We start from the raw sequence: 57,671 nt of genomic DNA on the forward strand, positions 1-57,671 counted from the left end.
CGAATACATACCCGGTGCAATTTTGTCAAAGGCTTTAAGAGTTTCGATCAGAGATGTCAGATACCGCTCTGGTAAGACATAACTGAGATCTCCCGGAACTGCGGAGAGAAGCGTCGGTATGGTCGTTGATTGACGCAGTCGGCTTTCCGTTGTCCGTCTTCCCTGCAAAAGATCTCCCAGACGCTGAACCATCACACCACCGCCCGTTAACATGTTAGCGAGCCGGGCAATATAACGACCATATTCGATGGGCTGATTAAATGGCTCTGTGAAATGCGTTGAAACCAACAAAGCAAAATTTGTGTTCTTCGTCTTTTTCTCAGGATCAGCATAACTATGCCCATTCACCACAGCGATTCCGCCATCATAGTGCTCCTCAGAAACTACACCACCTGGGTTGACACAGAAACTTCGCGTTTTAAGATCATATGTGTCTGAATAATAAACCAACTTTGCTTCATAAAGATCCCGCGTTAGATGATCCATGATCGAGTTCGGAACTTCGACACGTACTCCGATGTCCACCTCATTGTTTTCAGTTGCCACGCCTAAACGTACGGTCTGCTCAGCGAGCCAATTCGCTCCCCCTCGACCAGGGGCTGCAACCACATAACGAGCAGCCACTTCATATAGTTCTTGTTCATCGCGACGTTGGATCGTTGCCCCTTTGATTCCTTCTGGGTTGGCAATAATATCTTTAACTTCAGCAAGTTCCCAAAAGGTGGTATTCGTTTTGTTCATAAGATGTTCATACATACCCTTTAAGACATCATAAGCCAGTTCTGTTCCCAAATGACGTACAGGACAATGAATCAGCTGAATATTGTGCCGTGACGCCTCGTATTGAATCTCTTCAACTCGACGGGTATCTAGACCATATACCGTTTCCTGTGCTCCGAATTTGCAATAAATAGAATCTGCGTAATTAACCAGATCTTGAGCTTGTTCTTCCTTCATATATTCCGTTAAACGGCCACCGACTGCAGGACTTAAGGACAGTTTCCCATCACTAAATGCTCCTGCACCTGACCAGCCTCTGGTAATAGCACAGGGATTGCATCCGGCGCAAACTCCTGTCGCACGAGCAGGGCACCTTCGTTTTTCAATGGTTCGTCCGCTATCTACAATAAGAATCTTCAAGTTTTTATCGTGTTTTGTCAACTCCAAGGCCGTGAAAATCCCGGCCGGACCGGCTCCAATAATTAAGACATCTACTTCATGTTTCAATTGTATCTCCTCCTAGAGCCGTTTACTTTTACCAATTCACCTAGGACCTTCTTCAGTCACAAACAATTTCATCTTAACAATCCTCTTCCTCCTTGTCAATCCAATAACCGAACATTAATTAAAAATATACATAAAACATTCGACTTTCCTTCTCTTTGTTTCGACAATAAAGTTTATAAAGAACATATATCTTGCAAAAAAGCCTAAGAAAACCAAAAATCCCCCAGCCTACGAATAGGCAAGGGGAAACCAATTAAGCCGTTTGATGTTGTCGATCCAGGTTCACAAATTTAGTAAATTCTTTAAGGAAGCCCAATTCAACAGTTCCTACCGGACCGTTGCGATGTTTGGCTATAATTAACTCGGCAATGCCTTTCTTCTCTGAATCCGGATTGTAATACTCATCCCGATAAATAAATGAAATCACATCCGCATCCGCTTCAATTGCCCCCGACTCTAACAAATCAGACATAATAGGCCGTTTATCCTGGCGTTGTTCAACTCCCCGATTGAGTTGGGATAAGGCGACGACCGGGATCCGGAGTTCACGAGCAAGCCCTTTAAGAGTTCTGGAAATTTGGGCCACCTCTTGCTGTCTGCTCTCTGTCTTTTTTCCCCACCGACAATAACTGCAGGTAGTCAATAATAACCATCCCAAGATTATGTTCCATCTTCAAACGGCGAGCCTTTGATCGAAGCTCAGCCAAAGAAATTCCCACCGTATCATCGATAAAAATCGGAGCATCCGAGAGGGGACCGACTGCCCGCGTCAGTTTCGGCCAATCTGCATCGAGCAATTCTCCGGTTCTCACACGCTGTTGATCAACCATTGCTTCCCCACAAAGCATCCGTTGCACCAATTGTTCTTTAGACATTTCCAAGCTGAAAATGGCAACAGGCACCTTGGCACGAACTGCCGCATTTTGAGCCATATTTAAAACCATAGCCGTTTTTCCCATAGAAGGCCGAGCAGCAATAATAATCAGATCAGAAGGCTGCCAGCCCGATGTCATCCGATCCAATTCTGTGAAAAAAGTGGGAACACCTGTCAGATTTCCTTTATGAGCATAGAGATACTCAATTTTTTCAAACGTTTCTAAGAGAACGTCCCGTATAAAGCTATAGCCATCTTGAACACGCCGTCGGGAAAGGTCCAAAATAAGCTTTTCAGCTTCTTCTAGCAGACCTCGTGCCTCTTCTCCGGGTTCATATCCCCGTTCCAGGATACTGCTTGTCGCCCGAATAAGCTGACGAAGGAGAGCCTTTTCTGTCACCAGTTTTGCATAATAATCAACATTAGCGGCTGAAGGGACAGAACGAGCGATCTCCGAGATCGTCGCGATTCCCCCCACTTGTTCTAGACGCCCCTGCTGACGCAAACTCTCCGCGACACTGACAAGATCAATTGGATCACCCTTTTCGAAGAGATCACGCAGCGCGGAAAAGATTAAACGGTGATTATCTCTATAAAAATCTTCCGGTTGAAGCATTTCAAAGACAGAACTACCGGCCTCCGGTTCGAGCATGACCGCTCCCAAGACCGCCTGTTCAGCCTCTAAATTATGTGGTGGAACTTTTAGTAGTTCCATATCCTCTCTCCTCCCGGTCATACATGCTCTCTAATATTTGCTGTTAAACTCTCACTGTTAAAAAACGTGCTGCATAGCCTCTTCAATCGTGCTGACTCCCACCACTTCTATACCCTGCAAGCTCTGAGGTACATCCGCCATATTTTCGAGTGGGATCAGAACCTTACGAACGTCAACCTGCTTGGCTCCAAAAATCTTTTCGTAAATACCGCCCACTGGTTTGACCTTACCCTGAATGGAAATCTCCCCGGTGACGGCAACATCTTGGCGTAATGGTTTATTTTTTAAGGCACTGTAAATAGCAAGTGTGGTTGCCAGCCCTGCCGAAGGACCGTCAATTTTTGCCCCACCGACCACATTTACATGTACATCGTAATTGCGCAAATCCTCACCTGTCAGATCGCGTATGACCGCAGTGGCATTGAATACAGCGTCTCTAGCCATACTTCCCGCTGTTTCATTAAACCGAACCGTTCCTTTGCCATCCCGTCCAGCAAAAATGATTGCCTCAATCTCCAACACAGAGCCCAAAAATCCTGCTACACCCAATCCCAAAATTCTCCCAATTTCCAAGCCAGGTTGAACCTTGCGAAAAACATACGGGGTAAGGCGAGCCAGGTGCAGGACTTCATAAACATCGGCACTCGTCACCCTAACTTCATCTTGATCCGGGTTACGATACCTTGCTAAACCGTAGGCATCCGTAAGGATACTATTCGCTTTCCGCCCCTCGATTACATAGTCACTGATAATTTCTGGGACATTGTCCTCCAGAGCCACCCCAAGTTTTTGAGCGGCTTGCCGTATGATATGCTGGACATCACCTGGTTCGAGCGGTTCAAAGTAGACTTCTGAACAGCGGGAACGTAGGGCCGGATTAAGTTCTGCCGGATCTCTTGTTGTAGCTCCAATGAGAACAAAATCAGCAGGTGCCCCCTCATCAAAGAGTTTCTTAATCCACAGAGGAACCTGGGGATTACCTTGATCATAATACGAAGAATCGAAGGATACCCGCCGATCTTCAAGTACCTTGAGCAATTTATTTAAAAGCAAGGGATCCATTTCTCCTATTTCATCAATGAACAGTATCCCGCCGTGAGCCTCGGTTACTAGCCCCATTTTGGGCTCTGGAATGCCTGTATCTGCTAAATCGTGCTTTGCCCCCTGGTAGATCGGATCATGAACAGATCCCAAAAGAGGATTGGTTACATCCCGAGGATCCCATCGTAACGTCGTTCCATCAACTTCGATAAAAGGAGCCTCTTTAGCAAAGGGAGAATGGGAATGGTTTTTCACCGCTTCCAAAGCGACCCGAGCTGCCGACGTCTTACCGACTCCCGGAGGACCATACATTAAAATGTGTTGGGGGTAAGGAGTCGCCAACTTGGCCAGAAGAGCTTGCAGAGCACTTTCTTGGCCTATGATTTCTGCTACGGTCTGTGGTCGCAGGACATTCGACGCCGAACGCTTTAGGGAAACGGTATTCATCTTTTCGAGGATGGCTAGCTTCTTGAGTGTTTGTGCATTTTCTGGTCCGGCTGTCTCTTGAAGGACCTGAATTTTTATTTCTTTGACGTAATCTTCATGCCGTTCCTGCATCTTTTCCGAAACGACACGTTCCAGCCGTTCTTCTACTGAACGCCGGGCAATAAGCTCTGCAATTTGTTCCTCTATTTCATCTAAAAGTTGCGGAATTTCCTTCATTTCCGGGATAAGCTGACTCGTTGGATCATCAGAGACAATTTTGCGTAATCCGGCAACGCGTTCGACGAGTAGATCCGAACGCATCAGCTTGAGCGCTTCCAATTTACTGGCCTTAAGAACAAGCTTGTCCGTTCCATAATAGTTTGAAAGCAGTACATAGAGAGCCTCAACTTCTCGGCTCCACTCTTCCTCATCGTGTAACCGATCAACAAGATTCGTATGATTTAACCATTTTGCCAAAATCCCTTTCATTAGGGGTCCCCTTTCACGAGATCAGTATCCGTTTCGATGTTCGATATGTTGCCTCTATAAGGCAGAAACATGTACTTGAAGCTTCGCATTCACTTCAGGGTGGACTTTAACATGAACCTCATAACTACCTAGGGCCTTAATTGGTTCTTTTAAATCCAATTTGCGTTTATCCACTTCAACTCCATGCTGCTTTTTTAAAGCAGCAGCAATTTCTTTACTTGTTACGGAGCCAAACAAGCGCCCGCCTTCGCCCGTCTTCGTCTTGACTTCAATCTGGAGGGCATTTAGTTTACCAGCTAATTCAAGAGCATCTTCTTTTTCTTTTACCTTGCGGCGATCTTCAACCGCTTTCTTATGGGAGATATCCTGAATATTTCCGGTAGTCGCTTCAATAGCTAACTTTTTAGGGAAAAGGAAGTTTCGGGCATACCCGTCAGCAACTTCATAGACCTGCCCCTTTTTACCCGTACCTTTAACATCTGCTTGAAGAATAACTTTCATGTGAATTCCCCCTTATGATTCTTCCGGTAGGCGTCGAAAATTAAATACTAAATCAAACAGCCCAAACATCATAATACTAACTAAACTGAAAAAGAAATAAACGAAACTCGTCAAGATTAACGTAAATTTGAGAACGCGAGGGATCTTCGGCGACTGTAACAAATACAGATACACTGAAATTCCTAACACTAAAGTCAAGGCACCGTAAACAACCATCAAGTTAATTCCAAGTCCACTAAGCACAGTCCAAGAAAATTGATCTCCTAAAAGATAGAAAACGATACCCAAAATTCCACCCCAAACTGCATACCAAGGCAAGCGCCAACGGGTGAACGGAATCCGTCCCTCATCTCTAAACCAGCGGCTCACACTATAAAAAACTAATCCGTACTCAGCTAAAGCGACGATCGCTGACAGTCCAGGTATAATTAAACCATAAAAGTGAATAAATTGTTGCAAGGAATCTCGGAGTTGCACTTCTGAAATTCCTTGTTGTTGTATCACTGCAAGCAATCCGGAAGCCTTATATTGCTGAACTGCCAAATTTATCATGTCACTAACGGTTTTAGAATCAAAACCTTGTGCAAGGAAGGACAGAGTCGGAATGGCCCCTAAAATTGCAGCAACCATTGCACTCCAAAAAAAGGTCACGCGCGCCTGCCAATTCCTCTGCCACCCAAAAACACCCAGTAAACCCGCCAGGGGAACTAGGGTCATCTGATTAAAAGCCGTTCCGCCCAAAACTATCAAGGGTGCGACATACCCAATCAACACCAGAACCGTGCTTACCAGTAATCCTCTGCGACGGCCGAACAAAAACAGAGCGAGTAACATGAGTATTTCCCAAACAGCACCCCATGTTCCCCAAGAGACTCCCACCCATGGAAAGGTTAAAAGGATAGCCCCAGCTAAATAGTTCATAGCCTCATCATCTCTTAAAAACATGATTGCCGATTCTCCTATTAACTTAGTCTTCAGGGGCCAGATAGCTCAAGAGTAAGCTTAGATCTCCCCACTGCTTTTCAAGATTCATCTCATCCGTATTTTTTAATCCCTCAAGACGCTGTAAAAGCAAGCGATCAAGGCGGGAAAAGTCAAAACCCAACCGTCTTGCAAGCAAGTAACTCATCCCCACAAGATCCGCCAGTCCTTGCATCATCTCCGCCTCTGAACCACTTAGTGTCCCATGTTGGATAAGCCACTGTGCCTGAATTAAATTGACCTTTAGTTCATCAATGGCCCTTAGACCTTTAACAACATCGACTTCGATATTTTCCAGGGTTGCCCCCTCCTAAAGTCAAACTTCACTACCCAATACAGTTCGTGATAAACCTACAATCTCCTGCACTCCGGTTGAATGAAAATATACCCATAGGCAAAAATAGAAAAAGGGAGCTCTCGCTCCCTCTTTTCTACTCAACACTATATGGTAACAAGGCAATACTACGAGCCCGTTTGATGGCCAAGGTCACTTGGCGCTGATGCATTGCACAGTTTCCGGAAATACGACGTGGCAATATCTTGCCGCGATCTGTAACATACTTGCGTACTTTATGTGTCTCTTTATAATCCATAGACACAACTTTATCAACACAAAAACTGCACACCCGTTTACGTGGGCGGCGTCCGCGTTCACGTTTCATACTGTTAACCCTCCCCTACTTAAAATGGGATATCATCATCCAGATTTACTTCATGTCCAAACGAGCTAGTTCCATTTGGCGAAGCTGATTCTGTGCCCCCACTGTCCCTTGGACTTAATAAGTGAACATTTTCAGCAATAACCTCTGTAACCCAGCGTTTTTGACCATCTTGTCCAGTATAAGTTCGAATCTGGATTCGTCCGTCTGCAGCAGCCATTTTTCCCTTTGCTAAATAATTAGCACAAAACTCAGCTAGCTGCCGATAGACTACACAGGGAATAAAATCTGTTTCTCGTTCTCCTTGGGCGTTTTTGAAATTACGATCAATTGCCAATGTAAAATTAGCGACTGCTACACCAGTTGGGGTGTAACGCAATTCGGGGTCTTTAGTTAAACGGCCAATCAAAACGACCCTATTCAACATGTGTGCCCCACCGTCCTTTAGTCATCTTTTCTAACTGTTAAGAAACGGATAACATCGTCGGAAATTTTCATGACCCGTTCGATTTCCTGCGATGTACGACCTTCACCTTCAAAGTTCATGAGGATGTATTGGCCTTCCTTATAATCTTGGATCTCATAAGCCAACCGACGTTTGCCCCACTTTTCCACAGTCACGTTATCGCCACCATTACTGGCTACGAGCCCGCTTAAACGGTCAACAAGTACAGTCGTTGCTTCCTCATCCAAATCTGGCCGGATGATGTAAAGTAATTCGTACGCTTTCATATTTGCACCTCCCCTCGGACTAAAGCGGCCCCGTTGAACGGAGCAGGGATATATAGACTACTAAGCAAAAATTATACCATTTTGTCCCCAGAAAAGCAATATCATTTGTCGGATTTTGTATCGCCTTGTGAACCGCTCGGTCTCATGAATTGTCTTAAACGTTAAACCGGAAGTGGACAATGTCTCCGTTCTGCATAACATACTCTTTGCCTTCTAATCGAACTAACCCTTTGTCCCGAGCACCATTCAATCCATTGTTCTCCACAAAATCTTTATAGGAAACCACCTCAGCGCGGATAAAACCGTGTTCAAAATCCGTATGAATGACCCCAGCCGCCCGAGGTGCCTTTGTCCCCTGATAAATGGTCCACGCCTTCACTTCCATTGGACCAGCTGTAAAAAACGTCATAAGACCTAGTAAATCAAAGGCTACCCTAATCAGTTGGTCTAGGCCGGACTCCTTGAGGCCTAGATCCTGTAAAAAGACTTCCTTCTCATCGTCCTCAAGTTCTGCAATCTCAGCTTCAATCTGAGCACAAACCACAACCGCTTCTGCACCCTCTTCAGACGCGATTGACATAACTTGTTGAACATAGGGATTGTCAGCGGCTGCGGAGAGACCCTCTTCACTGACATTGGCAACATAAAGCACTGGCTTTAAGGTCAGGAGCGGAAATCCCTTAAGGATTTCTCGTTCTTCATCTGTATAGGTCAAAGAACGAGCTCCTTTTCCCTGATTGAAGGCTTCCTTTAATCGTTCAATCAGGGAAACTTCGCCTTGTGCCTTTTTATCCCCCATCTTTAAAAGTTTGGCTGTGCGATCCGAACGTTTGTCCACACTCTCCATATCCGCTAGAATTAACTCCAAGTCGATTGTCTCAATATCCCGTTTTGGATTGACATTTCCTTCGACATGGATCACATTTTCATCGTCAAAGCAACGCACAACATGCACAATAGCATCGACTTCTCTAATGTGGGATAAGAATTTGTTCCCTAGGCCTTCTCCTTTGCTCGCACCCTTTACAAGTCCGGCAATATCCACAAATTCCACGGTTGCTGAAACAATCTTTTTAGGATGAACCATATCTGCTAGTATCTGCAAACGGGAATCCGGCACCTCTACCATTCCCACATTCGGATCAATCGTACAAAATGGGTAATTCGCTGCCTCAGCACCCACTTGAGTAATCGCATTAAACAACGTAGATTTGCCAACATTCGGCAAACCAACAATTCCTGCATGTAGTGTCATGCTTTGACCTCCTCTACTCTTTTTCTTCGGCCCGCTGAATAATCTCCTTCAAATTGCGTTCGAGTTTCACCCGCGGAATCCAAGCTTGATGTTGACAGCCTAAGCACTGAATCCGGAAGTCCATTCCCGTTCGCATCACTTTCCAGTCAACGCTTCCGCAAGGGTGTGGTTTGCGAAGACGAACAATATCCCCTATATTCAACGGAATCATAGGTTGCCTCCCTTACTATACTACAAAAGAGTTTTTAACGTACTTCGTCGTCTTTGGATGAACGCTTCAGGGGTTCTGTCACAATAATATTTTGTAGCTGTGGGGTACGAATTCCTTCTTTTATAAACTCCCTATGAATTCGGCGACGCAATTCTCGTTCCAAGCCCCACTGTTCATTGGGTTGAGTATAAGCAACAACACGCAAAACAGCATTGCGTTCTCCAAATTGGATAACTCCTTGGACGGAGGGAGCTTCAATAATTTTTTCCCCAAATTCCATGTTGACTTCCTCACAGACAGAATGCATGACGTCCATCGCGCGGTCAAGATCTTCATCATAAGGAATCTGAATATCGACTAAGGCTCGCATTTTCCCGCGGCTGAAGTTGGTTACAGCTGTAATACTGCCATTTGGAATAATGTGGAGTTCGCCGCCCCAATCCCTAAGGTGTGTGGCCCTGATCCCCATTTCTTCAACCGTGCCAGAAAATTCTCCAGCTTTTACATACTCTCCGACCGAGAACTGATCCTCAAAAAGAATAAAAAACCCACCAATGATGTCTTTAACCAAGCTTTGAGAACCAAAACCCAGGGCAACTCCCAGAACACTGGCCGATGCCAATATCGTACTGGTATCAAAATTAAAAAGGCGTTTCAGACCATGAACAACAACTGTAAAAGTAATCACGTAGAAGGCCATACTTCGAATGAGCGAAAACAACGTATTAGCTTTGCGTTCATCGAGAAGATGCCTCCCCTTGCGTTCTAATAACAAACGCCGCAAGAGATAAATGATGAGCGCGTAAGCAACACGTGCAACCACAAGGATAATAACAATATATAGTAACGTGTTTAAAACATACAATCCAACGCCGTGCCAATCAAAAGAAGCCAACTTATTTGGGATCCAATTCATAATAAACTGCGTCCTTTTCTGAAATAACGTTAATCATGATAAACCAAAAATGCATGATACCCTCGCATCATCATAATCAAATCTGCGACTGAGGAAATCTCCCAAGGAGCATGCATGCTTAAAATTCCCACACCACAATCCAAGACTTCCATTCCGTAGATAGCCATATACTGGGCGATTGTTCCGCCGCCACCTTGGTCAACTTTCCCTAATTCTGCGGTTTGCCACGTGACCTTGGCTTCATCGAGAATTTGGCGAACTTCTGAAATGAATTCTGGATTAGCATCGTTGGACCCCGATTTACCTCTAGAACCGGTATATTTGCTGATCACAAGCCCCCGACCCATGAAAGCCGAGTTTCGTTTATCCATAACCTCTGCATAATTAGGATCATACCCAGCTGCCACATCCGCCGAAAGTGCTTTTGCCCGAGCCATGGAGCGTCGAACCATTAGCCCGTCATACGTTCCGTTTTGCAAGGCCAGAAGCTCCGCAACGAAGTTCTCGAAATAGTGTGCTTTCATTCCCGTATTGGAGTCACTGCCGATCTCTTCTTTATCTACAAATAGTACAATCGTCGTCCACTCCGGTTGCTCAATTTCTTCAATCCCCTTCCAAGCAGCGAACGCACATACCCGGTCATCTTGCCCATACCCTGCAATAAAACTTCGGTCAAATCCCGCGTAGCGGGCCTTCCCCGATGGTACAGCCTCTAATTCCGCGCTCACGAAGTCGTCTTCTTCGATGCCATATTTATTCTTCAAAATACTAAGAACAGCACATTTAACAGGCTCTTCTCCATCTTCGTTGGCAGGATTATGTCCGAGGAGTAGGTTTAATCCTTCTCCTGAAATGCCCTCGCTTAATTTTTTTTCATATTGATCCTTAGCCAAATGGGGAAGCAGGTCATTAATGGTAAAAATAGGGTCATCCTCATCTTCCCCAACTACAATTTGAACCTTATGTCCGTCCCGTAGAACAACGACTCCATGGAGAGCGAGCGGAAGAGCCGTCCATTGGTATTTTTTAATTCCCCCATAATAATGAGTTTTAAAGAAAGCCATTCCCTCTTCTTCATATAGAGGGTTTTGTTTTATGTCTAGCCGAGGAGCATCAATGTGTGACGCGACCATTCGAAAACCATCGCATAAAGGGCGCTTACCGGCAATCGCCAAAATACCCGCTTTACCTCGTACTGACAGACGAACCTTTTGGCCTGGTTTAAAACTCTTTAGAGCATCAAGTGGCATAAACCCTACCTTTTCGGCCCAACCTTCTAGGATTTGCCAAGATTCCCGCTCAGTTTTCCCTTCACTTAGGAACGATAAATAGTCCGTCATCGCTTGATGTTCCTTATCCAACATCTTCAAATCATTCCAAGCCAATTTCACCTTTTTTGGACTCATTTCAAAAATCTCCTTTATAACCCAAACTATTGAACCGAGTTACACTATCCTTATTCTTAAGTTTTCTTCGTCTCCGTTTGATTTATGTGTTAATACCAAACTCCTTTACCCTGGGAGAGCGGTTCAAGCAGTTTTTGACTGAGTTGTGCGGAAAATGCCTGATCCAGACTATGAAAAATCTCCACCAAATAGGTGTAAAAGTATGAATTCTGAATGAGCACATTAAAACTTCCGCCGACACCTAATTGCAAGAAGGGGGAAAGCAAACCTGCCAAGACAGACAAACCAATTAGGGTACTTAGACCCCCGAACATGAGTCCACCCCCGCGATTAAAAGAACCATTCCATCTGCCTAGGGGGCGAAGAAGAATGGAGACCACTAAGTGAATTAATACAACCACTATGTAAAAAACGCAGCCAAAGGCGATTATACTCAAGATATGTTCTGTCAGCATCTCGGCTAAACGATGAGTGACTTGTTCAATGGTTTCTGGCATTTTTACACCTTGGAGGTTTTCAAAGATACTACGCCATTCTGGAGGCAGCGCTCCCAAAATACTCCCTAAAGCCTGTTGTTGCAATGTACCAGCTTTAGACTGAACAGAGGGAAGCAGGACTCGGTAGATTACAGGTTCTAACCATTCCTTAAGTGGAAAATATTGCTCAGCCCAACGGAGCGCGGCCATGTATTCCCACGTCGCTACTAAGAAAGCTACAATGCTACTCAAGAAACTGACAATGCTGGTTATAAAGCCTCTCTGGTAGCCATGTAAAGCTCCTAATAAAACAAATCCTAAAATGAGAACATCAATAAGATTCATGTAGTTCCCCCTTCCATACGATCTTTTACATCGGTTAAGACTCAATATTAGCTAAACCATAATATTCGGGTTAAGGCCCTAAAAATCCTGCAGATATAGAAAACTTGGCTAGCGCCAAGCCTCAGCGGCGGTTGCCTTAGTTGCACTTATGCCACCCGAGACTTATTCTGTCTGACCGGTATATAGAAAACTTGGCTGGCCAAGCCGCCTGTCTCCTCTATTCTTCTCCGTCTGGTAATATAAACGGCATAGGAGTCTAACACGTCAAAAAGACAGCCTTTCGCTGCCTTGGCACTAAACTAATATTGAAATTTACTTCAGATAAACTTTTGCCAACTTATCCAGTGTCCATAGTCGATATGTCCTATTGGACTTCGGACTGCGACTAAGTGGCGGGGATGCGTGCGAATCGAACACACCTCGGAACGTTCTGCGTCCCGACACGCGGATTTGAAGTCCGGGAGCAGCACCAGCTACCATCCATCCCCATCGTCGACAATAATATTAACACATTCATTCTCATTATGGAAGCAACCATTTCGAATAATAGTAATAGTTCTGGCTATATGCTTGCGGATTTATTATAGGTAAGTATATATTTGATATACTTGGGCAGAATAGTAATGTATCCATTTTGTATTATTTAGATATCAAGTATTAACGCAAGTGTATCAAGGTATTTAAAAAAGGGGGGTTTTATAAAATGAATAGTTCCGAGGTTTCATTCTCTTATTTAACCAACGACCAAATTGAAGAGGTCAAAGCATTAGAGACTAAATTTAATAACTCTCATCCCAATAGTCAAGAAACTATTTTGATTGCTTATGCTAATCCTAAATAAGGAGGATACTTCCGGCCATACATCAGAAATCAGGACTTTTTGTAGTGCCGGCAACTTCCAGCCAAATATTGCTGAACTTGAGGCTGAATGTCCTCAGTTTCCATATTAAGATGCATCAACCGAAACTTGGCTTGAATAATCCCTTTTACACACTCAAGTGTAAGGTCTGTTAAATGAGTACATCCTTGTTCAAGCCCAACTGCTGCTTGAATCTGCTTGCGAACATAACGGTTTAAGTTAACTCCTATCAGTTTTTTAATTTTTTCTTGGGTTTGCCCACAATCTGAATGAGGTGCTCGGCGGAATTCGCCCTCAGCTGAAGTAATTGTATTACTCTCGAGGTCAACTCCTAGGGTTAAACAAAGCTCGTGATGGCTGTCCAGAAAAAAACCATCCACCGTTATTGATTTTCCGTCTATTGAACGGATATTTACAGTAATCGATCGATTAAAAAGATACATTACTTACTCCATCTCCTTAGTTCGCTATCTTTTGTCGCTTTTTCACTTCTATTTCTATTATAAACCGTTTTGCATGGAAAGGAAGTCACTGGGTGAATACCCACCCAGTGACTTCCTTTCTAAATTTATTTTGTGCATAATGAACATTTATGTTTATTATATTTCCGCATAATTTCAGCCTGTTATTTTCTGATTCGGTAGCCTTTCTCCTCTAAAGCCGCTTTAGTCTCAGCTACTTGATCGCCTTGAAGGTGTGCAAGAATCTGGACTTGATTATCCCTTAGATGATAAAAAGCAAAACTGGTAACATTAACATCAAACTGCTTAATCGTCCCGGCAAGGTCTAACAAAACACCAGCTTCATCTTTTTTCTCTATGACCACACGTTGACCTGGACTGCGGGAACCCATAATATCCAAAAAGGCATCCAAAATATCGTAGCCCGTAATAATACCGACTAGTTTATCCCCGTCAAGGACAGGCAATCCTCCAATTTTATGTTCCCGCATTAATAGTGCCGCGTCCTCAATCTGCGTGTCCGGATGACAGGTCACAACTTTTTTCAACGCTACTTCACGAATGGGAGTTTTGGCTATGAGATAATTAAGTTCAAAAATACTCAATGTAGTTGCGGGAGAAGGAGAAACCTCGCGCAGATCTCCATCTGTCACAAATCCTACCAATTTCCCCTTGTCCACCACTGGCATTCGGTCGATCTTTTTCTCTCGCATGAGGGCCATTGTATCTGCAATTGATTCATCCGGAGTTACCGTAAAAACCTGAGATGTCATAAATTGCCGAACATACATACACCTTACCCCTTTCAACTTTTAAACTAACTCAATCACCCTCCGAGGTAGGCCTTACGGACTTCTTCACTGGCCGCTAGTTGATGCGAGTCTCCAGAAAGCACAATCTTTCCTGTCTCAAGAACATATGCCCGATTTGCTACCGAAAGAGCCATGTGCGCATTCTGTTCTACAAGTAAAATAGTTGTCCCACTAGCATTAATCTCCTTAATGATCGAAAAAATCTGTTTGACTAGAATAGGAGCCAAACCCATTGAAGGCTCATCGAGAAGAAGAAGTTGAGGTTTTGACATTAATGCTCGTCCCATGGCTAGCATTTGCTGTTCTCCGCCAGACAATGTGCCCGAAATTTGACTATTACGCTCTAAAAGACGGGGAAACAGCTCGTAAACACGTTTCATGTCTTGCTTGATCCCTGCTTTGTCCTTACGTAAGTAAGCTCCAAGCTCCAAGTTTTCGATAACGGTCATATTGGCAAACACATGCCGCCCTTCAGGAACTTGGGATATCCCTTTGGCTACAATTGATTGAGGTGCAACACTTGCCATATTTTCACCTTTAAATGTAATCTTTCCCGTTTTGGGGCGCAATAATCCTGAGATCGTCTTAAGACTTGTGCTTTTTCCTGCACCGTTTGAGCCGATAAGAGTTACAATTTCTCCCTGATTAACCTCGAAGGAGATCCCTTTTAGAGCGTGAATGGCACCGTAGTATACATTCACATCTTCAAGTACAAGCATCAGACAACCTCCTCCCCTAAATAGGCCTCAATGACTTTGGGATTACTCTTAATTTCATCTGGTGCACCTTGAGCGATAATCATGCCATAATCCAAGACATAGATCCGTTCGCATACGCCCATCACTAAGGACATATCATGTTCGATCAAGAGAATGGTTAACTTAAACTGCTCTCTAATCCACCGAATAAGATTCATTAGATCATGTGTTTCCTGAGGATTCATACCCGCAGCCGGCTCATCAAGCAAGAGAAGTTTGGGTTCTGTTCCCAAAGCACGAGCGATCTCAAGACGACGTTGCTCTCCATATGGCAAATTTTTAGCTGTTTCTTGAGCTTTGTCTTCAAGATGGAATATCTTGAGTAGCTCCATGGCTTTACGTTCCATTTCTGCTTCCCCTGAGTAATAGCCTGGCAGACGAAATACGGCACTGGCTGTACTATAAGAAGTCCGTTGATGATAGGCAATCTTGACATTATCGATGACACTCAAATCACTGAATAAACGGATATTTTGAAACGTTCGTGCCATCCCTCGCTGGGTGACTTGATACGGTTTAAGCCCACTCAATTCTTTGTCCTGAAACGTTATTTTACCTTCAGACTTCTCGTAAACCCCTGTGAGTAAATTGAAGACGGTGGTTTTTCCGGCTCCGTTTGGACCAATAAGACCTATTAGCTCCCCTTGGTTAATCTCAATATTCAAATTCGAAACCGCTTTCAAACCGCCAAACGACTTAGAAAGATTTTCAATTTTTAGAAGCGGCATTTTTGTCACCCTTCTTTCCCAGGAAACTTAAACTAAATTCTTTTGTTCCTAATAGTCCCGTGGGTCTAAAGATCATCATCACGATCAAAAGTACCGCTGTAATCACAAGGCGCCATTCTGGCAAACCAGCCAAGGCAGCTGAAGCTACTGTCATAACTATTGCTCCCACGATGCTTCCAGTCAAACTTCCCAAGCCACCGAGTACTACCATAACTAAAATATCAAAGGATTTAAGAAAGCTAAACGTCATTGGCTGAATAATGTACATGTAATTAGCATAGATTCCACCGGCCAATCCGGCAAAAAAGGCGCCGATTGTAAACGCGATAATCTTATATTTGGTTGTGTTAATACCCATTGCATCCGCGGCTATTTCGTTCTCTCGAATGGAGATACAGGCTCGCCCATGCGTAGAATTGATGAAATTACGGATAATAAGGATACTTAAAACAGTGAGCCAAAACGCCCATGTCCAGTTAATCGTTTTAGGAACCGAAAATCCCGAAGCTCCACCGACATACTCTGTATTTAAAAAGATAATCCGTACAATCTCCCCGAGTCCAAGGGTAGCGATGGCTAAGTAGTCTCCTTTAAGCCGTAATGTCGGAAGTCCAATCAAGAAACCTGCGACAGCAGAAACTAGCGCACCAATAAGAAGTGCCAAAATAAGTGGTCCATGAAATTTTACGATGACGATCGCTGCCAAATATCCTCCAATCGCCATAAATCCTGCATGTCCGATAGAAAACTGACCGGTAATCCCATTAATTAGATTTAAGCTACTTGATAAAATTACGTAAATACAAATCTGAATCAAAGTAAGCGCGACAAAGGGAGGCAAGACATCCATGAAAATACTGCCTTGAACGATGCCATAAATAAGAAGGACTCCTAGTAAGGTCACAAGGCTTTGACGATTCACCCATTTACCCATGTTCACTACCTACACTTTCTCACGGATGTTCTTACCAAAGAGCCCGCTGGGCTTAACGATTAGAACAAGAATTAAAATTAGAAATGCCACAGCGTCACGCCATGTTGACCATCCGAGACCACTGACAAAGGATTCCGTAAGTCCTAAGAAAAACCCTCCGACCATGGCACCAGGGATGATGCCAATTCCACCGAGAACTGCAGCCACGAATGCCTTAAGCCCCGGAATGATTCCCATTAAAGGATCGATCGTATTAAAGTATACCCCCATCAACACCCCAGCGGCGGCCGCAAGTCCTGATCCGATAGCAAAAGTCGCTGAAATTGTGTTATTCACATTAATTCCCATCAATAGGGCTGCTTCCGTATCAAACGACACCGCACGCATTGCTTTACCAATCTTTGAATATTGTACAGTAACATGAAGTAATACCATAAGGATAATTGAAGTGACAACCATGACAATATCACCGTATTTTACAATAATTCCACCAATATTATAAATCGTATCCGGAAAAACTGGAGGATAAGTACGCACCTGCGGTGACACAAGCAACATACCACCATATTCCAAGAAGAGTGAGACACCGATAGCCGTAATCAACGATGCTATCCGTGTAACATTGCGTAACGGTTTATAAGCAATCCGTTCAACCAAAACACCGAGAATTGCACTAGCCATCATCGCTAAAACCAATGCTGGGAGAAACGGCAGATGCAATGTTGTTGTGGCAAACCATCCTGCATAAGCCCCGACCATCATTATGTCCCCGTGAGCAAAGTTTATGAGTTTAATAATGCCGTATACCATGGTATAACCCAAAGCGATTAAAGCGTAAATACTACCAAGAGAAAGCCCGTTTACAATCTGCTGTAAAAATTGCTGAGTTACACTTCCCATATTTCCACTCCTATTCCCGAATAATTATTATAAAAAGGAGGGAGGGTTGTCCTCCCTCCTTTCCTATAGCAGGAATCTCGACATCCATACGCCTCTTTATCCGGGCCCTTGCTGTACCAAGAAATTATTTTGGATTGATCTTTGTCATAAATACACTCTTACCATCTTTAAACTGCAATATAGCAGCGCTCTTCACAGGGTTATGTGTTTTTGGATCAACTGTTAACATACCGCTAACCCCTTGGAATCCCTTTGTATTTTCCAGGGCACTTCGCAACTTTTCGCTATCTGTACTTCCAGCGCTCTCAATTGCTTTAATAAGCATATTCGCTGCGTCATACCCCAATGCAGCAAAGGTATCGGGATCGGCATTATATTTAGCTTTAAAATCTTTGATGAATTGAGCCATACCCGGATCGTCCATAGCTCCATGATTGACATAATAAGTATTATCAAGGGGGGCTTTCCCAGCAACGTCTACAAGTTGTGGGGAACCCCAGCCGTCTCCACCAAGAAATACCTGGTTCATTTGCATTTCACGAGCTTGTTTCACAATTAGACCAACTTCTTGATAATAACCCGGCACAAAGACAACATCTGGGTTTGCAGCTTTGATACGCGTCAGAGTTGCACGGAAGTCTTTATCACTACCAGCTACATACTGTTCTTTTGCCACAATTTGTCCGCCGGATTTTTTGAAATTTTCTTCAAAAGCGGCAGCTAGGCCTTTTGAATAGTCTCCTTTTTGGTCAATAAACAGTGCTGCTTTTTTTAGTTTAAGATTATCACTGGCAAAGTTTGCAGCCACTTGACCTTGGAAGGGGTCGATAAAGCAGGCCCGGAAGATCCATGGTTTTACCTGCCCATTTTCTACCGTCACTTTATCCGCTGTCCCTGTTGGCGTAATCAACGGAACTTTGCTATCAGTGACCACTTGTGCCGCAGCCAACGTGTCTCCACTTGTCATGGGTCCCAAAATAGCGACAACTTTATCTTGTGATGCTAGCTTAGTTGCGGACGCGGTAGATTCCCCTGCATCAGACTTGTTATCAGCGGATACGTATTCTAACTTTTTCCCGCCTAAGACTCCTCCTTTAGCATTTTGCTGGTCAAACGCTAACTTAATCGCTTTCTCCGCAGCCTGACCAAACATCGCCGTTCCACCACTTAACTCAAGATCTCCACCAACCTTAATAACTTCGGCTGCCTTGGGTGCAGCGGTTGTTCCGCAACCGGTTACGAGAGAAAGACTCAACAGTGCTACACTCGCCATTGTAAATACTTTTCTCAATTCTTTTACCCCTCTCTTTTCATTAGCCTTTTACATGATTCTTTTCCTGCCCATGCAGGGGCTAATCTTTTGATAACCTGCTTCGCTAGCATTTTTAGTATATCCGTGCTCCCCTCCGCAATTCACCTCCAATTTTTGCCTCTAATTACTCTTTTACGGATAACCGTAGTAAAACCCCAGTCAAAGAAAGCGAGTCTTATTGACCGAGGTTTTACCCATACATCAGAGGCTGTTGAATAACAACTTCTTATTACATATTCTATATACAATAGCCCAAATTTACAAGCAGTTGAATGCAAAGTTTAATTTGGTTCTACCTTGGTTAAAAAGGTGTTCTTTCCATTCTTCATCTCAATTATAACAGCACTTTTTACAGGATTATGTGTTTTAGGATCAATATTGGTCTCCCCACTTAATCCCTTAAAACCCTTCATATTTTCTAGAGCCGACCTTACTTTTTCTCCGTTTGTATCCCCTGCAGTTTCAAAAGCCTTGATAAGCATATTGGCTGCATCATATGCTAAAGCCGCCATGGCATCCGGTTCAATTTTATATTTTGCTTTATACTCTTTAACGAACGATGCCATAGCTGGATCGTCAATGGCGACCATATTAACAAAATAAGTGTTATTTAAGGCATCTGCTCCGGCAATCTTCAGGAGGTCTGGGGAATCCCAACCATCTCCTCCCATCATAGGTTGCTTCATCCCCATTTCACGGGCTTGTTTAACTATGAGCCCCACTTCCTGATAATACCCTGGGATGAACACATAGTCCGGATTAGCCGATTTCGCTCGCGTTAGCGTGGCACGAAAATCTTTATCACTGGAGGCGACGTACTGCTCTGTATCTACAATAGTGCCGTTCCCCTTCTTAAAGTTGCTGATAAACGCTTCCGCTAGTCCTTTAGAATAATCGCTTTTCTGATCAATAAAAACCGCTGCAGTTTTAGCTTTCAAATTATTCAGTGCAAACTTAGCTGCCACTTCACCTTGAAATGGATCGATAAAGCATGCCCGGAAAATCCAAGGTTTCACTTGTCCATTCTCCACAGTAACCTTGACATTCGTCGATGTTGGAGAGAGCAACGGTATCTTGCTATCTGTAGCCACCTGCGAGGCTGCCAACGTATCTGTACTGGCATACGATCCAAGAATGGCAACAACTTTATCTTGTCCAATAAGTTTGGTTACAGCGGCAGTTGATTCGCCGGCGTCCGATTTGTTGTCCGCACTAACATTCTGTAACTTCTTACCGAGCACACCTCCTTTGGCATTTTGTTGCTCGAAGGCAAGGTCAATCCCATTCACAGAGGATTTACCAAACGTTGCATTTGCACCACTCAATTCAAAATTACTTCCTACTTTAATAACTTCACTACTTCCAGCGCTCCCCGATGTGGCATTCGTCCCACATCCAATTAAAAGGGTGGCGCTTAGCAAGACTCCTGTTATAACGGTTAATATCTTTCGCATTCCGTTATTCCTCCTTCTTTGATCTCTCTTTGATCCAAATTTTTCTCCATTATTAAGTCTTTGTCATCTTTAGATTCTTCGCTTTATAAATAGAACGCAATAAATGTATGAGTCCGTAATCGCTAAAGATTTGCCCTTTCACCCCCTTTTATTCCCTCAAAGTAAATGCCCCTGAACACTGCGCTAAAGAAAAGTTGGCTTTTTACCAAGCTTCTTTGTCGAGGGAAACCCTGTACATATGCCACCCAAAAATTTTCTTTCTGATTGGCAAAATAAAAAAACCTCCCTGACCCAGGGAGGAAAACCTAGGCAAATTGTTATCATACAGGCCACTAAAATTAAAGCCATTTTATAACTATTGTGCCACAGTGTCAACGATTTTGTTTTTCTGGACAATACATATGTATTCCTAGAAGAGAGTCCGCTTATCTCCTTGGCGTCGTGTTACGCGCTGCTGATCAAAGTACTCGAGCAATGGAACCGCATATTTTCGAGACGTGCCCCATAGCTCTCGCACTTCGGCCACGCCAACTTCTCCATGTAATTTCAGTGCATCTACCAAAACACTTTTCGCCTTTTGAATATCATTTATTTGGTAATAGGAACCGCTTACAGATACCCATTCTTCTTGATCACATAAATACCCAGCATACTCTTGGACATCCGCTTTTGGGATGCCGCACGCTTCTGCTATCGTACCTAATTCCGGAGGCATGAGCCCAACGTTGTGCCAGTGAGATCTCAACGCATCAAGTCGCTTTAGGACTCCCGAGGGAATTTCCGCTCCTTCGTTTGTTTGAACTTTGCTTCCAGAGATGCGATAAAACCCACGATTGGAACCAAGTTCCAAAATCGTCTGCCAACGCCGATGTGTCCATGTGATTCCCAGGCGAGTTTTTAATTCCTCTCGGTTGATTCCTCCGCGTAGGGGATTTAAATCTTCGTAAGCTCTTACGACAGTAATTAATTTTAGACGCCATGCCTCAGCCATTGCCTTTCCCCAATAAAGTGGAGTTTCATCTTCTTTCCAAATTTCCAGTCGTTCTGATTTCTCGAGTGAACTTAAACTGTCCTCCAGTTCTGCTAGGCTGACATGCATGCGTGCTGCTAAATCTGGCCCTGACAAGGGTTCAGTTATTTCTCTTTCTATGAGATCAAGTGGATCACCTTGATCTTTTATCCTCAATTGGGCTAATACGTTTTCTCGAAACCTTTTCTGCTTGAACTCTGCGACGCTAAGTACCTTTCCGCCAGCAATCGTATGGGTAGGCGAGTAAAACCGGAGTACAAAACGGTCCCCAGGTGCTGCAACAACCGGTTCTTCAAGCAAAATTTGTGCAAACCCTTCTTGACCAGGTGCCAGTTCTTCGTGATCCAGAAGATGTATACGTCCGAGGATCTCAGTCGTACCAAGGTGAAAACGAACTCGTTGTCTTTGAGTTAAAGGTTTCTCTGTAGAGGAAAGATTTAAAACCTTTATATCCAAGATCTTTCCTACCTTAAAGACATTTGGCATAACGAGTACAGAACCTTGCTTCACTTCAGTAACATCAACCCCAGCGAGATTAACCGCTACCCTCTGCCCAGCCTCAGCAGAATTCACTTTGTTTTTATACACTTGCAGTGAACGGACTTTTGTTAAAATATGGGCTGGTTCAATTGCCAACTCCTGCCCTAGTTTCACTTCACCGCTGTTAAGTGTTCCAGTTACAACCGTGCCAAACCCTTGAATACTAAAGACCCTGTCAAGTGGCATACGAACCGGTCCGGTGGAATTCTTACTTTCTACGTCCGAAAGCAATTCATCAATCGTCTGACGCAAGAGAGGGATTCCTTCACCTGTCAGAGCTGATACCTTGCAAATCGGAGCTTCATGAAAAACCGTTTCTCTTAGTTTCTCCCGCACCTCTTCCTCCATGAATTCAAGCCACTCTTCATCAACGAGGTCCTTTTTATTGATGACAATAATTCCTCGAGGTATCCCCAGTAATGTCAGGATATCGAGATGCTCCTGTGTCTGAGGCATGATCCCTTCATCTGCCGCAATTACCAATAACACCACATCCATACCACTCGCCCCAGCCAACATCTGGCGGACAAAGCGCTCATGCCCTGGAACATCCACAATTCCAACTTGCCGTCCACTAGGCAGCTTCATATGCGCAAACCCTAGTTCGATGGAGATCCCCCGTTGCTTCTCTTCCTTCAAGCGATCTGTTTCCATGCCAGAGAGTGCACGAATCAATTCTGTTTTGCCATGATCCACATGTCCAGCGGTGCCCACTAAATAGTGTCTCTCATCCATTTTTGTACCCCTTAACGCTTTTTAGTCCAAATCTTAGCTAACAAATCTCGAAAGGTTTGTTTCCTCTCAGGATTAAGAACTTTTCTATTTTCGAGACGTTTTGCTGTCTTGATCTCACGAACGAAATCCCTGTAACGATTAAGCTGCTTATATACTACCCCTAAATTATTATGAGGAAGGGAATAATCTGGGTCGATTATAATTGCCTTCTGATAATATTCAATCGCCAGTTCTAATTCACCCTCTTCTCGCGCAATATTTCCAAGATTATTGAGGGCATGAACGAGATTAACATCCTGTCTCAGTGCCTCGTTAAAACATCGTTTTGCTTCGACTCGATTAGGCCTCTTAGCGAAAACAACTCCCAGTTTATTATGGGCCATTGCATCCGAGGGATTTTCCTTGAGATACAGTTGCAAGGCTTCTTCTGCCTCGTCCAGTTCCCCATATTCCAAATGCTTTAGCGCTTTTTCATAAATCGTTTTAATAGGAATCACCCTTTGTCTTATAATTGGCTGTTTATCCGATAGCTAACTGCCACTAATGCCCCCGCTTCTTTAAGCGGGTCGCTTCTCGCCATCCTTGGCTACAGCGACACTTGGCCCTCCATGGCCATCGTGGGATAAGTGGCACTAAGCTCCTGGATAACATCTTCTAAGATTCAGATGGGGTAAAAACCCCACCTGAATCAAGAATATTGTTTATGCCTTACGCCAAAAGTACAGAATTGTTGGCAAGAAAACAAGCCCCAAATAACCAAACAGTGGATATACAAGTTGCACAATCTGTGAAAACCTTACGCCAGCTATTGGTATAAGAAGAAGCATTAGCATAAGAATAGCATTACCATAACTCAACTTACCTGAATTCACCACCCTGCTGACTAGACTAAATCCATTTCCTACTGCTGCAGTGATCATAGCAAGCCACAGGACGATTACGTAGAAAAAGGCGGGCCAATCCCCTAACTTACCGGCAACTGCGACCATTGGAATTTCTAAACCCCAAATGTCGGGGAAACGCAATAGGGCTGCTCCGATGACAAAAGCAAATAATCCTAAGGCTAAGCCACCTAACACAGCCCCCAAACGCGCCCCTGGTTTCTGCACAATACGACCTAAAGATGCAAATACAACCATGGCCAGGGTTAAATTGAAGGAAACATATAGGATAGCTGAAACGGCCCAATTTTTCACAATAATGGGTGGGAGAATTGGGATACCTTCTCCATCCCCAGTTGTTGCTAGAAATATCGCCGCTATTGCAATTCCCAAACAAGCAACGAACTTCAAGGGTATCAAAACTGAATTAATCCATAAAACCCCTTCTCCGCGAAACCATAAGGCTAAGGCAATTACCATACCAGTCAAAAAGATGCCAGTCCAGCCTGATATTCCGAAATATTCTCTAAAGAGCGCCCCACTGCCTGAAATCATCGCCAACATTCCCACAAACAAGAGCACACTGACTAGTCCATCGGCCCATCGCCCTAATCTCTGACCAAGTAAATGATCAAAAAAATCCCTATAAGAAGAAACCTTCCAACGGTCCTGCAACTCTAACATACCCAAGCCTAAGAAAGAGAACAAAAAGGCACTGAGGACAATTCCAGCTAATCCCCTGTGACCAAACCGAACGAAGAACTGCTGGATCTCTTGACCTGAAGCAAATCCCGCCCCCATGACCGCACCCACGTATGTTGCCGCAACTTGAAACGTTGTTTTCAATTGCATAATTCTTCCCTCCTCGCCATCATGCTTATGGCTAGAAAAGGGATATGATGCATAGAAAGACTAATATTTGGGAAGAATTTTAATATATTTATCGTTCAGTATTATCCAAAGTTAGGGGGCTTTATGTGAGTTTATTTTCATTATTGGCTGAACCTCAAAAGATGAAAGCCCACGTTGATGACTTTACCGCCAAGGCAAGATTGGAAATTCGTCTTTCCGATTTGTTTGCATCAACTCGAAAGCGCCCCGCAGTTATTTTGTGCATAGGAACGGATCGATCGACAGGAGATGCATTGGGTCCCTTGATTGGGACGCACCTTTCACGCTTAAATCTACCTCGACTTCATGTTTACGGTACGCTAGATGAGCCTGTTCATGCTCAGAATCTTGGAGAAAACATCCAATTCATCCATAAATCATTAGTCGATCCCTTTATTATTGCTATTGATGCTTGCTTAGGCCGAATAGATTCTATCGGGTGTATCACTTTAGCTGATGGACCATTAAAACCCGGCGCCGGTGTTCATAAACAACTTCCTGAAGTTGGGGAGGCCCATATAACTGGAATAGTGAATGTCGGAGGATTTATGGAATATATGGTGTTGCAAAATACCCGTCTCAACCTGGTTTGGCGGATGTCGGAAAACATCAGTTCTCTCATAACACGATCTTACATAACTATCCTACGTGAATAAATTTTTCTCACACTGAACTATATTTTTTGCCCATCCATCGCCTTTGCAATAACTTCTCTTTCTTCTGCTGTCAGCGAATAATTTGACTCTCCTCCTTTCACTGGTTTGCCGTATACTCTTGATTCATCCCGATTATGAATTGCGCTAATTACAATTCCGCTGCCCTCTTGATTTAAAAGTGCAAAGGCAAAGCTTAAATCACTTCCCACATTTTCAAATGCCCTAAAACGGACTAACTCCACACGATCTACACTAGCACGCAATTTATCTTCAATCGGAGTTAACCTCGCGTTGGATTTTTTGAGTTCAAGTCCCTGTTCATCTACTTTTTGGATACACTCCTGGAGCAATGTATCCAATTGATGTCCGGACATAAATGTTTGTAGTACTAGATGCGAAGTTTCAAAGCGTTTCATGCGACGCTGGAGTAGGAATATCATAAGTAGTGAAATTAGTAACAGCAGGCTCAAGACACTGACGGCCCACCAAGTCAAAGACATGATACTTTCTAATACAATCAACAACTCTTTTCTTCCCCCTTTTATTTATCTTTACCCTCGATTAAGAAAAAAACACTGTCTGTCAAACAGTTATGTTAAATACCCAAATGCAGTTTGGTGAACAAAATAGTTATTGGAATTGCTATGAAAATAGCTAATAATAGATTGCCCACTTTTATCTCTTTTATTTCCAAGATATTAATCCCTATCCCTACGATCAGCAGTCCACCTGTTGCACCCATCTCCGCTATTACTTGAGGAGATAGTATCCCTTGTAGTAATCCTGCCGTTAAGGTAATTGCCCCTTGATATAAGAATACAGGAACTGCCGATACCAATACTCCAATTCCCATGGAAGAAGCAAATACTAGCGCTGATATTCCATCTAGCATCGATTTTGCAAATAGAATGTTATGATTCCCATTTAGTCCACTTTCCAGCGAACCCATTATTGCCATAGCTCCTACACAATAAATTAAACTTGTTGTGACAAACGCGCTTGTAAATCCTCCCGCTGGCCTACCCTTTGAAAGCTTACCTTCGAGCCACTCCCCTAGATGCTGTAAACGAAGCTCTATATCTATCCATTCACCTAATATCCCACCTAGTACTAAACTAGCAATTACAATCAGTGAATTCTTTGTTTGCAAAGCCATACTTCCACCAATTAACAAGACTGAGAGGCCAATACCTTGGATCACAGTCCTTTTCATTTTTTCGGGCAAGGCTTGTCCAAATAATAAGCCTAACAGACTCCCTAATACAATTGCTACTGTGTTCACAATAGTCCCTAACATTTTTTCCTCTGCCTTTCGTAGCATATGCATACGTTAATAAACGTGAATTCTAAATCTACAAAAAATATTTCGTAGATTATATAGTTCACGCCATCACCCACGACACATGGCTTTTTCCTTGCTTTCACAAATCGCAATGTTCCACGTGGAACATTTATGTTTGCAAACGAATTAATGAATTTACTTGATATTGGATTCCGTATTCTATTGATGACTTCTCAGAAGAAACCCTTACTTCAGGTCAAGCACTCTGGGATTTACGCTAGTTGTATCATTTGAGGTTAGCGCCTTCGGCAATAATCTCCACTGGAGGTTATGTTCACACACAGTACATATTCGCCGTTTCATGCCTTCCATGACATCGCTACATCAGTCCCTCCAATGTCAACCCGACTAGCCCCCTAACATCCGACCCCTTGCCAACCCTTGCAGTGTCTAATCTCGAACATCCTGTTCGAGTCATGACGTTGTCTGTGGCTTAAACATCATTGCTTAAGCCACAGACGGGCAACGAGGGATTGTTTAAGACTTTCTATCGTCTACGATCGGTTACACAAATACCGCTTAACATTCTCTTAATATTTTTGACTTTGTAGTGGACACGATATTCCGCATTACAATATTACTGATAATCGATTGAGTATTATTAAAGGGTCTTTTGATTACCCTTAACTAGAAACATTTCTAACTCGATGTCTTGAGTAAATGTTCCACGTGGAACATTTAAGGATTAATCGACACGAATGTTCCACAAATCTAGGAGTCGATTTAGCTCTTCTTCAGAAAAATACTGAATTTCTATTCTCCCTCGCTTAAAGTCGCCTTTAAGTGAAACTTTTGTTTGAAAACTCGTACGTAGACGATCTTCTACATTATGAAGAAGGGGGGAGTAGGCAGGAGAAGGCTTACTTTTCTCAGTTCCATCGTTCAGCTTGTTAATTAGGTCCTCAGTCTCTCGTACCGAAAATTGTTCTTTAGCAGCCTTTTGGGCTATAAGAACTTGTAAGGTAGTATCTTTTATCCCAAGCAAAACTTTAGCATGTCCCAAGGATATTTTCTCATTTCTCAGTAACTCAAGCACTACTTCGGGTAATTGAATCACACGGAGAAGATTAGCAACTGTCGCGCGTGCTTTACCTACACGCTGCGCAACCTGTTCTTGTGTCAAACCATAATCTTCAATAAGCCGATTATAGGCCATTCCTTCTTCAAGTGGTGATAAATCGGCCCTCTGAATATTTTCAATAATAGCACGTTCGGCCATTTCTTGGTCACTGCAAAGTTGAACAATACCTTCAATTTTAACTAACCCTGCAAGTTTAGCAGCACGTAAACGACGTTCCCCAGCAATGATACAATAACGATCTCCAAAAGGTCTAACCAAAATAGGTTGTAATAACCCGTGTTCCCGTAGTGAATCTGCTAAATCGTTGAGTGCTTGCGGATCAAACTCTCTTCTTGGCTGATCTGGATTCGGTTCAATGTCTGAAATAGGTATTTCGATAATGCTTAAGTTACTACCAGAATCATCAGGCAACAAAGCTTGAAGTCCTCTACCCAATCCTTTCTTAGCCACGTTCTAAAACCTCCTTCGCTAATTCACGGTAAACCTCAGCTCCTCTAGAACGAGTATCATAAGAGTTGATTGGTTTACCGTGACTTGGAGCTTCACTAAGACGAACATTTCGAGAAATAATCGTCTTGAAAACCTTTTGCGGAAAATACCCCTTAACTTCATCAACAACCTGTATAGCTAAATTAGTTCGAGCATCAAACATAGTTAATAGGGCACCTAGTATATTAAGGTCTGGATTGAGGTGTTTACGCACACTTTCCAAGGTCTTCATCAAAAGAGTTAGCCCCTCTAGAGCATAATACTCGCATTGAATGGGAATTAACACATCAGTTGCAGCTGTTAAAGCATTCAAAGTAAGAAGACCAAGTGAAGGTGGACAATCAATAAAAATAAAATCATAATTGCCCTTTACGTCTTCTAGTGCACATCTTAGTTTTCCTTCACGTGAAATTTGTGAAACTAATTCAATTTCCGCTCCGGCCAGTTGAATTCGAGCAGGAACAACTTTAAGATTCTTTTGATCCGTCTTCTGAATCACTTGATCAAGGGAAACATCATTGATCAATACATCATAGATGCAGCGTATCAATTTATGCTTTGAAATTCCGATACCACTCGTCGCATTACCCTGGGGGTCTAGATCAACGAGAAGAACCCGCTTCCCTAGCTCAGCCAAACAAGCACTCAGATTTATCGCTGTTGTAGTTTTAGCGACACCACCCTTTTGGTTGGCAACAGCAATTACTTTAGTTATCAATAGCGCACACATCCTTTTACAACTCATACTCTAGATAGTATCAAACCACCTCCAATAAAAAAAGCGCTATTAACGCTTTTTTTAACAAATAATTAAATTCCTCATATATTATTATGATCCTACTGCAATAATTGTTGGTAAAGCTTTGTAAAGACTTTGCTTGAGAGGCTCACTGCTCACGACTTTCCCATTCACTTTTACGATGCGAAAAGACTTAACGATATATCCTGGCTGCCCATGTTGCTTGACAATAGATGCTCCATGTGCCAGTGTTTCATCCACTTGTCGCTGTTCCTCTGCTGGGATAACCGACTCAGTCGTATCCGAGATAAGAACCTCTTGTCCAGGCTTAACCTTACCATACAATTCAATCGTAACAGAATTTGTACTTGTCTTGGTCCGAATAAGGAGGTACCCACCGGTATTATTGTTAAATTTGAGGTCAAGGTTTGGAAAAGCAACCGTCGCATCCTGCCCAAGTGGAACATATGAAATAGCCAAGTCATGATTACTGCGTTGTGTGACCTGCAGGTTTGCTAACAGCCCAGTATTATATAAGGTACTAGAAACCTGACATATTCCTCCAGCCAGCCCTGGTACAAACTGACCATTGACGATAATATATGCATCCTTATATCCGCCCGCTACAGTTCTCTCCCCAACAATCTGATTAAATGATAAAGTGTCTCCAGGCTTAATGACTGACATATCCATAGCTTTAGCTGCAATGCGAACATTATCCGACCTTGCCGTTTGTGTTGAATCAAAGCGTGTAGTGTAGCTCGCTAACAATCCCGTGATTTTCTGATCTTCTAATTGAAGAGCAGTTAACTGAGGAAGTTGTTCTTTAAAGTCCACTTTAATCTCCGGAAGTGGTTTATAAATATCAAGTCCTTTAATTAGAGAAGCAAGTGACTCAGGATTATAGATTAAACCAACATGCTCACTTTTTATGATCATAGTATTCTGAGTTGTAATATCAAAAGAAGCATCTGTTGCAGGATTATTGAACCCTTCCAAGGTTCGAGTAAGGGAATCTTTTAATTTTTGGTCATCCCACGTATGAGACAACTCAAAATTAATCCCCTTAGCTGCAGACATTTTTGTTACTACCTTATTGCGTAGTGAACCTTTCCTACCAATATCATAAGCTTCCTGCAAGGCTGAAGCATCGGATAATACCAAACCTAAGTCTTTTAACTTAACCTCGGGAGATTGTTTACCCGCATTCAGCCTAACTGTTTGGCTTTCCAAACGATCAATTTCATGATCGATTAATATTTTAGCCTTTTCCTGAGTCAAATTTCCAACATCAATTCCTGATATCGTGATCCCTTGAAGCATTACATGTTGATCTCGAGTATAAATCAGTAGTGGTATTCCGATAGACATTAATAAGACCAAAATCAGCCCAGAAATAATAAAATACTTCTTTTTCCTTTGACCGTTTGATCTAGTCCATTCCCTCTTGCTTGAATTTTGCTCATCCCCATAAACCTCCGTCGCAGCAGCTTGTTCACTTCCCTGATTAAGACGTTTTACTTGTGACTCTTCCACATCTCCCATACCATATCCCCCAGACAGTCAACAGCATTTTATATTTAACTCCTGTGTTTAATACATTATAAATTCGACGTATTTCCGCTATTTCCTTCCCCAAAAACATAAAGAAAACTTGGCTGGCGCCAAGCCTCAGCGAAGGCGACCGCTTTAGATGCACTTATGCCACCCGAAACTATACTTTCTGATTGGTATAAAAAAACTTGGCTAACGCCAAGCCTCGGCGAAGGCGGTCGCTCTAGTTGCACTGATGCGCTGGCCATGAATGGCCAAGTGTCCCTGTAGCATTGACTCGAACAGGCCGTTCGAGATTAGAGCGCTGCCATGACTCAAACAAGGACGTTTGAGATTAGACACCGCCATGGATGGCTAGGTGTCGTGATGGCAAAGCGCCGTGATGGTGAGAAGGGACCCACACAAAAGTAATACCTTCTGACTGGTATAAAAAGGGCCCTACCTCTCTGAGTAAGGCTCAGACCAACAATTAAATTAGGGGGTTTTTAACTGGAACTCCCGGTTGCCTGGGATATTGTAACGGTGTTTGTTTGACTTTTCTTATCAAAACAACCGCCCTATATTCTGCTCCCTCACCAAGACTATAACGTTCTATGCCTTCAACCTCACCGCCTAACACCTTTAGCGCTTTCTGAGACTCCGCTAATTCATTATCAGTCTGCGATCCCTTTGGAGCAAGGAAAAGACCATTAATTTTTAGAACAGGAAGTGCATACTCCAATAAGACAGGAAGACGGGCCACAGCGCGTGAACTCACCGTATCAAAATGCCCTCTGTAGAGTGGGTCTTTTCCAAAATCTTCCGTTCTAGCGTGCACCGTCATGATTCCCGTCAAATTCAACCTATCAATAACAATGTCTAGAAAACCCAGCCTTTTCTTTAAAGAATCCATTAATATAACATCTAATTCGGGACGTAGGATCTTTAAAGGAACTCCTGGAAATCCAGCACCCGTCCCCAAATCAGCAAAACATGATCCCGATAGAAATCTCGTAAGGATCATTGAGTCAATGAAGTGTTTTAAAATGACTTCATGAGGTTCTGTGATTCTCGTCAAGTTCATGCGTTGGTTCCATTCTTGTAAGAGATCTCCATAGAGACAGAACTGAGCATTCTGCGACTCGGTTAACACGCAACCTGTATGTTTGAAGGTTAAATCCTGAATAACAGACGCATGCTCATGAAACATCAGTCTTTCCCCCTCGGCGACGTTGTTCTAAAAAAACAAGCAAGACGGAAATATCAGCCGGACTTACCCCTGTAATTCGAGACGCTTGCCCTAAATTTTGAGGTTTGACTTCCATAAGACGTTGTCTTCCTTCAGTGGACAAACCGCGTATTGCTTCGTAATTGAGAGTGTTTGGAATAGAACGGTCCTCCAATTTTGTAAATCTCTCTATATCCGCCCATTGCTTATCGATATAGCCAGAATATTTAGTTTCAATTTCCGCCTCTTCAAGCGCTTCAAGATCAAAACCTTGAAGCTCAGGGAGGAGCTTAATGAGATGGGATAGAGAAATTTCCGGTCTGCGAATTAAATCTTGGGCACTGATTCCTGCTCGAACTGGAGTCGATTTAGCCTCAGCCATTATATGTTGTAGATCTTCACTTAACGGCGAAAAAAACGTCGTCTTCCACAGTTCCTGAATTCTCTGAAAGTTATCTCTTTTCTCTTCGAAACGCTTCCAACGCTCGTCGTCAACTAACCCTATAGCTCGTCCTTTTTCTGTTAATCTTAGATCGGCATTGTCTTGGCGTAGAACTAACCGATACTCTGCTCGAGAAGTCAAAAGGCGATAAGGCTCCTTCACACCCTTTGTAACAAGATCATCAATTAATACACCTAAATAGCCATCTGAACGACGTAGTAGAAAAGGATCTTTATTTAAAGCTCGAAGTGCAGCGTTAATTCCAGCCATTAACCCTTGGGCTGCCGCTTCTTCATAACCCGAAGTCCCGTTTAATTGGCCAGCTGTGAATAACCCAGGTAACTGTCGTACCTCTAAACTGAGAGAAAGTTGATGCGGCAATACATAATCATACTCGATCGCATAGCCTGGTCGCAACATCCTAACATGTTCCAATCCGAGTATACTCTGCAAAATTAAGAGCTGGACTTCTTCCGGCATGCTGGTCGATAAGCCCGCCACATAAAGTTCATCACTCTGCCATCCTTCAGGCTCTAGAAAAATTTGATGTGCTTCTCTTGAAGCAAAACGAACCACTTTATCTTCAATTGAAGGACAATAGCGAGGACCAATCCCCTCAATTTTACCTGAATACAAGGGAGCACGATAGAGATTTTCACGAATCAGATCATGCGTCTTTGAGGAAGTGTATCCTAACCAACACGCCACTTGCTTGGAAAGATCATTCTGCCAAAACTGGCTTTGAGTCGGCAGAAAAGAGTAACGCCAAGGGATATCATCGCCTGGTTGAATCCTTAATTTGGAAAAATCAACAGACTGACGTTGAATTCGTGGGGGTGTTCCTGTTTTGAACCTCCCTAACTCTATCCCTAATTCTTTAAGAGAATCCGAAAGCGACATAGCCGGCATTTGCCCATTTGGCCCTCCTGGATACATCGCAGAGCCAATAATTATTCTTCCACGCAGATATGTGCCACTTGTCAAGACTACATTTTCAGATTCAAAACGTGCACCAGTTCGGGTCACAATACCCGTTAACTTATTTCTTTCAACAACAAGACGTTCTACCAAACCTTGGACTATTGTCAGATTTTTCTGTGTTAATAGAAAATCTCTCATGCGATTCTGATAAGCCTGCTTATCCGATTGAATCCGCAAGGCTTGAACCGCAGGTCCCTTACCGGTATTTAGCATTTTAACTTGGAGTGAGGTTTCATCTGCTACAATTCCCATTTGACCACCTAAGGCGTCAATTTCTCTGACCAAATGCCCTTTAGCAGGTCCGCCAAGTGATGGATTACACGGCATATGAGCAATCGTGTCAAGATTTATGGTCAATAAGAGGGTACTGCACCCTAGTCGTGCCGCGGCAAGGGCAGCCTCGCAGCCAGCATGTCCGGCTCCAACGACAATAACATCATATTTTCCAGCGAAGTATTCCAAAAGTTCATCCTACTTTCCGATGCAAAATCGAGAAAAAATATCTTCAAGAAGAGATTCTTGTACATTGTGTCCCGTTATTTCTGAAACGTACTGTAATGCTTGACGAATATCAATAGAAAGAATATCCCAAGGCATTCCCTGTTGTATACTCAACAACCCCTGCTCTAACGAAGTAAAGCAGCGCTCCAAATGAGAGATTTGTCTCACATTAGAAAGAAGTGGATCTGCTGCACCAACAACTTCTCCCTGATAAACTCTAGTTCGTATTGCCATCTCCAAATCTTCAAAACCGATATGTTGTATAACAGAAAAAGGAATCCTGATTCCCGCTTCAGGTAAGCTTACGTGTTGGTCCTTCTCTAGTAAATCAATTTTGTTAATAATAACAATTACCTTTTCGGAGTGAGCCGATAAAATATGATGCTCATCTTCAGTTAAAGGGTGGTTCGCCTGAACTACTAATAGAATTAGCTCTGCCGTTTCTAAAGCCTTCCAAGTTCTTTCAATCCCGAGACGTTCTACAAGATCGTTACTTTCACATATCCCAGCGGTATCGACCAGTTGGAGGAGGATACCTCCAACACTAACGGATTCTCTAATTTCGTCCCGGGTTGTACCAGGAATATCAGTCACGATGGCACGTTCTTCACGTAAAAGTGCATTAAGCAAACTTGATTTTCCAACATTGGGTCTACCGACTATAACCGTCAGCAAACCATCCCTCAATATTTTACCCGTTTTACTTCCTTCTAAAAGGTGCTGAACATCAGCGAGAACCTTCAATACCCTAGATTCAAGGGTTTTCCGGTCTAATTCGTCAACCTCGTCTTCAGGAAAATCAATGCTTGCTTCGATAAAAGCTAGTAATTCTAAAATACCTTCTCTTAAATTCAAAATTGCCTTTGAGAGACCACCACTCAGTTGTGATAGGGCTAAATTTGCCGAAGTTTCAGTTCGAGAACTGATTAAATCAATAATTGCCTCTGCTTGAACAAGGTCCAACTTTCCATTCAAAAATGCCCTCTTTGAAAATTCGCCTGGCTCAGCTAGACGCGCACCATGACGAAGACAGGATTGCAAGATTCTTTGGGCTACAAAGATACCACCGTGGCAATTTATTTCATAAACGTCCTCCCCCGTGAAAGAGAAAGGTGCTAACATTCTTCCGACAAGAACCTCATCCAGAACTCTATTTTCATCCCTAAAAACTCCAAGGTTGAGTGTGAAATTCTCCTGCCTTGCCCAGCGCTCAATATTCCGTGGAACAAAGCACTCATTAATGATCTTTTCTGCCTCAGGTCCGCTCAATCTCAAGATATGAATACTTGTTTCTCCCTTGGCCGTTGCCATAGCAACGATAGTATCTTCCAATCCGATCAACTCCAATAATTTAAGTCAAGAACACTCATTATTATTTCCTACCAATTTTAATAAAATTCCAATCAACGACTTATAACTTTAATAAAAAAAAGAGGGGTCTTCCCCCCTCAATTAAAACTATCTCTTACCAATCAGAAACTGTAAGAAGGTCAATTATCCTCTTTTCAGTGATATTACAACACGCCGATTAGGATCATCACCTTCGCTAAATGTTGAAATTCTAGCTTCATCCTGAAGAGTAGTATGAATAATCCGTCGTTCATGAGGGTTCATTGGCTCTAACACTATTTTTATTCCTGTCCTTTTTACCTTTTCAGATAATCTTTTGGCGAGTCTAACAAGAGTCTCTTCACGACGTAATCTGTATCCTTCTACATCGACTATAATACGTACACGTTCTGACAACCTTTTAGCCACTGCAAGATTCGTCAGATATTGAAGTGCATCTAATGTATCTCCACGTCGGCCAATAAGAATCCCAAGCTCTGGTCCAGTAATATCAATATGCCAGTGTTCTCCATCCTTACTTACCTGGGTATCAGCATTAATCTTCATAGCTTGACAGACTTTATGAATAAATTCTGTAGCCAGCATTCCAATATCATCTTCATAAGAAACTCGAACTCTTGCTAGACTTTTTCCAAATAGGCCAAATAAACCTTTCTTGGCAGGCTCCTCAAGCACCTCAACTTTTACCTGGTTACGATCAACAGCCAATTGCAGAACACCTGCAGTAATCGCTTCTTCGACCGTTTTCCCGGTCTTCTCTACAACCCTCATCAACGATCCTCCTCACGTCTTCCCCGTAGCTATGCCAATTTCTTTTCGTTCCCCAATTTACGATTAATATAAAGTTGTTGAAGAATCGAAACAACGTTCATTGTTACCCAATATAATGCCAAACCGGATGGTACAGTGGCACTTATGTAAGCAAAAAATACTGGCATAATATAGAGCATTGTCTTTTGCGTAGGATCAGTAGATGCATTAGGATTTGTTACTTTAGTCTGAAGATAAGTTGTCGCTGCCGCAAAAAGTGGCAAAATTATATGATATGAGGGTGCGAATCCATAAATTTTGGTTAACTCAAAACCTAAAAACCAACGAGCGGAAACGGCTGTACCTTCATAATGAAAATGAAGTAACGTACTATATAGTGCCCAGAAAATTGGTAATTGAACAACAATAGGAAGGCAACCTCCCATGGGGTTGACTTTATGTTCTTTGTATAATTCCATGACAGCAGCATTCGCTTTTTCTTTGTCATTCTTATACTTAGCTTGAATTTCTTTAATTTTTGGTTGCAAATCAACTGTTTTACGCATCGAAGCCATTTGTTTATAAGTTAATGGATAGATCAGGGTTTTAATTAAAATGGTTAAAAGTATGATCGCAACACCGTAATTAGGAAATCCAACTGCAGCAGACAATTGGTAAAGTATGTTTAATAGATAGGTCATCCCTTCAACAATAATATTCATAAAAGTCCTCCTTAAACTGGGTCATGCCCTCCAGGGTGAAAAGGATGGCATTTTAAAATTCGCTTAATTGATTTCCAACTTCCTTGAAAAAAACCATACTTCTGTAGTGCCTGAATAGAATATTCCGAACAAGTCGGATAGAAACGACAGCTTTGACCCTTTAAGGGTGAAATAAATTTTTGATAAATACGAATTAGAATCACTAATACACGTTTCATACATTTACTCTCTTTTAACTAGGGCATTTGCCCTCTTTAACATATTCATCATAGACTTTTCGACTTCCATATAAGAAACTCCTCTGATTCTTACCCTTGCAATAAAAATTATTTGGATGTCATTTCTTATTTCTGACATATGAAGTCGGACAACTTCTCGCATAAGTCGTCTTGCCCGGTTTCTTTGAACTGAGTTACCAACCTTTTTAGAGGCAATAAAACCAAATTTTTTGGGTCCCTTTAATATATATATTGCAACGTGTTTTACGGAATAATTTTCCCCGTTCTCAAAGATCGCTTGGAAGCCCGATTTGCTGCGCAAGCGGAATTTCCTTTTTAACATAACTCCTCCAAGACATACCTTGACATCCTCTGATATATTTTGACTCCTAAAGCAAAGATTTAAACATTTTTGGAGCTTTTTAAGCAATTAAAAAAATTTATTTAAAAAAAGGCCACATAATTGCGGCCTTAGACAGATAATTTTTTGCGACCTTTTAAGCGACGGCGTTTTATAACATTTCGCCCCGTTGGCGTACTCATCCGACTTAAAAAACCGTGAACGCGCTTATGACGTCTATTCTTCGGTTGATATGTTCTCTTCAATTTAACGACACCTCCTTTATTACAAACGAAAGGACAATAACACAATCAAACTCACTTAAGAGATTATACTCTAAAGATTTTTAATCTGTCAAGCAAAGGACTTTAATGAGCTGTGGATAATGAAGTCCTTAAAAAGTTATCCACCTGTGAATAATTTACTTAAACTCATTATCTTCCTGTTGATAACCCTTCGGAAACTTGATATTATATTTTCATACCACCTACACCAACAACATATCGAATTATTTTTATCCACAGTTCGTCATTAGACTAAGTTATCCACAAATGTGCATAAGTTTGTGTATAACTTTTTTATTGTCATCATTTTTTCATTCTTAGACAAGGGAGGTCCGTCCATGCCACCACAACCTATTTCACCCCAATTACTGTGGCAGGAAACACTAGAAAAATTAAAAAATGAACTCTCTCAGCCAAGCTACGAAACATGGTTAAGTTCCACCCGACTTCTTCAAATTGATGGGGATACATTAGTCATTAGTGTTCCTAATGAATTTGCTAAAGATTGGTTGGAAAGCCGTTATGCTCCCTTGATTCGATCTTCCGTCCAATCTGTTTTGGGACATTCCGTGAGCCTTCGTTTTGTTATACCCTCTCCGGAAGAATCTTTCGGGGAGAATTTTAATCCATCAACGTCCTTTTCTCCAATACCCCCCATACCGTCTGAGCCATTACCCAATTTCCTAAATAATAAATATACTTTCGATACGTTTGTTATTGGCAACAGCAATCGTTTTGCTCATGCTGCTTCTTTAGCTGTCGCTGAATCGCCGGCAAAATCCTATAATCCTTTATTTATTTATGGAGGAGTAGGGTTAGGTAAAACTCACCTTATGCATGCTATTGGTCACCATGTCCTTCAACGATCTCCGAATACTCGAGTTCTATATGTTTCTAGTGAAAAATTCACAAATGAACTGATTGATTCCATACGTGATGAAAATTCGATCGAATTTCGCAATCACTATCGTAATGTTGATATCCTTCTAATCGACGATATCCAATTTTTAGCTGGTAAAGAGCGAACTCAAGAAGAGTTCTTTCATACATTTAATGCTCTTCATGAAGCAAATAAGCAAATAATTATTTCTTCAGACCGTCAACCTAAAGAAATTCCAACCTTAGAAGACCGCTTGCGTTCACGTTTTGAGTGGGGCCTTATCACAGATATCCAAGCTCCAGATTTGGAAACACGAATTGCAATTTTAAGAAAAAAAGCAAAGATGGAAAACTTACAGGTTCCAAATGAAGTCATGGTTTATATAGCTGATAAAATTCATTCCAACATCCGTGAGCTAGAAGGAGCACTCATTCGAGTCATGGCTTTTGCTTCCCTGAGTTCATTTCCAATAACCGCAGAAGTCGCAGTCGAGGCGCTAAAAGATATTATTCCGACTAATAATACCAAACTAGTAACTATTGATATAATCCAGCAATCCGTTGCGGGATATTTTAATCTATCACCCAGCGAGTTTAAAGCTAAAAAAAGAACACGTGCTGTAGCCTTTCCACGACAAATCGCTATGTACCTTTCTCGTCAGCTTACAGACTCTTCTTTACCTAAAATAGGAGACGAATTTGGTGGGAGAGACCATACTACAGTAATGCATGCCCATGAAAAGATTTCGCAAGCCCTGCAAAATGATCCGCAATTAGAAAAAAAAATCAATGATATGATTCAACGTATTCAATCTGATTAAAATTCGAACATAGAAAAACCCATATGTGTATAACCTGTTTATATTATCTTGATAAAGTAAGCGTTAGTTTTTAAATGTGGGCATGTGGATAACATTCATCCGTTTGTCCACACCTTTTTCAACATACCAAAAACCAGAGTCTTAGCCCTCTCTGTTTACTTATCCACATGTTGACATGTAATACTACTATAACTACTATTAATTATCTTATTATTAATTTGCGAATTTAGAACTATGAAGATAAAGTTTTTAGGAGGATACTAAGTATATGAAAATCTTCTGTTCAAAAGATGCACTGCTTTCCGGTGTAAATGCTGTTCAACGTGCTGTGTCAAATAAAAGCACACTACCAGTTCTTCAAGGGATACTAATAAAATCAGAACATCAGTCTTTGCAATTTGCAGCGACCGATCTCGAAATGGGAATACGTTGTGAAGTACCATCTCAAGTAAGTGAAGAGGGGACAATGGTTGTACCCGCTAAACTCTTTACAGACGTTGTCCGTAAATTACCGGACACAGAGATTACTTTAGAAGAACGTGATCAATCAATTACTATTTGTTATTATCAATCTGAGATAGTCTTAAATGGGTATGATCCAGAAGAATATCCTTTACTACCCGATCTTATTGACCCCATATCCTTTACTTTACCCACTATAATATTTAAGAATATGATCCGACAGACCATATTTTCATGTGCTTTAGAAGAAAATCGGCCAGTATTTAATGGTACACTTATGCAAATAGAAGGTTCTATGATCCGTTTAGTTGCCACGGATACACATCGTCTAGCCTATAGTATTGCCGAAATACAAAATCCGGAACAATCCCACTTTAGTGGTATAATTCCGGCAAAGACCTTATCAGAAATATATCGCCTTTTGCGTGATGAAGACGAAGTCCTAAACATTAGTTTTAGTGATACACAAGTGGTATTCCAATTCGGATCGATTTATTTAGTTTCTCGTCTTATTGAAGGGCAATTTCCAAACTACAAGCAAGTTATTCCGCAAACATGCGAAACCAAGGTGAATCTATCCGTGAAAAGCTTCCTTGAAGCAGTTGAAAGAGCTTCATTACTTTCTCGCGATAAAAGTGGAACCAATATTATAAGAATTAATGTTGAAGAAAACGAATTAAAAATTGATCAAACCTCTGAATTAGGTAAAATATCTGAACAGATAAGCGTCGAAATGGAAGGCAAAAATGTTGTTATTGCATTTAATGCCAAATTCCTTATTGATGCTTTGAAAGTCATTGACAGCGATAAAATTATATTTGAATTATCTGGGCCATTTAGTCCTGGAGTAATGCGTCCTCTCGATAATCCTAATTATTTATATTTAGTATTACCAGTTAGAACGCATAATTAAAAATCATGATGATTAAAGGTTTAAGACTGCAAAATTTCCGTAATTATCAAGACGAATTTGTTCAATTTTTGCCAGGAACCAATATACTCATTGGGGACAATGGTCAGGGTAAAACGAATATACTGGAGGGAATTTATTACCTTCTAACAGGAAAGTCTTACAGAGTACAACGGGAGCAAGAACTCTTGAGGTGGGAACAAAATGAATTTCATCTTTATGGTGATTTTCTAATGTCTCACCATAAAGTTTCTCTGGAGAGCCATTATCGGGATAAAAAGAAAATAGTGAAGATTAACCAAGTGCCTTGCCGTCGTTTGTCGGATTTTGTTGGTACGATCAACGTAGTTTTCTTTTCTCCGGATGACCTTATTATGATCAAAGGAGGTCCATCGGAACGAAGAAGATTTTTGGATTTGCATATAGCCCAAATGAGACCAGGGCATGTAAGTTTGCTGAACGCATACAATAAAGTCATTCAGCAAAAAAGTGCGCTCTTAAAAACATATGTTGAGAAAAACCTTAAATATTCTCAGTTACAGTTATGGAATGCTCAAATTTTAGAACTAGGTGAAAAGATTATTCGAAATAGATCAGATCTAACGAAACGTCTACAAAATGTTTCAGGTCATATTTACGCAGATCTCACTTCCCAAAAAGAAAAAATCCAGATTAGTTATTTTGCATTGGGAAAGAAAACAATTGATGAAGCCCTCTTTGAATTTCCAAAGTTACTCAATGAAAAATTAGAACAAGAAGTGGAGCGTCAAATGGTACTCATCGGTCCACATCGTGATGATGTTCATATTCTATTAAATGGTAAACCAGCACGCCTTTATGCTTCACAAGGACAACAGCGTTCTTTAGTATTAAGTTTAAAACTTGCGGAATTAGACCTAATTAGTCAAGAAAAGGGCGAATACCCCATCCTCCTTCTTGATGATGTTCTGTCTGAATTGGATCGTTTTCGGAGAGACTATCTAATAAATTCCATTGAATTATCACGCATTCAGACTTTAATAACCATGACGAGTGGTGAAAATATCCTCGAGTCGGGCACGTTTTTGAGAGTGGAACAGGGGCATATAAGGAGGGATCCATAAATGTATTTACATCTTGGTGGGGATATTCTTGTTAATAAAGATAGAGTTGTTGCAATTATTGATCTAGAAACTGCTAAGAAGGGACAAATAAACGATAAATTTCTAAAAAAGATAAAAAGTGATAAGACGGTTAGCTATATTTCGGAAAAAGGTAAAGAAAAAACATTAATTATAACAACTGAGGGGCATTATTTATCTCCAATTTCTTCAATTACTTTATTTAAACGTTCAATTTTTAATATAGGTGAAGAATAAATTAACTTGTAGACACAGTGCAAAGACGTCGCGCTTGTGTCACACTGCGTACCGGGACTTGAAACGGGAGAAGTATGCGACGCATGATGTTTGAACTTCGAACATCGACTAAGTTAACGTATAAATTGAAACAGGTCACTAATTAGTGTACAATATAAAGATTGAAGGTATTTTTTGGGAGGAAACAGCTTTGCAACAAAACACAGATTTACAATATCAAGATCCAAGTGACAGTTATAATGCAGGGCAAATTGAAGTTTTAGAAGGACTGGAAGCCGTTCGTAAGCGTCCCGGTATGTATATTGGAACGACGAGTAGTCGAGGCCTTCATCATCTTGTTTATGAAATTGTTGATAACAGCATTGACGAAGCGTTGGCTGGTTTTTGCGATTTAATTGATGTTTCGATTCACGCAGACAATAGCATTAGCGTAGTAGATAATGGCCGGGGAATACCGGTTGATATACATCCTAAAACAGGCAAACCCGCTGTAGAAGTTGCTTTGACAGTATTACATGCCGGTGGAAAATTTGGTGGAAGTGCAAGTGCTTACAAAGTGTCGGGTGGTCTTCATGGAGTAGGCTTAAGTGTTGTTAATGCCTTGTCAAAATGGTTAATCGTTGAAGTTTCTAAAGGTGGCCATATTTTCCATCAGGAATATGCCCAAGGAAAACCAACGACACAGCTCGTAAATATTGGGACCACTGAAAAAAGCGGAACCAAAATATCCTTTATACCTGATCCGGAAATATTTGAAGAGACAGTTTACGACTTTAGTATTCTGGCACATCGGCTTAGAGAACTGTCTTTCTTAAATAAAAGTGTAACCATTAACTTGACAGACGAACGTGACAACCATAAAGAAACCTTTTTACACACAGGTGGTATTCAGGATTTTGTACTTTATATCAATCGAAATAAAGATTGTTTACATCCCCAGCCAATATATATTGAAACCTCTAAGGACAACGTTGAAGTGGAAGTCTGTATTCAATACAATGACAGTTACACTGAAACTATATATTCGTATGCCAATAACATTAATACCCAAGAAGGGGGAACCCATGAGGCTGGTTTTAAGTCCGCTTTAACACGGGTTGTCAATGATTATGCCCGTAAAAGTAATATACTGAAAGCTGCTGATACTAATCTATCCGGAGATGATATTAGGGAAGGATTAACCGCCGTAATATCGGTTAAAGTACCTGATCCCCAGTTTGAAGGGCAAACAAAGACAAAACTAGGGAACAGTGAAATTAGGGGTATTGTGGATTCCGCAACTGGAGAGGGATTAACGACGTTTCTCGAAGAGAACCCTGCGATTGCACGGAAATTTATAGATAAGTCTGTTCAAGCGGCCCGTGCCCGTGATGCTGCTCGTAAAGCAAGAGAACTGACACGCCGTAAGAGTGCCTTAGAGGGAACCTCTCTTCCCGGGAAACTTGCGGACTGTTCTTGGAAAGAACCCGATTTATGTGAAATGTATTTGGTTGAGGGAGATAGCGCAGGAGGTTCTGCAAAGCAAGGACGGGATCGACGTTTTCAAGCCATATTACCTTTACGCGGAAAAATTCTCAATGTTGAAAAGGCTAGGCTTGATAAGATCTTAGGAAATGCAGAAATTAGAGCCATGATTACCGCGATGGGAACTGGTATATCCGACGATTTTGATATAGAAAAAGCTCGCTATCATAAGCTGATTATTATGACGGATGCTGACGTGGACGGTGCGCATATTCGTACGTTGTTATTGACGTTCTTCTATCGCTATATGAAGCCTTTAATTGAAAATCATTTTGTTTACATTGCTCAACCCCCTCTCTTTAAGGTTAAGAAAGGGAAAGATATTCAATATGCTTATACAGATAGCGAACTCAACAAGATCCTTGAAAAAATAGGTAGGGAAAAGGTCGAGATTCAGCGCTATAAAGGCTTAGGAGAAATGAATCCAGAGCAATTGTGGGAAACAACAATGGATCCCGCAAATCGCACAATCTTACAGGTAACCATGGAAGATGCCATGCGAACAGAAGAAATGTTTACGGTCTTGATGGGAGATAAAGTAGAACCGCGCCGTGATTTTATTAACCTTCATGGCAAAGATGTGCGTAATCTAGATATATAAAGGAGTGCTCATTCATGTCGGTTGAAACAGAGGGAGGAAAAGTTCTTCCCGTTGAAATTGCGGATGAAATGAAAAAATCTTTCATCGACTATTCGATGAGTGTTATTGTAAGTCGAGCATTGCCTGATGTCCGCGATGGGCTTAAACCGGTGCATCGCAGAATTTTATATACTCTCCATGAACTGGGTCTGACCCCCAATAAACCGTATAGTAAGTCAGCACGTCTTGTAGGGGACTGTATGGGTAAATTTCATCCGCATGGGGATAGTTCAATTTACGATGCTGTTGTACGTATGGATCAGGATTTTGCTAGCCGTTATCCGCTCATTGATGGACATGGAAACTTTGGTTCTATTGATGGAGACTCTGCTGCAGCCATGCGTTATACTGAGCTTCGCATGGCCAAAATGGCTACCTATATGTTGGCAGATATTGATAAAGATACCGTCGATTTCACGCCAAACTACGATGAAAAACAAGATGAGCCCACGGTATTGCCAGCGAAATTTCCAAATTTGCTGGTCAATGGTTCGTCAGGGATTGCTGTGGGGATGGCAACGAATATTCCTCCTCATAATTTATCGGAAGTTATCGAAGCGACCATTGCCCTCTTAGATAACCCGGAATTGTCCGTTAGTGATCTGATGAATTATATTAAGGGGCCAGATTATCCGACCGGTGGAACCATAATGGGTTATGAAGGAATTCGGTCCGCTTATGAGACCGGAAGAGGATCAATAAAAACACGGGCTAAAGCCATTATTGAAAACATGGAGAAATCCGGTAAAACCCGTATTTTGGTCACAGAAATTCCTTTTATGGTTAATAAAGCCAGAATGATTGAAAAAATAGCGGATCTTGTTCGAGATAAGAAATTAGATGGAATTACTGATCTTCGAGATGAATCCGATCGATCAGGTATGCGTATCGTTATAGAGTTGAGACGTGATGTCAATCCACAAGTTATCTTAAATCAACTCTATAAGCATACTCAGATGGAAGAGACGTTCGGTGTCAATATGTTAGCTTTGGTGAATGGACAGCCAAGAGTTCTGACACTTAAAGATATGATACATTATTTTATTTTGCACCAAAAGGATGTCATCGTCCGAAGAACTCGTTTCGAACTAAACAAAGCTGAGGCAGAAGCACATATTATTGAAGGACTGCGAATTGCTCTGGATCATATTGATGAAGTCATAGAAACAATTCGTTCTTCTGCGGATGAAGCAAATGCCCGAGAAAACTTAATCCTTCGCTTTGGACTTAGTGAAAAACAAGCCCAAGCTATTGTTGATATGAGGTTAAAGCGTCTGACAGGCTTAGAGCGGGATAAGTTGGAAAATCAATATAAGGAATTGATGAACACCATTGATTATTTAAAATCCGTTCTTGCTTCTGATAGTATGGTTATTGATATTATTAAATCTGAACTAGGGGAAATTAATCATAAATTTGGAGATCCCCGTCGGACACGTATTACGATTGATGTCAGCAAAATGGACATTGAAGATCTTATTGCAGAGGAAGACGTCGTTGTTACCGTGACTCATTATGGGTATATTAAGCGCTTACCACTAAATACCTATAAAAGCCAGAATCGTGGGGGTAAGGGTGTTCATGGGATGGCCACCAAAGAACGGGATTTTGTCGAGCATCTTTTTACAACGACGACGCATCACTATATTCTTTTCTTTACATCCCAGGGTAAAGTGTACCGTCTGAAAGCCCACGAGATTCCAGAGGCTAGTCGAACCGGAAAAGGAACGGCAGTCATTAATCTCTTAAATTTAGCTCAACATGAAATGGTCACTGCAGTGATGGCGATCAAGGATTATAGTTCAGATTTCTTTTTAATTACAGCCACGAAAAACGGAATTATGAAGAAGACAGCGCTGCAAGAGTATGATTCATCACGGCGTGATGGATTAATCGCTTTAACCTTAGATGAGGGTGACGAACTAATAGGGGTCAAATTAACCCAAGGATTAGATGATATTTTTCTTGCCACTCGTAATGGAAAAGCAATTCGCTTCGCGGAATCCGATGTGCGGTATATGGGCCGTACAGCGCGTGGAGTAAAAGGGATCACACTTGACGAAGATGACGTTGTGGTCGGTATGGATGTTATTGGCGATGATGGTGAACTCTTGACCATGAGTGAAAATGGTTTTGCCAAACGCACTAACCTTAAGGAATTCCGTGTTCAAACACGGGGTGGTAAGGGAATCATTGTCATGAAATTAAATGCCAAGACGGGTACGTTGGTTGGTATCAAAGTCGTTCAAGTGGAAGATGAATTGATGGTCATTACAAATAATGGAGTTATGCTCAGACTTCAGGTTTCTAGTATTTCGAATCAGGGTCGTTCTGCGCATGGAGTTATGACGATGCGTACCGGTGAAAGTAGTGTTGTTGCGATCGCAAAAGTCCTAATGAAAGAGGATGAAGAAACAGAAGAGTCTGGGGAGTCTGAAAATGAGGAGTAAATTGACAAATTTTGCGCTAGGTGTTACCATGTCTGAAAATAAAGTAGCGTTATAATAAACGAGTCACGCCAAAACAAAATTAGAGGAGGACTTAAACACATGACTGATATTGGGTCATTGAAAGTAAAGACAGGGCTTGCAGAAATGCTAAAAGGTGGCGTCATTATGGATGTGACGACCCCAGAACAGGCGATAATTGCAGAAGAGGCTGGTGCGTGCGCTGTAATGGCTTTGGAGCGTGTGCCCTCAGATATTCGAGCTGAAGGTGGGGTCGCACGGATGGCTGATCCTACAATTATTAAGAATATTATGGCAGTAGTATCGATTCCTGTCATGGCGAAAGCGCGCATTGGGCATTTTGTGGAAGCCCAAATTTTAGAAGCGTTAGGTGCTGATTACATTGATGAGTCTGAAGTCTTAACACCAGCTGATGACTCTTATCATATAAATAAACATGACTTTAAAGTGCCATTTGTTTGTGGTTGTCGTAATTTAGGGGAAGCATTGCGCCGAATCGGAGAAGGGGCTGCGATGATACGTACTAAAGGAGAACCTGGAACAGGGAATGTTGTTGAGGCCGTTCGGCACATGCGCACTGTCATGAGTGATATGCGTGCTTTAACATTAATGCCAAAAGAAGAGCTCATGTCAGCAGCTAAAAATATGGGTGCTCCTTATGATTTGGTTGTTTATGTTGCGGAGCACGGAAAGCTACCCGTTGTTAATTTTGCTGCAGGAGGTATAGCAACGCCGGCTGATGCGGCTTTGATGATGCAACTTGGAGTCGATGGTGTTTTTGTAGGGTCTGGAATTTTCAAGTCGGGCGATCCTAAGGCACGTGCTAAAGCAATTGTTCTAGCAACAACCCATTATAAGGACGCAAAGTTACTTGCAGAGATTTCCGAAAATTTAGGACAACCCATGTCCGGAATTGAAATTTCAACATTGGCTGAATCTCAGCGCATGCAAGAACGGGGTTGGTAAGAATGAATAAGCGTGTTGGCGTCTTGGCACTGCAAGGTGCATTTCGCGAGCACCGGCAGGTTTTAGAACAATTAGGCTGCGATGTCGTGGAAGTGCGAAAAACATGTGATCTCGAAGGAATTCATGGATTAATTATTCCAGGTGGGGAAAGCACGACTATCGGTAAACTCTTGAACATCGATGGAATGGGCGACGAAATAAAAAAGCTAGCAACCAAAGATCTACCAATTTTTGGAACTTGCGCTGGTATGATCCTATTGAGTAAAACTATCATCGATAGTGATCAGTATCGCTTAAACCTGATGGATACGGTTGTAGAACGTAATGCCTTCGGAAGGCAAGTGGCAAGTTTTGAAACGGATCTTATGGTGCCTGCCATTGGTCCTAATCCTATACGAGCAGTCTTTATTCGGGCACCTTACCTGCGGGAAGTTGCTCCGAATGTAGGTATTCTGGCTGACTATGACGGCAAGATTGTTTTTGCACGGCAGGGTAACCTATTGGCGAGTGCATTTCATCCGGAACTTACCCCGGACCAACGAGTTCATCAATACTTTTTGGACATGATCGATGAATATTGGGCGCATTAAAAACGTGTTCTACTAGTCAGAAAGTATAACTGACAGTTATATACTTTCTGGGAGGTCCCTTCTCGCCATCACGGCGCTTTGCCATCACGACACCTAGCCATCCCGGCACCATGCCATCCATGGCGGTGTCTAATCTCAAACGTCCTTGTTTGAGTCATGGCTACAGGGACACTTGGCCATCCTTGGCCAGCGCATAAGTGCAACTAAGGTGACCGCCAGCGCCTGTGGCTTGGCGCTAGCCAAGTTTTCTTTATACCAGTCAGAAAGTATAAGTTTCGGGTGGCATAAGTGCAACTAGGGCGAACGCCTTCGCTAAGGCTTGGCGCTAGCCAAGTTTTCTTTATAGGCATGGGAGGTTTTTAGTATGTTGGATCTCAAATTTGTTCGCAATAATCCTGAAGTGGTTAAGGAAGCCTTGCAAAAGCGTCATGTTTCAATTAGCCTAGACCACTTTTTAATACAAGAAGAAGAAAGACGCAAACTTCTTTTTGAAATTGAAACTTTAAAGGCCCGTCGTAATTCTGTTTCTGAAGAAGTCGGGCGTCTAAAAAAGAACGGGGAAGATGCCGAAAGCCTCGTTTTAGAAATGCGTGAAGTCGGTCAAACCCTTAAGGATTTGGAACAAAAATCAGCGGATATTGTACAAGACATGGAAAAGGTGCTCTATGAGATACCTAATATTCCCCATGTCTCTGTGCCAGTTGGTACGGATGAAAGTGACAATGTTCAAGTTCGCTCATGGGGAACCCCTCGCGTTTTTGATTTTGAGCCAAAGGCACATTATGAAGTTGGCGAAAAGCTGGAAGTTTTTGATTTCGTCCGAGCTGCTAAAGTCACAGGTGCTCGGTTTACCTTTTATAAAGGGTTGGGCGCTAAACTGGAACGTTCCCTCATTTCGTTCATGCTTGATCGTCACACGACCAAGGGATATACAGAAATACTTCCGCCGTACTTGGTCAATCGCAGCTCAATGGTCGGGACGGGTCAACTGCCTAAATTTGAAGATGACGCCTTTAAAATTGTCGGAACGGACTATTTCTTGATTCCAACGGCTGAAGTACCAGTCACAAATCTCTATCGCGAAGAAATTCTTGCTGGCAGTCAATTGCCAATTTATCATTGTGCTTACAGTACCTGTTTTCGTTCTGAGGCGGGGTCTGCGGGACGAGATACTCGGGGGCTTATTCGCCAGCACCAATTTAATAAAGTGGAGCTTGTCAAATTCGCGTTTCCTGAGAATTCCTATGATGAACTGGAATCGTTGACAAGAGACGCTGAAAGTATTCTTCAAGAATTAGAACTTCCTTATCGAGTCATGACATTATCAACGGGAGATCTCGGGTTTAGTTCTGCCAAAACATATGACTTAGAAGTATGGTTACCTAGTTTTAACACTTATAGGGAAATCTCTTCTTGTAGTAATTTTGAAGATTTCCAAGCACGGCGGGCAAACATACGTTTTCGAAGAGGCCCTAAGGAAAAACCTGAGTATATCCATACCCTCAATGGTAGTGGCTTAGCGATTGGACGTACGGTTGCTGCTATAATGGAGAATTACCAGGAAGATGATGGTCGGGTGCGTGTTCCTAAAGTACTACAGCCTTATATGGGCGTTGAATATATTGGATAAAAGTTATATCTAAATCTTTATAAAATCTCAATGTTTTTGGATATATAAAGAGTTGTATTTTGAAAACAAATATGATATGCTATTACAGGTCATCTACTTGGAGGGGTGTTCGAGTGGTTTAAGGACCCGGTCTTGAAAACCGGTGACTCCGTAAGGGGTCCGTGGGTTCGAATCCCACCCCCTCCGCCAATTTCGAAGTTCGATGTTCGAGTGAATGACTTTTTATGTCACCCGCTGCTATATCAGAAAGTAAAATTTCTGGTGGCATAAGTGCAACTAGGCAGCCGCCTTCGCCAAGGCTTGACGCCAACTAAGTTTTCTTTATGCGCTCGTAGTTCAGCTGGATAGAGCGTCTGACTTCGAATCAGGATGTCGGGGGTTCGAATCCCTCCGAGCGCACCACTTCAATATTTTAATGTTCGCCATTAAGGCCTCGTAGCTCAGTGGATAGAGCGGGGGTTTCCTAAACCCTGTCTTGCGGAGGTTCGACTCCTCCCGGGGTCACCACAAAGAGGGGTATATGCTTCATCAAGATTGGATGCATCTTGCACTAACACAGGCTCAAATGGCTTTTGAACAAGGGGAAGTTCCAATTGGAGCGGTCGTTGTTCATCACGGTCGAGTGATTGCCGCTGCGCACAATGAAAGAGAACAGAAAAATGACCCGACAGCTCATGCTGAAGTCTTGGCAATCCAACGGGCAGCTGAAGTGTTGGGAAGTTGGCGCTTAACGGAGGCCAGCTTATATGTTACTTTAGAGCCTTGTCCGATGTGTGCAGGAGCTATTATGCAGTCGCGCATCAAGCAAGTCGTTTATGGAGCGATGGATTTAAAAGGCGGAGCCACAGGTTCGGTAATGAATGTCTTGGACTATAACCTTTGGAACCACAAAGTGGATATCGTGGCAGGGATCTTGGAAAAAGAATGCTCTGACATGTTAAAGTTGTTTTTTAGTAGATTGCGCTGATGTTCAGCGTTAATTCATGGAGAGATGGTTGAGTTGGTCGAAGGCGCTCGACTCGAAATCGAGTAGGGTCCGAAAGGGCTCTCGTGGGTTCGAATCCCACTCTCTCCGCCAATTACATAGAAATCAAGGGTCTTTGCGGTTTAATGCGAAGACCCTTTTACTATTTTAGGATTATTCTTGGCTAGAGCCAACAAGGTAGCTCGGGTTCGACAGTCTGTAGGCACGTAAAAAAAATCTCTTGACCCTCTGTTAATTCCGTTCTCCAACAATATAGTGGCCGCCAGCCTGTGAAGGATGCGCAGGTTTTCCACGGATGAAAAACCTCGATCAGCCACTGTAACCACCCGACCGAGCTTCCAGAGGTTAAGTCTCTCTTAACCTCTGGAATGACCGTCATATCGAATGTGTTTCCGGGCCTGGACAAGCATCGTATGGGAGTCCCGTCCTGGGTCACCGCTAGCCTACGCATTTTTGAGTTATTCACTTGTGGATAACTCGTTAAACCCGCATGGTTAAAGGATATTGAATTTCTTTGTGTGCCTAAAACGGTTTTGACTGTCGAACCCGAGCTTTAGAGTCGCATTGAATGGCTCGGCTCGTGAAGCTGGATTGAGGAATGCTGGTACCACAGTCTATTGTAAACTAAATAACAACAATTTGTTGACATTTAGTTTACAATGGCTTAAATTATTGTAAACCTATAATTTTATAAAAGTTTACAATGAGGTGATGTTCATATGGTAATGCATAACAACGGCCTTTTTATTACCGGTACTGATACCGGAGTGGGGAAAACCGTGATAACAGCTGGACTATTAGGAGCTCTACGGAGGCGCGGTACTAACGCTATAGCCATTAAACCCATCCAGAGTGGAGGAATTCTTCGTGAAAACCAATTGATATCTGAAGATGCTTATTTTTATGGAGCGGTAACTGACTTACCTTATACCTCCCGTGAATTAAATCCTATTTGTCTGCAACCGTCTTTAGCTCCGGCTGTTGCCGCTGAAATCGAAGGTGTGACTCTTAACTTGGAGACTATGCTGGACCATTTTCTCAAGATTTCGGCAGAACATCAACTTACCTTGGTGGAGGGGGCCGGTGGCTTGATGGTTCCGCTGGTGAGTACCGGGGTAACAGTGGCAGATCTGGCGGTGAGAATGAACTTACCTTTATTAGTCGTTGCCCGACCTAATCTGGGAACCATTAATCATACTTGCTTAACAGTGGCTTATGCCAAGGCTAGGGGACTAAAGGTAGCTGGAATTATTATTAACATGTACGATCATCATAATTCTGGGGTAGCTGAGCGGACTAATCCAGGTTTAATTGAAACTATGACAGGGGTACCCATATTGGGGTTAGTTCCGATGGTGGAGGGGCTTACAGTTGAAGGGGAAAACCCTCAACCTGGTGACTTAATTACTTTAATAGAAAATTATGTCGATGTAGATCAACTACTTAAGACTTTAAATCATGAAATTTTTTAAAAACCAAATCTTAAGGAGTTGAGGTAATTGGAATTAGATTATAGCCAATTGGCACAGTGGGATAAGGATTATGTCTGGCATCCTTTTACACAAATGCAAATGTGGAATGCCGCTGATCCGTTAATCATTGGACGAGGGGAAGGTAGTTACTTGATAGATATCCAGGGCAATCGTTATTTGGATGGGATATCTTCCTTATGGGTTACGGTACACGGTCATGCGCATCCTGTTTTGACCCAGGCTATCAAAGATCAAGTGGATAAAATTGCCCATACTACGTTACTGGGGTTAGCTAATGTTCCTTCCATTCAACTGGCAAAAAAGCTAGTGGAGATTACCCCTCCTGGTTTAACTAAGGTCTTCTATTCTGATGCGGGTGCCACTTCGGTAGAGATCGCTTTAAAGATTGCTTTTCAGTATTGGCAGCAACAAACAGATCCCCAGGAGCGGCAAAAGAAGAAATTCATCTCTCTAGAAGAGGCTTATCACGGGGATACTGTGGGAGCGGTAAGTGTCGGCGGTATGGATTTGTTTCATGCTACGTATCGAGATTTGTTGTTTGAAGGGTATAAGGTACCTACTCCTTATTGCTATCGCTGCCCGTTGGGACGGGAGCGTGATCAGTGTAATTTAGCTTGTGTGCAGGTTGTTGAGGATATTATGGAGGAGCATCATCAGGAAATTGCCGGCATGATTATTGAACCTCTAGTGCAAGGGGCCGCAGGGATGCTTACGGCACCCGTTGGGTACCTGAGGAAGATACGCGAGCTTTGCACTAAATACAATATTTTAATGATCGCGGACGAAGTGGCTGTAGGCTTTGGTCGTACCGGCACCTTGTTTGCTTGTGAGCAAGAAGGGGTTAGTCCTGACATCATGTGTATTGCCAAGGGACTGACGGGGGGGTATTTACCCCTTGCTGCTACTTTGACCACAGAAACAATTTTCCAAGCTTTTCTGGGGGAACCACGGGAGTGTAAAACCTTTTTCCATGGTCATACTTTTACGGGAAATCCCGTGGGGTGTGCAGTGGCCCTAGCAAATATTGAGGTCATAGAACAAACCCGGTTGATTCAGCATGTCCAAGATTTAGCCCGGATGCTAAGTGGTAAATTAGAGGGGTTTAAATCATTGAGTCATGTGGGCGATATCCGTCAGAAAGGCTTAATGGTGGGAATAGAGCTGGTTCGGGACAAGCAGACCAAAGAGCCCTATACGCTAGAGGAAAATATTGGTCATCAAGTCATTTTGGAAGCTCGCAGGCACGGTTTGATTATTCGTCCCTTAGGTAATGTCCTTGTTCTGATGCCCATTTTAGCGATGAGTGAGGAACAATTACAACAAGTGCTATCCATAACCTACCAGGCTATTAAAAATGTGACTGAAAGGGAGTCGTAATGACAGCTATGTGTAAGGTTGATGTAATTAACCGGTTAGAGGAAAAGGTTTTGGCTGGTCAGGACATTACCCAAGAAGAGGCCCGAACGTTGGGAGAATTAGCAGGCCCTGAGCTGTATCAGCTGTTTGCAGCTGCTAGCAGGATTCGTGATCTACGGGCTGGCAAAAAGGTGGACCTGTGTTCTATTATTAACGCCAAGTCTGGTCAGTGTTCAGAAAACTGTAAATTTTGTGCCCAGTCGGCGCATCATCAAACTGAAGTGGACGTTTATGATTTGTTGAATGAAGAGTCGATTTTAGAACGGGCACTTCAGATGGAAGCGGAAGGAGCTGGGCGGTTCTCTCTGGTGACTAGCGGCAGGGGGATAAGTGAAGGCGATTTTCTTAAGTCTTTAGCCATTTACCGCCGTTTAGCCCGAGAAACGAACCTGAAGCTTTGTGCATCCCTAGGGATAATTACCGAAGACATGGCTCGAAGCTTAAGGGAAGCTGGTGTAACCATGTACCATCATAATCTGGAAACATCGGAAAGCTACTTTCCTCATATATGTACGACTCACAATTATCAAGACCGCATCAACACCATAAAAGCGTGTCAGGCCGCTGATATGGAGGTTTGTAGCGGTGGGATTATTTCGCTGGGTGAAACCATGGGCCAGCGCTTGGAGATGGCTTTTACTTTAAGGGAATTAAAGGTGCAGTCGGTTCCCATAAATATTCTCAATCCAATCGTTGGGACTGCCCTGGAAAACCAACGTGTGTTGCCTCCCCTGGAAATATTACAAACGATAGCAATTTTCCGTTTTATTTTACCAGAAGCGAGGCTGCGCTTTGCAGGTGGTCGCGAAAACGCCCTGCGAAATTTGCAAGCTATGGGTTATTTAGCGGGGATCAATGCTACCTTGGTGGGTAGTTATTTAACCACCTCAGGTCGCACCGTGGCTGAAGATATTCAAATGATCCTGGATATGGGGTTAGAAGTATAGGCGTATAGGCGTATCAGAGTATCGGAGCACAATAATCGGGGAAAACGGGGGTGGACCGGATGGAAGGATTTTACGCTGACTTGGAACAAAGGTTGGAAAATTTACGTGAAGAGCATCTTTTCCGGGAGTTGAAAAGTGTCACTGGAGCCATAGGCAAATGGGTGGAAATAAAGGGGAGGAGACTATTAAATCTTAGTAGCAACAATTACCTGGGTATTGCCTGTCATCCCATGTTAAAAACAGCCGCTATCCAGGGGGTCCAACAGTTGGGCTGCAGTGCTACTTCGGCACGGTTAATCGTGGGAAACTACGAGTTGTATGATCAGGTGGAAAAAGACTTAGCCCGGTTTAAAGACACGGAAGCGGCGTTAATATTTAACTCCGGATATACGGCTAATGTAGGGATAATTCCAGCCTTAGCAGGCAGGGGAGACATAATCATCAGCGATAAAATCAATCATGCCAGTATTATTGACGGTATCCGTCTGAGTGGAGCGGAATTTTTGCGCTATAAACATATTGACATGGTGGATTTGGAGCGCTGTTTAAAAAAGGCGGAGGGTTACCGAGGTAAATTGATCGTCACTGATAGCGTCTTTAGTATGGACGGTGATCTTGCCCCCCTCCCCGAAATTGTCAAATTGAAGGAAAAATACGGGGCGGTTTTGATGATTGATGAAGCCCATGGGAGTGGAATCTTCGGAGAAAACGGCCGTGGTTTGGCCGAATTCTATGAGGTAACGGATCGGGTGGAAATCACTATGGGTACCCTAGGCAAAGCCTTTGGTTGTTCCGGAGCCTATGTAGCCGGGCGGAAAGTACTCATAGATTATCTGCGTAATAAAGCCCGCAGCTTCATTTTCACAACTGGTCTCCCACCGTCCGTCTTGGCTAGTGTGCAAGCAGCACTACAGGTAGTACAACAGGAAAAGTGGCGGCGAGAAGAGGTTCTAGCCAAGGCTGCCTGGGTGCGGGATGAACTGACCGAGGCTGGATTTAATCTATTAAACAGTGAATGCCAAATTATTCCCATCCTAGTGGGGGATAATGCAGCTACCCTAGCGTTCAGTAGACGTCTGTTTGATGTAAATATATTAGCAATGGCGGTCCGCCCCCCCACGGTACCGCTTAATGCGGCTCGGTTACGGTTAACCATTATGGCTACTCACAGCAACGAAGAGCTGGCTTGGGCTGTCGAACAAATAAAACAGATCGGGCGGGAATTAGCGATTATCTAAGGGGGGACGTCCATGGCGGTACAAAACATTGTGCTTATTCATGGCTGGGCTGCTGATGAAAGTATCTGGCAGGAGACGAAGAACTACTTGGACCATATATACCGCGTGTATACTCTGAATTTGCCTTTGGCGAAAAACCAACACAGTTATTGTGATGCTGTGATTGAGCTGATTGAGCAAAATGGTCTGGCTCATGTAATTTTAGTAGGTTGGTCAATGGGTGCCCTTGTTGCTATCCAAGTAGTCCACCAATTACCTAATAAAGTACAAGGATTGGTATTAGTCAGTGGGACGAGTCGATTTCTGGCGGACTCGCAGTCGGGAATTTCGGTATTAGGCATAGAAAATACCGTGAAAAATGGAAATTTAGAACAAAACAGTTTAACTTTAATCGATCCTTATGCGGGAGGCATACCGGCTGCTTTGGTAATAAGAATGAAAAAGAGGCTAAGTAAAAACTGCGAACAAACGATCTCAGACTTTTATAAACTGATGTTTAGTACTCAAGAGCAGGTACAGGGATTAGCCGGAGGAATTATTTCCGCTGATCTCGGCCGCGGACGGACTTGGGATATTATTGAAGCCCAAGAGGGCTTGAATTTTCTGATGGAAGCAGATTTCCGGGCGGAATTAAAGGCTATTACCTGTCCAACTTTGCTGCTTCATGGTGAGCAGGATGAAATTTGCCCTCTAGAAGGAGCTATGTTTATTAAACGGCAGATACCTTGTGCACAATTGGTCAGTTATCCTGGAGTTGGTCATATCCCTTTCTTAACTAACTTTGAGGGTTTTCAGCAAGCACTGAAGGAGTGGTTAGCTATTTATGACGATAAATAAAGCACAAGTGCAAAAAAACTTTGGCCGGAATGCCGTTACTTATGACCAATATGCTGTCGTTCAGAAGGAGATGGCTAGGGAACTGCTGCTTAAAATTAAGAGGAATGGGCGATGTTTTCGGAATATTTTAGAGATTGGTTGCGGAACAGGTTTTTTGACGGAACTTCTCGCCAAGGAGTACCCATTGGCCCAAATTACAGCGACTGATATTGCACCGGAAATGATTGTTGTAGCTAGAGAAAAGTTAGCGGTTTTCTCCAATATTAAATATTTTGTGGCAGACGGAGAAAACCTGTCAATGGTTGATAACGTGTCCTTTGATTCGTCTTTTGACTTAATTGTATCGAATGCAGTGTTTCAGTGGTTTACTGACTACGCAGAAGCCTTTACACAGTACTATTCCTATCTGGAACCCGGTGGTTACTTAATTTTTAGTACCCTTGGAACCGGTACCTTTAAGGAATTATATGTCTGCTTGAAAGATGGGCAAAAGGGTAAACTTCCACGTAAACTAGGTAACTATAAAACTCATAAAAAAAGAGAGCCGTTTATTGAAAACCAATACCTCCAGGAGGTCATGAAAAATATCGGATTCCATTTTATGGGTGTAGAAGAAGTAACTAAAATGGAGTATTTTGACTCATGCCGGTGCTTTTTGAGAGCTTTAAAAATGATTGGAGCTCACAATTATCTAACTGAGGAACTGACTGTTCAGGGACTGGGCTCTGGTATCTTTTCAATCATCAAGAGATATGATGCCATGTTTTTCAGCGAACAGGGAGTTCCTGTCACCTATCAGTGTTTGTTTGGGTGGGGGCGGCGAACAACTTAAAATAAATATTACCTGAAGAAGAACAGACTCCGTCTGAAACATACCAGATATGTTCAGCTGAACTGAAATCGGATATTCATAAATTGGCAATTGCCGACTAGTCTCCGAAGCAAATGGAAATTTTTTGAAACCAATTGGTATTTCTGATGCCCTAAGACGCATCTGAGGTACGCCAGGTTGAATTAAAAGACAGTAACAGAGGACTATTGTGAAAGACCTGGAATGTGGGGTACAAAACTCGAAATCGAGTAGGTCCTGTGAGGGCTCTCGTGGGTTCGAATCCCACTCTCTCCGCGGATTACTAGAAATTTAGGGTCTTTGCGGGTTAACGCGAAGACCCTTTTGCTATAGCGTCTGTTCGAGGCAATTATGGATACTCAGTGATTATTTGATATAATAAGCAATGGAGGTGTAGACTATGAAAGAATTTTTATTTGACCAACTGAAGATTATACGTAGTAACACGGTTA

General features: G+C 42.5%; 56 protein-coding genes, 5 tRNA genes and 2 pseudogenes (2 of these 63 running past the window's edge). 23 read left to right on the forward strand and 40 right to left on the reverse strand.

Annotated elements, in window-relative coordinates:
* The 15 genes and pseudogenes from DSOL_RS00865 to DSOL_RS27780 form a co-directional block, all read right to left on the reverse strand.
* Positions 1-1,227 carry the 5' portion of an NAD(P)/FAD-dependent oxidoreductase gene (locus tag DSOL_RS00865; RefSeq protein ID WP_075363008.1) on the reverse strand. Its footprint begins 186 nt before the window's first position, so 1,227 of the gene's 1,413 nt are visible here — the first part of the coding sequence; it begins with the start codon at positions 1,225-1,227; the stop codon falls past the left edge of the window.
* A gap of 253 nt (positions 1,228-1,480) precedes the next feature.
* A pseudogene (gene dnaB, locus DSOL_RS00870) lies at positions 1,481-2,816 on the reverse strand (replicative DNA helicase).
* Positions 2,817-2,873: 57 nt separating this feature from the next.
* Positions 2,874-4,772: a Lon family ATP-dependent protease gene (gene lonC / locus DSOL_RS00875; protein ID WP_075363009.1), complete on the reverse strand. Its 1,899-nt coding sequence runs from the start codon at positions 4,770-4,772 to the stop codon at positions 2,874-2,876.
* Between the two features lie 54 nt (positions 4,773-4,826).
* A complete protein-coding gene (gene rplI / locus DSOL_RS00880) occupies positions 4,827-5,273 on the reverse strand; it encodes a 50S ribosomal protein L9 (RefSeq protein ID WP_075363010.1) in 447 nt (148 codons plus the stop codon).
* Positions 5,274-5,285: 12 nt separating this feature from the next.
* Positions 5,286-6,218: a DUF2232 domain-containing protein gene (locus DSOL_RS00885; protein WP_075363011.1), complete on the reverse strand. Its 933-nt coding sequence runs from the start codon at positions 6,216-6,218 to the stop codon at positions 5,286-5,288.
* Between the two features lie 22 nt (positions 6,219-6,240).
* A complete protein-coding gene (locus DSOL_RS00890; protein ID WP_075363012.1) occupies positions 6,241-6,543 on the reverse strand; it encodes a MazG-like family protein in 303 nt (100 codons plus the stop codon).
* Between the two features lie 142 nt (positions 6,544-6,685).
* Positions 6,686-6,916, reverse strand: coding sequence for a 30S ribosomal protein S18 (gene rpsR / locus DSOL_RS00895; RefSeq protein ID WP_034141199.1), 231 nt, complete (start codon positions 6,914-6,916; stop codon positions 6,686-6,688).
* Positions 6,917-6,935: 19 nt separating this feature from the next.
* Complete coding sequence (locus tag DSOL_RS00900) at positions 6,936-7,340, reverse strand: single-stranded DNA-binding protein (RefSeq protein ID WP_075363013.1); 405 nt, start codon at positions 7,338-7,340, stop codon at positions 6,936-6,938.
* A 17-nt stretch (positions 7,341-7,357) separates the two neighbouring features.
* Positions 7,358-7,645, reverse strand: coding sequence for a 30S ribosomal protein S6 (rpsF, locus tag DSOL_RS00905; RefSeq protein WP_075363014.1), 288 nt, complete (start codon positions 7,643-7,645; stop codon positions 7,358-7,360).
* A 154-nt stretch (positions 7,646-7,799) separates the two neighbouring features.
* Positions 7,800-8,900 (reverse strand): redox-regulated ATPase YchF, encoded by a 1,101-nt coding sequence (gene ychF, locus DSOL_RS00910; RefSeq protein ID WP_075363015.1) that lies wholly within the window; start codon positions 8,898-8,900, stop codon positions 7,800-7,802.
* Positions 8,901-8,913: 13 nt separating this feature from the next.
* Positions 8,914-9,111: a DUF951 domain-containing protein gene (locus DSOL_RS00915; protein ID WP_075363016.1), complete on the reverse strand. Its 198-nt coding sequence runs from the start codon at positions 9,109-9,111 to the stop codon at positions 8,914-8,916.
* 34 nt (positions 9,112-9,145) lie between these two features.
* Positions 9,146-10,027, reverse strand: a complete 882-nt coding sequence (locus tag DSOL_RS00920) for a mechanosensitive ion channel family protein (protein ID WP_075363017.1) — start codon at positions 10,025-10,027, stop codon at positions 9,146-9,148.
* A 29-nt stretch (positions 10,028-10,056) separates the two neighbouring features.
* The gene (locus DSOL_RS00925; protein WP_075363018.1) at positions 10,057-11,433 is read right to left on the reverse strand and encodes an aminopeptidase; all 1,377 of its coding nucleotides are present in this window, start codon (positions 11,431-11,433) and stop codon (positions 10,057-10,059) included.
* A gap of 89 nt (positions 11,434-11,522) precedes the next feature.
* The gene (locus tag DSOL_RS00930; RefSeq protein ID WP_075363019.1) at positions 11,523-12,254 is read right to left on the reverse strand and encodes a CvpA family protein; all 732 of its coding nucleotides are present in this window, start codon (positions 12,252-12,254) and stop codon (positions 11,523-11,525) included.
* 390 nt (positions 12,255-12,644) lie between these two features.
* Positions 12,645-12,742, reverse strand: a tRNA-Sec gene (locus tag DSOL_RS27780).
* Between the two features lie 215 nt (positions 12,743-12,957).
* Between DSOL_RS27780 and DSOL_RS27785 the strand changes: the two genes are divergently transcribed.
* The gene (locus DSOL_RS27785) at positions 12,958-13,095 is read left to right on the forward strand and encodes a hypothetical protein (protein ID WP_170871408.1); all 138 of its coding nucleotides are present in this window, start codon (positions 12,958-12,960) and stop codon (positions 13,093-13,095) included.
* 29 nt (positions 13,096-13,124) lie between these two features.
* Here DSOL_RS27785 and DSOL_RS00935 read toward each other — a convergent pair whose 3' ends face one another.
* The 11 genes from DSOL_RS00935 to DSOL_RS00985 form a co-directional block, all read right to left on the reverse strand.
* On the reverse strand, positions 13,125-13,556 hold the full coding sequence (locus DSOL_RS00935; protein WP_075363020.1) for a DUF2889 domain-containing protein: 432 nt from the start codon (positions 13,554-13,556) through the stop codon (positions 13,125-13,127).
* A 182-nt stretch (positions 13,557-13,738) separates the two neighbouring features.
* Positions 13,739-14,365 carry a CBS domain-containing protein gene (locus tag DSOL_RS00940; protein WP_170871409.1) on the reverse strand — a complete coding sequence of 209 codons (627 nt, stop codon included), beginning with the start codon at positions 14,363-14,365 and terminating at the stop codon, positions 13,739-13,741.
* Positions 14,366-14,400: 35 nt separating this feature from the next.
* On the reverse strand, positions 14,401-15,105 hold the full coding sequence (locus DSOL_RS00945; RefSeq protein WP_075363022.1) for an ABC transporter ATP-binding protein: 705 nt from the start codon (positions 15,103-15,105) through the stop codon (positions 14,401-14,403).
* A complete protein-coding gene (locus tag DSOL_RS00950) occupies positions 15,105-15,872 on the reverse strand; it encodes an ABC transporter ATP-binding protein (protein ID WP_075363023.1) in 768 nt (255 codons plus the stop codon). Before DSOL_RS00950 ends, DSOL_RS00945 begins: the two co-directional genes overlap by 1 nt.
* On the reverse strand, positions 15,853-16,806 hold the full coding sequence (locus tag DSOL_RS00955) for a branched-chain amino acid ABC transporter permease (RefSeq protein ID WP_075363024.1): 954 nt from the start codon (positions 16,804-16,806) through the stop codon (positions 15,853-15,855). The genes DSOL_RS00950 and DSOL_RS00955 overlap by 20 nt, the downstream gene beginning before the upstream one ends.
* Positions 16,807-16,815: 9 nt before the next feature.
* Positions 16,816-17,706, reverse strand: coding sequence for a branched-chain amino acid ABC transporter permease (locus DSOL_RS00960; RefSeq protein ID WP_075363025.1), 891 nt, complete (start codon positions 17,704-17,706; stop codon positions 16,816-16,818).
* A gap of 124 nt (positions 17,707-17,830) precedes the next feature.
* Positions 17,831-18,979, reverse strand: a complete 1,149-nt coding sequence (locus DSOL_RS00965) for an ABC transporter substrate-binding protein (RefSeq protein WP_427854365.1) — start codon at positions 18,977-18,979, stop codon at positions 17,831-17,833.
* Positions 18,980-19,299: 320 nt separating this feature from the next.
* On the reverse strand, positions 19,300-20,472 hold the full coding sequence (locus tag DSOL_RS00970; RefSeq protein WP_075363027.1) for an ABC transporter substrate-binding protein: 1,173 nt from the start codon (positions 20,470-20,472) through the stop codon (positions 19,300-19,302).
* A 409-nt stretch (positions 20,473-20,881) separates the two neighbouring features.
* Positions 20,882-22,777, reverse strand: a complete 1,896-nt coding sequence (gene selB / locus DSOL_RS00975; RefSeq protein WP_075363028.1) for a selenocysteine-specific translation elongation factor — start codon at positions 22,775-22,777, stop codon at positions 20,882-20,884.
* Positions 22,778-22,788: 11 nt separating this feature from the next.
* On the reverse strand, positions 22,789-23,274 hold the full coding sequence (locus DSOL_RS00980; protein WP_075363029.1) for a tetratricopeptide repeat protein: 486 nt from the start codon (positions 23,272-23,274) through the stop codon (positions 22,789-22,791).
* A 204-nt stretch (positions 23,275-23,478) separates the two neighbouring features.
* Positions 23,479-24,510 (reverse strand): YkvI family membrane protein, encoded by a 1,032-nt coding sequence (locus DSOL_RS00985; protein ID WP_075363030.1) that lies wholly within the window; start codon positions 24,508-24,510, stop codon positions 23,479-23,481.
* 125 nt (positions 24,511-24,635) lie between these two features.
* Between DSOL_RS00985 and yyaC the strand changes: the two genes are divergently transcribed.
* Positions 24,636-25,205 (forward strand): spore protease YyaC, encoded by a 570-nt coding sequence (yyaC, locus tag DSOL_RS00990; RefSeq protein ID WP_075363031.1) that lies wholly within the window; start codon positions 24,636-24,638, stop codon positions 25,203-25,205.
* A 17-nt stretch (positions 25,206-25,222) separates the two neighbouring features.
* On the opposite strand, the gene DSOL_RS00995 is transcribed toward yyaC, so the two are convergent.
* From DSOL_RS00995 to rpmH, 13 genes are all read right to left on the reverse strand, one after another.
* Entirely contained in the window at positions 25,223-25,729 is a 507-nt protein-coding gene (locus tag DSOL_RS00995) for a DUF4446 family protein (RefSeq protein ID WP_345788352.1), read from the reverse strand.
* A gap of 71 nt (positions 25,730-25,800) precedes the next feature.
* Entirely contained in the window at positions 25,801-26,502 is a 702-nt protein-coding gene (locus DSOL_RS01000) for a DUF554 domain-containing protein (protein WP_075363032.1), read from the reverse strand.
* Between the two features lie 730 nt (positions 26,503-27,232).
* Positions 27,233-28,078, reverse strand: a complete 846-nt coding sequence (locus DSOL_RS01005; RefSeq protein WP_075363033.1) for a ParB/RepB/Spo0J family partition protein — start codon at positions 28,076-28,078, stop codon at positions 27,233-27,235.
* Positions 28,071-28,847 carry a ParA family protein gene (locus DSOL_RS01010; RefSeq protein WP_427854362.1) on the reverse strand — a complete coding sequence of 259 codons (777 nt, stop codon included), beginning with the start codon at positions 28,845-28,847 and terminating at the stop codon, positions 28,071-28,073. The genes DSOL_RS01005 and DSOL_RS01010 overlap by 8 nt, the downstream gene beginning before the upstream one ends.
* 99 nt (positions 28,848-28,946) lie before the next feature.
* Positions 28,947-30,401 carry a VanW family protein gene (locus DSOL_RS01015; RefSeq protein WP_139314350.1) on the reverse strand — a complete coding sequence of 485 codons (1,455 nt, stop codon included), beginning with the start codon at positions 30,399-30,401 and terminating at the stop codon, positions 28,947-28,949.
* A gap of 478 nt (positions 30,402-30,879) precedes the next feature.
* Positions 30,880-31,599 (reverse strand): 16S rRNA (guanine(527)-N(7))-methyltransferase RsmG, encoded by a 720-nt coding sequence (gene rsmG, locus DSOL_RS01020; protein ID WP_075363035.1) that lies wholly within the window; start codon positions 31,597-31,599, stop codon positions 30,880-30,882.
* Positions 31,589-33,502: a tRNA uridine-5-carboxymethylaminomethyl(34) synthesis enzyme MnmG gene (gene mnmG, locus DSOL_RS01025; protein WP_075363036.1), complete on the reverse strand. Its 1,914-nt coding sequence runs from the start codon at positions 33,500-33,502 to the stop codon at positions 31,589-31,591. Before mnmG ends, rsmG begins: the two co-directional genes overlap by 11 nt.
* A 9-nt stretch (positions 33,503-33,511) precedes the next feature.
* On the reverse strand, positions 33,512-34,873 hold the full coding sequence (mnmE, locus tag DSOL_RS01030; protein ID WP_075363037.1) for a tRNA uridine-5-carboxymethylaminomethyl(34) synthesis GTPase MnmE: 1,362 nt from the start codon (positions 34,871-34,873) through the stop codon (positions 33,512-33,514).
* Positions 34,874-35,035: 162 nt separating this feature from the next.
* The gene (gene jag, locus DSOL_RS01035; protein WP_075363038.1) at positions 35,036-35,662 is read right to left on the reverse strand and encodes an RNA-binding cell elongation regulator Jag/EloR; all 627 of its coding nucleotides are present in this window, start codon (positions 35,660-35,662) and stop codon (positions 35,036-35,038) included.
* A gap of 29 nt (positions 35,663-35,691) precedes the next feature.
* Positions 35,692-36,363: a YidC/Oxa1 family membrane protein insertase gene (locus DSOL_RS01040; protein WP_075363039.1), complete on the reverse strand. Its 672-nt coding sequence runs from the start codon at positions 36,361-36,363 to the stop codon at positions 35,692-35,694.
* Between the two features lie 11 nt (positions 36,364-36,374).
* On the reverse strand, positions 36,375-36,581 hold the full coding sequence (gene yidD / locus DSOL_RS01045; protein ID WP_075363040.1) for a membrane protein insertion efficiency factor YidD: 207 nt from the start codon (positions 36,579-36,581) through the stop codon (positions 36,375-36,377).
* 4 nt (positions 36,582-36,585) lie between these two features.
* Positions 36,586-36,924 carry a ribonuclease P protein component gene (gene rnpA / locus DSOL_RS01050; protein ID WP_075363041.1) on the reverse strand — a complete coding sequence of 113 codons (339 nt, stop codon included), beginning with the start codon at positions 36,922-36,924 and terminating at the stop codon, positions 36,586-36,588.
* Positions 36,925-37,052: 128 nt separating this feature from the next.
* Entirely contained in the window at positions 37,053-37,187 is a 135-nt protein-coding gene (rpmH, locus tag DSOL_RS01055; protein ID WP_007777819.1) for a 50S ribosomal protein L34, read from the reverse strand.
* Between the two features lie 356 nt (positions 37,188-37,543).
* Between rpmH and dnaA the strand changes: the two genes are divergently transcribed.
* The 14 genes from dnaA (at position 37,544) to DSOL_RS01125 (ending at position 50,531) form a co-directional block, all read left to right on the forward strand.
* Positions 37,544-38,905 (forward strand): chromosomal replication initiator protein DnaA, encoded by a 1,362-nt coding sequence (gene dnaA / locus DSOL_RS01060; protein WP_075363042.1) that lies wholly within the window; start codon positions 37,544-37,546, stop codon positions 38,903-38,905.
* Between the two features lie 268 nt (positions 38,906-39,173).
* Complete coding sequence (gene dnaN / locus DSOL_RS01065) at positions 39,174-40,280, forward strand: DNA polymerase III subunit beta (RefSeq protein WP_075363043.1); 1,107 nt, start codon at positions 39,174-39,176, stop codon at positions 40,278-40,280.
* A 5-nt stretch (positions 40,281-40,285) separates the two neighbouring features.
* A complete protein-coding gene (recF, locus tag DSOL_RS01070; protein WP_075363044.1) occupies positions 40,286-41,380 on the forward strand; it encodes a DNA replication/repair protein RecF in 1,095 nt (364 codons plus the stop codon).
* Positions 41,381-41,635 carry an extracellular matrix regulator RemB gene (remB, locus tag DSOL_RS01075; RefSeq protein WP_075363045.1) on the forward strand — a complete coding sequence of 85 codons (255 nt, stop codon included), beginning with the start codon at positions 41,381-41,383 and terminating at the stop codon, positions 41,633-41,635.
* A 190-nt stretch (positions 41,636-41,825) separates the two neighbouring features.
* Positions 41,826-43,760 carry a DNA topoisomerase (ATP-hydrolyzing) subunit B gene (gyrB, locus tag DSOL_RS01080; protein WP_075363046.1) on the forward strand — a complete coding sequence of 645 codons (1,935 nt, stop codon included), beginning with the start codon at positions 41,826-41,828 and terminating at the stop codon, positions 43,758-43,760.
* 14 nt (positions 43,761-43,774) lie between these two features.
* Entirely contained in the window at positions 43,775-46,249 is a 2,475-nt protein-coding gene (gyrA, locus tag DSOL_RS01085) for a DNA gyrase subunit A (protein WP_075363047.1), read from the forward strand.
* A 99-nt stretch (positions 46,250-46,348) separates the two neighbouring features.
* Positions 46,349-47,233, forward strand: coding sequence for a pyridoxal 5'-phosphate synthase lyase subunit PdxS (gene pdxS, locus DSOL_RS01090; protein WP_075363048.1), 885 nt, complete (start codon positions 46,349-46,351; stop codon positions 47,231-47,233).
* Positions 47,234-47,235: 2 nt separating this feature from the next.
* Complete coding sequence (gene pdxT / locus DSOL_RS01095) at positions 47,236-47,823, forward strand: pyridoxal 5'-phosphate synthase glutaminase subunit PdxT (RefSeq protein WP_075363049.1); 588 nt, start codon at positions 47,236-47,238, stop codon at positions 47,821-47,823.
* A gap of 364 nt (positions 47,824-48,187) precedes the next feature.
* The gene (serS, locus tag DSOL_RS01100; RefSeq protein WP_075363050.1) at positions 48,188-49,453 is read left to right on the forward strand and encodes a serine--tRNA ligase; all 1,266 of its coding nucleotides are present in this window, start codon (positions 48,188-48,190) and stop codon (positions 49,451-49,453) included.
* Positions 49,454-49,552: 99 nt separating this feature from the next.
* A tRNA-Ser gene (locus DSOL_RS01105) sits at positions 49,553-49,642 on the forward strand.
* 136 nt (positions 49,643-49,778) lie between these two features.
* Positions 49,779-49,855: transfer RNA gene (locus DSOL_RS01110), tRNA-Arg, on the forward strand.
* A gap of 27 nt (positions 49,856-49,882) precedes the next feature.
* Positions 49,883-49,960 (forward strand) — tRNA-Arg (locus DSOL_RS01115).
* 13 nt (positions 49,961-49,973) lie between these two features.
* On the forward strand, positions 49,974-50,420 hold the full coding sequence (tadA, locus tag DSOL_RS01120) for a tRNA adenosine(34) deaminase TadA (RefSeq protein WP_075363051.1): 447 nt from the start codon (positions 49,974-49,976) through the stop codon (positions 50,418-50,420).
* An 18-nt stretch (positions 50,421-50,438) separates the two neighbouring features.
* Positions 50,439-50,531: transfer RNA gene (locus DSOL_RS01125), tRNA-Ser, on the forward strand.
* A gap of 144 nt (positions 50,532-50,675) precedes the next feature.
* On the opposite strand, the pseudogene DSOL_RS29900 reads toward DSOL_RS01125, so the two are convergent.
* Positions 50,676-50,880, reverse strand: a pseudogene (locus DSOL_RS29900) (IS1634 family transposase); the annotation flags it as partial.
* Positions 50,881-51,157: 277 nt separating this feature from the next.
* Here DSOL_RS29900 and bioD point away from each other — a divergent pair.
* The 7 genes from bioD to DSOL_RS01165 form a co-directional block, all read left to right on the forward strand.
* Positions 51,158-51,910 carry a dethiobiotin synthase gene (bioD, locus tag DSOL_RS01135; protein ID WP_083642263.1) on the forward strand — a complete coding sequence of 251 codons (753 nt, stop codon included), beginning with the start codon at positions 51,158-51,160 and terminating at the stop codon, positions 51,908-51,910.
* A 27-nt stretch (positions 51,911-51,937) separates the two neighbouring features.
* Positions 51,938-53,308 (forward strand): adenosylmethionine--8-amino-7-oxononanoate transaminase, encoded by a 1,371-nt coding sequence (bioA, locus tag DSOL_RS01140; RefSeq protein ID WP_075363052.1) that lies wholly within the window; start codon positions 51,938-51,940, stop codon positions 53,306-53,308.
* Between the two features lie 8 nt (positions 53,309-53,316).
* Positions 53,317-54,294 carry a biotin synthase BioB gene (bioB, locus tag DSOL_RS01145; RefSeq protein ID WP_075363102.1) on the forward strand — a complete coding sequence of 326 codons (978 nt, stop codon included), beginning with the start codon at positions 53,317-53,319 and terminating at the stop codon, positions 54,292-54,294.
* Between the two features lie 59 nt (positions 54,295-54,353).
* The gene (gene bioF / locus DSOL_RS01150) at positions 54,354-55,532 is read left to right on the forward strand and encodes an 8-amino-7-oxononanoate synthase (protein WP_075363053.1); all 1,179 of its coding nucleotides are present in this window, start codon (positions 54,354-54,356) and stop codon (positions 55,530-55,532) included.
* A 12-nt stretch (positions 55,533-55,544) separates the two neighbouring features.
* Positions 55,545-56,369 carry an alpha/beta fold hydrolase gene (locus tag DSOL_RS01155; RefSeq protein WP_075363054.1) on the forward strand — a complete coding sequence of 275 codons (825 nt, stop codon included), beginning with the start codon at positions 55,545-55,547 and terminating at the stop codon, positions 56,367-56,369.
* On the forward strand, positions 56,356-57,201 hold the full coding sequence (gene bioC, locus DSOL_RS01160) for a malonyl-ACP O-methyltransferase BioC (RefSeq protein WP_075363055.1): 846 nt from the start codon (positions 56,356-56,358) through the stop codon (positions 57,199-57,201). The genes DSOL_RS01155 and bioC overlap by 14 nt, the downstream gene beginning before the upstream one ends.
* A 418-nt stretch (positions 57,202-57,619) precedes the next feature.
* Positions 57,620-57,671, forward strand: partial view of a DinB family protein gene (locus tag DSOL_RS01165; RefSeq protein WP_075363056.1) — the 5' portion only. Its footprint extends 416 nt past the window's final position; 52 of the gene's 468 nt are visible here — the first part of the coding sequence; its start codon is at positions 57,620-57,622; its stop codon lies off the right edge, out of view.

The organism is Desulfosporosinus metallidurans, assembly GCF_001936615.1.
In the GTDB taxonomy this organism is placed as follows: domain Bacteria; phylum Bacillota; class Desulfitobacteriia; order Desulfitobacteriales; family Desulfitobacteriaceae; genus Desulfosporosinus; species Desulfosporosinus metallidurans.

What these genes read in the sequence shown, in the direction of transcription:
- lonC (WP_075363009.1), bottom strand. Translation starts at nt 4,772, where the DNA reads ATGAAAGGGATTTTGGCAAAATGGTTAAATCATACGAATCTTGTTGAT.
- rplI (WP_075363010.1), bottom strand. Translation starts at nt 5,273, where the DNA reads ATGAAAGTTATTCTTCAAGCAGATGTTAAAGGTACGGGTAAAAAGGGG.
- DSOL_RS00885 (WP_075363011.1), bottom strand. Translation starts at nt 6,218, where the DNA reads ATGTTTTTAAGAGATGATGAGGCTATGAACTATTTAGCTGGGGCTATC.
- rpsR (WP_034141199.1), bottom strand. Translation starts at nt 6,916, where the DNA reads ATGAAACGTGAACGCGGACGCCGCCCACGTAAACGGGTGTGCAGTTTT.
- DSOL_RS00900 (WP_075363013.1), bottom strand. Translation starts at nt 7,340, where the DNA reads ATGTTGAATAGGGTCGTTTTGATTGGCCGTTTAACTAAAGACCCCGAA.
- rpsF (WP_075363014.1), bottom strand. Translation starts at nt 7,645, where the DNA reads ATGAAAGCGTACGAATTACTTTACATCATCCGGCCAGATTTGGATGAG.
- ychF (WP_075363015.1), bottom strand. Translation starts at nt 8,900, where the DNA reads ATGACACTACATGCAGGAATTGTTGGTTTGCCGAATGTTGGCAAATCT.
- DSOL_RS00915 (WP_075363016.1), bottom strand. Translation starts at nt 9,111, where the DNA reads ATGATTCCGTTGAATATAGGGGATATTGTTCGTCTTCGCAAACCACAC.
- DSOL_RS00920 (WP_075363017.1), bottom strand. Translation starts at nt 10,027, where the DNA reads ATGAATTGGATCCCAAATAAGTTGGCTTCTTTTGATTGGCACGGCGTT.
- DSOL_RS00925 (WP_075363018.1), bottom strand. Translation starts at nt 11,433, where the DNA reads ATGAGTCCAAAAAAGGTGAAATTGGCTTGGAATGATTTGAAGATGTTG.
- DSOL_RS00930 (WP_075363019.1), bottom strand. Translation starts at nt 12,254, where the DNA reads ATGAATCTTATTGATGTTCTCATTTTAGGATTTGTTTTATTAGGAGCT.
- DSOL_RS27785 (WP_170871408.1), top strand. Translation starts at nt 12,958, where the DNA reads ATGAATAGTTCCGAGGTTTCATTCTCTTATTTAACCAACGACCAAATT.
- DSOL_RS00935 (WP_075363020.1), bottom strand. Translation starts at nt 13,556, where the DNA reads ATGTATCTTTTTAATCGATCGATTACTGTAAATATCCGTTCAATAGAC.
- DSOL_RS00940 (WP_170871409.1), bottom strand. Translation starts at nt 14,365, where the DNA reads ATGTATGTTCGGCAATTTATGACATCTCAGGTTTTTACGGTAACTCCG.
- DSOL_RS00945 (WP_075363022.1), bottom strand. Translation starts at nt 15,105, where the DNA reads ATGCTTGTACTTGAAGATGTGAATGTATACTACGGTGCCATTCACGCT.
- DSOL_RS00950 (WP_075363023.1), bottom strand. Translation starts at nt 15,872, where the DNA reads ATGCCGCTTCTAAAAATTGAAAATCTTTCTAAGTCGTTTGGCGGTTTG.
- DSOL_RS00955 (WP_075363024.1), bottom strand. Translation starts at nt 16,806, where the DNA reads ATGGGTAAATGGGTGAATCGTCAAAGCCTTGTGACCTTACTAGGAGTC.
- DSOL_RS00960 (WP_075363025.1), bottom strand. Translation starts at nt 17,706, where the DNA reads ATGGGAAGTGTAACTCAGCAATTTTTACAGCAGATTGTAAACGGGCTT.
- DSOL_RS00965 (WP_427854365.1), bottom strand. Translation starts at nt 18,979, where the DNA reads ATGGCGAGTGTAGCACTGTTGAGTCTTTCTCTCGTAACCGGTTGCGGA.
- DSOL_RS00970 (WP_075363027.1), bottom strand. Translation starts at nt 20,472, where the DNA reads ATGCGAAAGATATTAACCGTTATAACAGGAGTCTTGCTAAGCGCCACC.
- selB (WP_075363028.1), bottom strand. Translation starts at nt 22,777, where the DNA reads ATGGATGAGAGACACTATTTAGTGGGCACCGCTGGACATGTGGATCAT.
- DSOL_RS00985 (WP_075363030.1), bottom strand. Translation starts at nt 24,510, where the DNA reads ATGCAATTGAAAACAACGTTTCAAGTTGCGGCAACATACGTGGGTGCG.
- DSOL_RS01000 (WP_075363032.1), bottom strand. Translation starts at nt 26,502, where the DNA reads ATGTTAGGGACTATTGTGAACACAGTAGCAATTGTATTAGGGAGTCTG.
- DSOL_RS01010 (WP_427854362.1), bottom strand. Translation starts at nt 28,847, where the DNA reads ATGTGTGCGCTATTGATAACTAAAGTAATTGCTGTTGCCAACCAAAAG.
- DSOL_RS01015 (WP_139314350.1), bottom strand. Translation starts at nt 30,401, where the DNA reads ATGGGAGATGTGGAAGAGTCACAAGTAAAACGTCTTAATCAGGGAAGT.
- rsmG (WP_075363035.1), bottom strand. Translation starts at nt 31,599, where the DNA reads ATGTTTCATGAGCATGCGTCTGTTATTCAGGATTTAACCTTCAAACAT.
- jag (WP_075363038.1), bottom strand. Translation starts at nt 35,662, where the DNA reads ATGAGGGTTGTAGAGAAGACCGGGAAAACGGTCGAAGAAGCGATTACT.
- DSOL_RS01040 (WP_075363039.1), bottom strand. Translation starts at nt 36,363, where the DNA reads ATGAATATTATTGTTGAAGGGATGACCTATCTATTAAACATACTTTAC.
- yidD (WP_075363040.1), bottom strand. Translation starts at nt 36,581, where the DNA reads ATGAAACGTGTATTAGTGATTCTAATTCGTATTTATCAAAAATTTATT.
- rnpA (WP_075363041.1), bottom strand. Translation starts at nt 36,924, where the DNA reads ATGTTAAAAAGGAAATTCCGCTTGCGCAGCAAATCGGGCTTCCAAGCG.
- dnaA (WP_075363042.1), top strand. Translation starts at nt 37,544, where the DNA reads ATGCCACCACAACCTATTTCACCCCAATTACTGTGGCAGGAAACACTA.
- dnaN (WP_075363043.1), top strand. Translation starts at nt 39,174, where the DNA reads ATGAAAATCTTCTGTTCAAAAGATGCACTGCTTTCCGGTGTAAATGCT.
- recF (WP_075363044.1), top strand. Translation starts at nt 40,286, where the DNA reads ATGATGATTAAAGGTTTAAGACTGCAAAATTTCCGTAATTATCAAGAC.
- remB (WP_075363045.1), top strand. Translation starts at nt 41,381, where the DNA reads ATGTATTTACATCTTGGTGGGGATATTCTTGTTAATAAAGATAGAGTT.
- gyrA (WP_075363047.1), top strand. Translation starts at nt 43,775, where the DNA reads ATGTCGGTTGAAACAGAGGGAGGAAAAGTTCTTCCCGTTGAAATTGCG.
- pdxS (WP_075363048.1), top strand. Translation starts at nt 46,349, where the DNA reads ATGACTGATATTGGGTCATTGAAAGTAAAGACAGGGCTTGCAGAAATG.
- pdxT (WP_075363049.1), top strand. Translation starts at nt 47,236, where the DNA reads ATGAATAAGCGTGTTGGCGTCTTGGCACTGCAAGGTGCATTTCGCGAG.
- serS (WP_075363050.1), top strand. Translation starts at nt 48,188, where the DNA reads ATGTTGGATCTCAAATTTGTTCGCAATAATCCTGAAGTGGTTAAGGAA.
- tadA (WP_075363051.1), top strand. Translation starts at nt 49,974, where the DNA reads ATGCTTCATCAAGATTGGATGCATCTTGCACTAACACAGGCTCAAATG.
- bioD (WP_083642263.1), top strand. Translation starts at nt 51,158, where the DNA reads ATGGTAATGCATAACAACGGCCTTTTTATTACCGGTACTGATACCGGA.
- bioB (WP_075363102.1), top strand. Translation starts at nt 53,317, where the DNA reads ATGTGTAAGGTTGATGTAATTAACCGGTTAGAGGAAAAGGTTTTGGCT.
- bioF (WP_075363053.1), top strand. Translation starts at nt 54,354, where the DNA reads ATGGAAGGATTTTACGCTGACTTGGAACAAAGGTTGGAAAATTTACGT.
- DSOL_RS01155 (WP_075363054.1), top strand. Translation starts at nt 55,545, where the DNA reads ATGGCGGTACAAAACATTGTGCTTATTCATGGCTGGGCTGCTGATGAA.
- bioC (WP_075363055.1), top strand. Translation starts at nt 56,356, where the DNA reads ATGACGATAAATAAAGCACAAGTGCAAAAAAACTTTGGCCGGAATGCC.